The organism is Chryseobacterium sp. B21-037, assembly GCF_028570785.1.
In the GTDB taxonomy this organism is placed as follows: Bacteria; Bacteroidota; Bacteroidia; order Flavobacteriales; family Weeksellaceae; genus Chryseobacterium; species Chryseobacterium proteolyticum.
Genome location: NZ_JALGCB010000001.1, coordinates 2,998,917 through 3,056,587 on the forward strand (window position 1 = coordinate 2,998,917; position 57,671 = coordinate 3,056,587).

46 protein-coding genes and 1 tRNA gene (2 of these 47 cut by a window edge) are annotated in these 57,671 nt (G+C 36.1%); 15 read left to right on the forward strand and 32 right to left on the reverse strand.

The features are described from left to right. Window positions 1–320, forward strand: partial view of a pyruvate kinase gene (pyk, locus tag MTQ00_RS13320; protein ID WP_172280712.1) — the final stretch only. The gene continues 1,126 nt to the left of window position 1, outside the view; the window shows 320 of its 1,446 coding nt (coding positions 1,127–1,446); the start codon falls outside the window, past its left edge; the stop codon is at window positions 318–320. Between the two features lie 141 nt (window positions 321–461). Here pyk and MTQ00_RS13325 read toward each other — a convergent pair whose 3' ends face one another. From MTQ00_RS13325 to hutI, 5 genes are all read right to left on the reverse strand, one after another. Continuing rightward, the gene (locus MTQ00_RS13325) at window positions 462–1,754 is read right to left on the reverse strand and encodes an aldehyde dehydrogenase family protein (protein WP_273649625.1); all 1,293 of its coding nucleotides are present in this window, start codon (window positions 1,752–1,754) and stop codon (window positions 462–464) included. Between the two features lie 135 nt (window positions 1,755–1,889). Beyond that, complete coding sequence (hutG, locus tag MTQ00_RS13330) at window positions 1,890–2,804, reverse strand: formimidoylglutamase (protein ID WP_273649626.1); 915 nt, start codon at window positions 2,802–2,804, stop codon at window positions 1,890–1,892. Window positions 2,805–2,825: 21 nt separating this feature from the next. Then, window positions 2,826–3,911, reverse strand: a complete 1,086-nt coding sequence (locus tag MTQ00_RS13335) for a DUF695 domain-containing protein (protein ID WP_273649627.1) — start codon at window positions 3,909–3,911, stop codon at window positions 2,826–2,828. Between the two features lie 102 nt (window positions 3,912–4,013). After that, window positions 4,014–6,011, reverse strand: a complete 1,998-nt coding sequence (locus MTQ00_RS13340) for a BCCT family transporter (protein ID WP_273649628.1) — start codon at window positions 6,009–6,011, stop codon at window positions 4,014–4,016. 217 nt (window positions 6,012–6,228) lie between these two features. Further along, window positions 6,229–7,458, reverse strand: a complete 1,230-nt coding sequence (gene hutI / locus MTQ00_RS13345) for an imidazolonepropionase (protein ID WP_273649629.1) — start codon at window positions 7,456–7,458, stop codon at window positions 6,229–6,231. Window positions 7,459–7,606: 148 nt separating this feature from the next. Between hutI and ruvB the strand changes: the two genes are divergently transcribed. From ruvB to coaE, 4 genes are all read left to right on the forward strand, one after another. Beyond that, a complete protein-coding gene (gene ruvB, locus MTQ00_RS13350) occupies window positions 7,607–8,629 on the forward strand; it encodes a Holliday junction branch migration DNA helicase RuvB (protein WP_172280723.1) in 1,023 nt (340 codons plus the stop codon). A gap of 83 nt (window positions 8,630–8,712) precedes the next feature. Beyond that, on the forward strand, window positions 8,713–9,324 hold the full coding sequence (locus MTQ00_RS13355) for an FMN-binding negative transcriptional regulator (RefSeq protein ID WP_273649630.1): 612 nt from the start codon (window positions 8,713–8,715) through the stop codon (window positions 9,322–9,324). Between the two features lie 21 nt (window positions 9,325–9,345). After that, a complete protein-coding gene (locus tag MTQ00_RS13360; RefSeq protein WP_273649632.1) occupies window positions 9,346–10,212 on the forward strand; it encodes an MBL fold metallo-hydrolase in 867 nt (288 codons plus the stop codon). Between the two features lie 7 nt (window positions 10,213–10,219). Continuing rightward, the gene (coaE, locus tag MTQ00_RS13365) at window positions 10,220–10,849 is read left to right on the forward strand and encodes a dephospho-CoA kinase (protein ID WP_172280729.1); all 630 of its coding nucleotides are present in this window, start codon (window positions 10,220–10,222) and stop codon (window positions 10,847–10,849) included. A gap of 98 nt (window positions 10,850–10,947) precedes the next feature. Here coaE and MTQ00_RS13370 read toward each other — a convergent pair whose 3' ends face one another. From MTQ00_RS13370 to MTQ00_RS13385, 4 genes are all read right to left on the reverse strand, one after another. Further along, complete coding sequence (locus MTQ00_RS13370) at window positions 10,948–17,403, reverse strand: GEVED domain-containing protein (protein WP_273649634.1); 6,456 nt, start codon at window positions 17,401–17,403, stop codon at window positions 10,948–10,950. Window positions 17,404–17,572: 169 nt separating this feature from the next. Further along, complete coding sequence (locus MTQ00_RS13375; protein WP_273649636.1) at window positions 17,573–20,593, reverse strand: reprolysin-like metallopeptidase; 3,021 nt, start codon at window positions 20,591–20,593, stop codon at window positions 17,573–17,575. Window positions 20,594–20,954: 361 nt separating this feature from the next. Beyond that, window positions 20,955–23,873 carry a reprolysin-like metallopeptidase gene (locus MTQ00_RS13380; protein ID WP_273649638.1) on the reverse strand — a complete coding sequence of 973 codons (2,919 nt, stop codon included), beginning with the start codon at window positions 23,871–23,873 and terminating at the stop codon, window positions 20,955–20,957. A 275-nt stretch (window positions 23,874–24,148) separates the two neighbouring features. Next, a complete protein-coding gene (locus MTQ00_RS13385) occupies window positions 24,149–26,167 on the reverse strand; it encodes a M43 family zinc metalloprotease (protein WP_273649640.1) in 2,019 nt (672 codons plus the stop codon). 88 nt (window positions 26,168–26,255) lie between these two features. Between MTQ00_RS13385 and MTQ00_RS13390 the strand changes: the two genes are divergently transcribed. Further along, on the forward strand, window positions 26,256–26,699 hold the full coding sequence (locus MTQ00_RS13390; RefSeq protein ID WP_273649642.1) for a hypothetical protein: 444 nt from the start codon (window positions 26,256–26,258) through the stop codon (window positions 26,697–26,699). A 30-nt stretch (window positions 26,700–26,729) separates the two neighbouring features. Here MTQ00_RS13390 and MTQ00_RS13395 read toward each other — a convergent pair whose 3' ends face one another. From MTQ00_RS13395 to lpxB, 9 genes are all read right to left on the reverse strand, one after another. Then, window positions 26,730–27,389: a DUF6048 family protein gene (locus MTQ00_RS13395; protein WP_273649644.1), complete on the reverse strand. Its 660-nt coding sequence runs from the start codon at window positions 27,387–27,389 to the stop codon at window positions 26,730–26,732. Further along, window positions 27,355–27,834 carry a DUF6452 family protein gene (locus tag MTQ00_RS13400; RefSeq protein WP_172280742.1) on the reverse strand — a complete coding sequence of 160 codons (480 nt, stop codon included), beginning with the start codon at window positions 27,832–27,834 and terminating at the stop codon, window positions 27,355–27,357. Before MTQ00_RS13400 ends, MTQ00_RS13395 begins: the two co-directional genes overlap by 35 nt. Window positions 27,835–27,863: 29 nt before the next feature. Then, on the reverse strand, window positions 27,864–29,270 hold the full coding sequence (gene rlmD / locus MTQ00_RS13405) for a 23S rRNA (uracil(1939)-C(5))-methyltransferase RlmD (protein WP_273649648.1): 1,407 nt from the start codon (window positions 29,268–29,270) through the stop codon (window positions 27,864–27,866). 115 nt (window positions 29,271–29,385) lie between these two features. Further along, window positions 29,386–30,927 (reverse strand): TlpA family protein disulfide reductase, encoded by a 1,542-nt coding sequence (locus MTQ00_RS13410; RefSeq protein WP_172280745.1) that lies wholly within the window; start codon window positions 30,925–30,927, stop codon window positions 29,386–29,388. 137 nt (window positions 30,928–31,064) lie between these two features. Continuing rightward, a complete protein-coding gene (locus MTQ00_RS13415; RefSeq protein WP_172280747.1) occupies window positions 31,065–31,832 on the reverse strand; it encodes a succinate dehydrogenase/fumarate reductase iron-sulfur subunit in 768 nt (255 codons plus the stop codon). A 24-nt stretch (window positions 31,833–31,856) separates the two neighbouring features. Then, the gene (locus MTQ00_RS13420; protein ID WP_172280749.1) at window positions 31,857–33,869 is read right to left on the reverse strand and encodes a fumarate reductase/succinate dehydrogenase flavoprotein subunit; all 2,013 of its coding nucleotides are present in this window, start codon (window positions 33,867–33,869) and stop codon (window positions 31,857–31,859) included. A 15-nt stretch (window positions 33,870–33,884) separates the two neighbouring features. Continuing rightward, complete coding sequence (locus tag MTQ00_RS13425; RefSeq protein ID WP_172280751.1) at window positions 33,885–34,547, reverse strand: succinate dehydrogenase cytochrome b subunit; 663 nt, start codon at window positions 34,545–34,547, stop codon at window positions 33,885–33,887. A 146-nt stretch (window positions 34,548–34,693) separates the two neighbouring features. Continuing rightward, the gene (locus tag MTQ00_RS13430; RefSeq protein WP_273649651.1) at window positions 34,694–36,217 is read right to left on the reverse strand and encodes a ComEC/Rec2 family competence protein; all 1,524 of its coding nucleotides are present in this window, start codon (window positions 36,215–36,217) and stop codon (window positions 34,694–34,696) included. A gap of 396 nt (window positions 36,218–36,613) precedes the next feature. Further along, complete coding sequence (lpxB, locus tag MTQ00_RS13435; RefSeq protein ID WP_273649653.1) at window positions 36,614–37,717, reverse strand: lipid-A-disaccharide synthase; 1,104 nt, start codon at window positions 37,715–37,717, stop codon at window positions 36,614–36,616. 79 nt (window positions 37,718–37,796) lie between these two features. Between lpxB and MTQ00_RS13440 the strand changes: the two genes are divergently transcribed. Both MTQ00_RS13440 and MTQ00_RS13445 read left to right on the forward strand, forming a co-directional pair. Next, window positions 37,797–38,306, forward strand: a complete 510-nt coding sequence (locus MTQ00_RS13440; RefSeq protein WP_172280757.1) for a DUF2480 family protein — start codon at window positions 37,797–37,799, stop codon at window positions 38,304–38,306. A gap of 118 nt (window positions 38,307–38,424) precedes the next feature. Further along, window positions 38,425–39,075: a DUF937 domain-containing protein gene (locus MTQ00_RS13445; RefSeq protein ID WP_273649656.1), complete on the forward strand. Its 651-nt coding sequence runs from the start codon at window positions 38,425–38,427 to the stop codon at window positions 39,073–39,075. A gap of 54 nt (window positions 39,076–39,129) precedes the next feature. On the opposite strand, the gene MTQ00_RS13450 is transcribed toward MTQ00_RS13445, so the two are convergent. Then, window positions 39,130–39,249 carry a 30S ribosomal protein THX gene (locus MTQ00_RS13450; RefSeq protein WP_172280761.1) on the reverse strand — a complete coding sequence of 40 codons (120 nt, stop codon included), beginning with the start codon at window positions 39,247–39,249 and terminating at the stop codon, window positions 39,130–39,132. 257 nt (window positions 39,250–39,506) lie between these two features. On the opposite strand from MTQ00_RS13450, the gene MTQ00_RS13455 reads away from it, so the two are divergent. Further along, the gene (locus MTQ00_RS13455) at window positions 39,507–39,944 is read left to right on the forward strand and encodes an ankyrin repeat domain-containing protein (protein ID WP_172280763.1); all 438 of its coding nucleotides are present in this window, start codon (window positions 39,507–39,509) and stop codon (window positions 39,942–39,944) included. Between the two features lie 142 nt (window positions 39,945–40,086). Then, window positions 40,087–41,841, forward strand: coding sequence for an aspartate--tRNA ligase (aspS, locus tag MTQ00_RS13460; RefSeq protein WP_273649659.1), 1,755 nt, complete (start codon window positions 40,087–40,089; stop codon window positions 41,839–41,841). Between the two features lie 33 nt (window positions 41,842–41,874). Here aspS and MTQ00_RS13465 read toward each other — a convergent pair whose 3' ends face one another. Together MTQ00_RS13465 and MTQ00_RS13470 are read right to left on the reverse strand one after the other, a co-directional pair. Beyond that, window positions 41,875–43,164: an adenylosuccinate synthase gene (locus tag MTQ00_RS13465; protein ID WP_273649661.1), complete on the reverse strand. Its 1,290-nt coding sequence runs from the start codon at window positions 43,162–43,164 to the stop codon at window positions 41,875–41,877. Window positions 43,165–43,247: 83 nt separating this feature from the next. Then, a complete protein-coding gene (locus MTQ00_RS13470; protein ID WP_273649663.1) occupies window positions 43,248–43,817 on the reverse strand; it encodes a Crp/Fnr family transcriptional regulator in 570 nt (189 codons plus the stop codon). Between the two features lie 180 nt (window positions 43,818–43,997). On the opposite strand from MTQ00_RS13470, the gene ku reads away from it, so the two are divergent. The 3 genes from ku to ligD all read left to right on the forward strand — a co-directional run bounded on the left by ku (window position 43,998) and on the right by ligD (window position 47,334). Continuing rightward, the gene (gene ku, locus MTQ00_RS13475; protein ID WP_273649665.1) at window positions 43,998–44,783 is read left to right on the forward strand and encodes a non-homologous end joining protein Ku; all 786 of its coding nucleotides are present in this window, start codon (window positions 43,998–44,000) and stop codon (window positions 44,781–44,783) included. Then, complete coding sequence (locus tag MTQ00_RS13480) at window positions 44,783–45,385, forward strand: DNA polymerase ligase N-terminal domain-containing protein (protein WP_273649666.1); 603 nt, start codon at window positions 44,783–44,785, stop codon at window positions 45,383–45,385. Before ku ends, MTQ00_RS13480 begins: the two co-directional genes overlap by 1 nt. A gap of 71 nt (window positions 45,386–45,456) precedes the next feature. Next, a complete protein-coding gene (ligD, locus tag MTQ00_RS13485) occupies window positions 45,457–47,334 on the forward strand; it encodes a DNA ligase D (protein WP_273649667.1) in 1,878 nt (625 codons plus the stop codon). Between the two features lie 65 nt (window positions 47,335–47,399). Here the strand turns inward: ligD and MTQ00_RS13490 are convergent, their stop codons facing one another. The 5 genes from MTQ00_RS13490 to MTQ00_RS13510 all read right to left on the reverse strand — a co-directional run bounded on the left by MTQ00_RS13490 (window position 47,400) and on the right by MTQ00_RS13510 (window position 51,282). Next, window positions 47,400–48,248: a mechanosensitive ion channel family protein gene (locus MTQ00_RS13490; RefSeq protein WP_273649669.1), complete on the reverse strand. Its 849-nt coding sequence runs from the start codon at window positions 48,246–48,248 to the stop codon at window positions 47,400–47,402. A 351-nt stretch (window positions 48,249–48,599) separates the two neighbouring features. Next, the gene (locus MTQ00_RS13495) at window positions 48,600–49,334 is read right to left on the reverse strand and encodes an SDR family NAD(P)-dependent oxidoreductase (protein ID WP_273649671.1); all 735 of its coding nucleotides are present in this window, start codon (window positions 49,332–49,334) and stop codon (window positions 48,600–48,602) included. 154 nt (window positions 49,335–49,488) lie between these two features. Next, window positions 49,489–49,863, reverse strand: a complete 375-nt coding sequence (yajC, locus tag MTQ00_RS13500; protein ID WP_172280780.1) for a preprotein translocase subunit YajC — start codon at window positions 49,861–49,863, stop codon at window positions 49,489–49,491. Window positions 49,864–49,868: 5 nt separating this feature from the next. Continuing rightward, complete coding sequence (locus tag MTQ00_RS13505) at window positions 49,869–50,375, reverse strand: DUF1573 domain-containing protein (RefSeq protein ID WP_273649674.1); 507 nt, start codon at window positions 50,373–50,375, stop codon at window positions 49,869–49,871. Between the two features lies 1 nt (window position 50,376). Continuing rightward, a complete protein-coding gene (locus tag MTQ00_RS13510; RefSeq protein WP_172280784.1) occupies window positions 50,377–51,282 on the reverse strand; it encodes a transcription antitermination protein NusB in 906 nt (301 codons plus the stop codon). 90 nt (window positions 51,283–51,372) lie between these two features. Here MTQ00_RS13510 and MTQ00_RS13515 point away from each other — a divergent pair, with 90 nt between their 5' ends. Next, window positions 51,373–53,034: an ABC transporter ATP-binding protein gene (locus MTQ00_RS13515; protein ID WP_273649677.1), complete on the forward strand. Its 1,662-nt coding sequence runs from the start codon at window positions 51,373–51,375 to the stop codon at window positions 53,032–53,034. Between the two features lie 99 nt (window positions 53,035–53,133). Further along, a complete protein-coding gene (locus MTQ00_RS13520) occupies window positions 53,134–53,469 on the forward strand; it encodes a DUF3276 family protein (RefSeq protein ID WP_034679055.1) in 336 nt (111 codons plus the stop codon). 372 nt (window positions 53,470–53,841) lie between these two features. On the opposite strand, the gene MTQ00_RS13525 is transcribed toward MTQ00_RS13520, so the two are convergent. From MTQ00_RS13525 to MTQ00_RS13550, 6 genes are all read right to left on the reverse strand, one after another. Beyond that, window positions 53,842–53,917: transfer RNA gene (locus tag MTQ00_RS13525), tRNA-His, on the reverse strand. Window positions 53,918–53,952: 35 nt separating this feature from the next. Then, window positions 53,953–54,672: a bacillithiol biosynthesis deacetylase BshB1 gene (bshB1, locus tag MTQ00_RS13530; protein WP_273649682.1), complete on the reverse strand. Its 720-nt coding sequence runs from the start codon at window positions 54,670–54,672 to the stop codon at window positions 53,953–53,955. An 81-nt stretch (window positions 54,673–54,753) separates the two neighbouring features. Further along, entirely contained in the window at window positions 54,754–56,403 is a 1,650-nt protein-coding gene (locus tag MTQ00_RS13535; protein ID WP_273649683.1) for a tetratricopeptide repeat protein, read from the reverse strand. 89 nt (window positions 56,404–56,492) lie between these two features. Then, entirely contained in the window at window positions 56,493–57,365 is an 873-nt protein-coding gene (locus MTQ00_RS13540) for a PstS family phosphate ABC transporter substrate-binding protein (protein WP_273649685.1), read from the reverse strand. Next, the gene (locus tag MTQ00_RS13545; RefSeq protein ID WP_373428030.1) at window positions 57,355–57,552 is read right to left on the reverse strand and encodes a DUF308 domain-containing protein; all 198 of its coding nucleotides are present in this window, start codon (window positions 57,550–57,552) and stop codon (window positions 57,355–57,357) included. The genes MTQ00_RS13540 and MTQ00_RS13545 overlap by 11 nt, the downstream gene beginning before the upstream one ends. 74 nt (window positions 57,553–57,626) lie before the next feature. Continuing rightward, window positions 57,627–57,671, reverse strand: partial view of an energy transducer TonB gene (locus MTQ00_RS13550; protein WP_172280794.1) — the 3' portion only. 798 nt of this gene lie beyond the right edge of the window; 45 of the gene's 843 nt are visible here — the last part of the coding sequence; the start codon falls outside the window, past its right edge; it ends in the stop codon at window positions 57,627–57,629.

Here is a 57,671-nt window from a genome sequence, read left to right on the forward strand (position 1 = left end):
CTAAAACAACAAATGTTACTGCAATTGTTACTTTAACACACTCCGGTTATACGGCATTCCAGCTTTCAGCCCACAGACCTAACTCACATATTATTGTGTACAGCGGTAATAAAAGGGTAATTACGATGCTTAACCTTCTTTGGGGTGTTCATGCTTATTATTATGATATGAACAAATCAACGGATGAAACAATTATCCAGGTTAATATGCTTACACATAATTACGGATATATTGAAAGCGGGGATTTTGTAATCAACATCAATGCGACTCCGTCATATGAAGGAGGAAAAACAAATACGCTGAGATTAACGACAGTATAATAAAGTAAAGGCGAAATCGCAAAAATGGCGAAACAGCTTTTCAAAATTGATATAAAAAAGAGCTCCTGAAATAATATTCAGGAGCTCTTTTTATAATTATAATTTAGTATTAAAATCTTTAATACATCTACTGTTCAAAAATCAATTTCCCACAATTGTCTTCGGAGTAACAAACTCTTTTAATGCAATTAAAGAAAGCTCAGTACCGTATCCTGATGCTTTTGTTCCCCCAAAAGGAAAACGGGGATCAGAGCTGGTCATTCTATTGATGTTGACAGTCCCGGATTCCAAATTTTCAATAAAAAACATCTGACGGTCTGCATTTTGTGTCCAAACCGAATTGGAAAGTCCGAAAGGAATATCATTTGCCATTTGTAAAGCCTCATCATCATTCTTAGCAATCATCACCATACCTAATGGTCCAAACAACTCCTCCTGTAAAATAGGATTACCTTCCTGTACTCTTATCAGTCCAGGATTGAATTCATGATCGGAAATCCTTTCAAGAGGGATAATAATTTCTGCTCCGTTTTCTAAAGCTTTATTAAATTGTTTTTCAAGATCATCAGCCAGATCAGGTCTTGCCATACCGCTGATCTTTGTGTCTTTATCCATCGGATCAGCCGGAACAAATTTTTTGTACTCCTCTATGAATTTCGGTAAAAACTCATCCTCAACTTTCTCATCAATAATGAACCTTTTAGCAGCAACGCAGGTCTGTCCGCAATTTTGAAGTCTTGCCTGAGCTCCTACTTTTGCAGCTTTATCAAGATCAGCATCATCCAGAATGATAAAAGCATCACTACCTCCCAATTCAAGCAAAGATTTCTTAATATTCAATCCTGCAATAGAGGCTACCTCCCCTCCTGCTCTTCCACTTCCGGTTAAGCTTACTCCTTTCACGGCATCGTGTTCCAGGATTTCTTTCACTTCCTTATGTCCCACTTCTAAATTCTGGAAAACTCCTTGTGGAAAACCAGCTTCCAAAAATACCTGCTCTATGGCATTACCACTTCCAAAGCAGATAGAAGCATGCTTCAATACAACAGTGTTTCCGGATAAAATAGCCGGGGTTGCAAATCTTAAAACCTGCCAGAAAGGAAAATTCCATGGCATCACACCAAGAATCACTCCCTTCGGAATATAATGGACTTCAGAAAACTTATATTCAGATTCTATTTTTTCCGCCTTTAAAATATTTTCAGCCTCCGCATAATAATTCATCATTAACGCAGATTTCTCTACCTCAGCAATTGATTGTGAAATGGGCTTATTCATTTCCCTTGTAATGATCTCTCCGAATTTTTCTGAATTCGCTTTTAGCACCTCCGCAGCTTTTGCAATTAATTTTTGCCTTTCTTCAAAGGGCACTTTTTTCCATTCTGAAAAAGCCTTATCTGCAATAATAAGTTTATTTTCAATTGATTGTTCCATAATGTAATTTTTGTTTCAAATTCAAAATAAATGAATTAGAATGCTTTACCGTAAAGCATGGATGAAAGCAACAAATTTTGTTCCTTTAAGCAAAATAAAATAATGATTTTCTCTATTAAAAGAATATATTTTTTGTTATACCATAAACCATTCGTTGATCAGGCTAGCCGCAAGTCTTGCTGTTCTCTCCTGAATATCGTAAGAAGGGTTAACTTCTGCCACATCTAATGCGACCAGTTTTTCATTTTTCAAAATATGCCTGTAAAAATGCATAAATGTACTATCTGCAAAAATACCGTTATAGGCGGAAGCTGAAACTCCGGGCGCTACAGATGCATTAAAAACATCCATACATATGGTAAGATAAGCAACATCCACCTCATCCAACAAATCATTAATGCGTTGATAGATGGACGGCAGATTCTCAAAGAATAGTTCGTCTGCCAAAATATATTTCATTCCATATTGATGGGCCGTATCGAACAATTTCAGTGTATTGGAATTTCTTTGGATCCCGATATGCAGTGAGTGAATATCTCCTTCCTGGGCAATTTGCCAGAATCCGGTTCCGGAACTTGCTCCTACCCCTTCTTCCGGTTGGCGGTTGTCGAAGTGAGCATCAATATTTATAATCCCGATCTTCTGTTCGGGAAATGCAGTTTTTACACCCAGATAATGGGCATATGTAAGTTCATGTCCACCACCGATAACGAGAGATTTACCTCCTTTTAATAAAACCTTTGATACGTTTTTAGCAAGACTCTGCTGTGCTTTTTCAAGATGAGTATCCTCGCAGGTAATATTTCCAAAATCCCAAAACGAAAAATCGGGAAGGATTACAGGAAAATTAGACATGTTCTTTCTTATAATATCCGGAGCATCTTTCGCTCCCAATCTTCCTTTATTCCTTTTTACTCCTTCTTCTACAGCAAAACCATGCAAAACGAAATCATTAGTAGAAATAACATCGTAATCATTTTCAATTTTTACTCTTTGAAAAATTCTGTGATAAAGTAATTCTTCACCATCCAATCTTCCTTGCCAAATCATGATTTTATTTAATTTTTTAATTTATATAGTGTAACGTTCAAAACTTTGCCAGTATTTGTCTTTATAAATTTCAAGAGAAATTTCGTATTCGGGATGCTCAGCAATTACTTTCGGAATAACTCTGGAAGGGTCGCGGAAATCTTTGCTTGCAAAATAGCATTCTCTGAGATTATCTGCACTTTCGTGCCCTATATACAAATGTCCTTCCTCTACTTTTAATTTATTTATAATTTTTTCTTCAATCTCATTCAGCCTTTCATGATCATCATTTTCCGGAAGTCCGTTATTGCTTCTTCCTTCATATTGCATTCTTATCACTGAAATCCATGGATAGGAAGCTTTGGCATCATAGGTCAACAGTGATGTGTTCACTGTAGCAATAAGTGGCAACCCGTTTTGCAAACTTGCTTCCAACACCGAAAACTGTTCTTCATCATCAATGTTCTTTACATTTTTATATTTTTCTGTAAACTCTCTCTCCCTCCATGCAAGGAAATCTTTTAATTTAATGACTGGAATCAGTTCTTTTTTCGCTTCTTCCTTACTTATAATATTAAATGTGTCAATCTGTGTCGCAAAATTCAATTCGCCTAAAAAATTATCCAGAAAAACACAAATCCCTTTTACAACGGATTCTTTATTCTCTGGCATTAAACCTTCATATACAAAGGTAATGTCTATTTCATCAGGATACCCCTCGCTTTCATTCGGATAAAATAAAATGTTTTCACCGGTAAACTCTAGGCCGTCCATTTGAATTCCGTGAGCAGCATTCATCTCAGGTTTTAAAGCGGTAAATTTCCAACGCTTCAAAACAGGAGAAGCTTCAACAATTTCTTCTGCAAAAACAATATTTTTAATTTCGCCATCTACGGTAATAATGAGTTCTAAAGTAGAGTCATCGTACATCCCAACGAGAAAGTAATATCCCTGATTAATCTGTTTAAGTCTGGGAGAAATAATATCGAAAAAACCACTTTCAATATGATCATGATTTTTTATAATTTCATAAAAATCCTTTTCCTTAGTCAGAAACCAATCCCAAAAATCATTGTAATTCCTGGTCGCATTACCGATATTTCTTATTTCCTTACCGAAGAATCCCATACTGTTTTATTTTATTTTCATCAATAGAGTTTTGTCCGGTAAAACTATATAATATTGTGCATATACTCAAACTCCTTTTAATCAATTACACGATGTTTCTTTTTATACTTTATTCTGATTGGCATTGCTGCTGATAAACATTTCATTCTTTTCTTCCGATACAATCTCCAGAAACCTCTCATAATGTTTCAGAACATCGGAGATCAATTCATTTTTAGTAAAATATTGTACATCATAACCTTCTCTTGCATCACCAAAATATGATTTCGGATAATGGGTGGTATTATGTTCCAGGTCCGGAAGATTTTCCTCATGGATAATATATTCTGATACCGTCTTTTCCTGGTTTTTAATTCCATAAATAAAGTTATTAACAACTCCATGATGAATTTCTATTTCTATTTTTGTAGGATTATCGCCGTAATTCATCTTCACTTCAATCCCATTATCTGCAAATTCTTTCTGCAGCTCCAGAAACCCTTCTTTCACTGTGGTATGGATAAAGCTATCCACGGATGAGTTGTCCTTAAAGGAAACAATACGCTTCAAACGTTCTTTCCAGAATTCACCGGACCATGGAACTGCAGAAGCCGAAAAGTTCCTGTCATAATATTTCTGATCGATGATCAGCGCCTTCATTAAGCTTACAATGAATAAAAGTACAATAATTGAAAATGGCAGGGCTGTGATTAATGTCATACTCTGGAGTGCTTTCAGGCCTCCTACATTAAGCAATAATAGTGACAGTACAGCTAGCAAAAGCCCCCAGAATATTAATTGCCATTTTGGAGATTTCTGCGCATTTTTGGTTGCGATACTATTCATTACAAATATTCCTGAATCTGCTGAAGTCACAAAAAAGATTATAATGATAACGATGACGAAGAAGCTTGTAATCGTAGATAAAGGCATGTATTCGAGAAAACGAAACATTAAAGCATCAGGATCAGATGCAAATTGGCTCAATTTACCATGCGCGATATTGAAATCAAACCAAATAGCACTGTTCCCAAAAACGGACATCCATATAAAATTAAATAATGTAGGCAGTATTAAAACAGCCAGAATAAATTCTTTAATGGTTCTTCCTTTTGAGATTCTAGCAATAAACAATCCTACATAAGGGGACCATGAAATCCACCACGCCCAATATAGAATCGTCCAGTCATAAAACCATGGCAGTGTATCTTTTTCGTAAACATGGGTACTAAAAGTAAGATCGAAAAAATTATTGATATAATTTCCCAAACCTTCGGTAAAGCTTCCGATCAAGTAAACGGTTGGTCCTAATATCAGCACAAACAACAGAAGAACAATTACACTGATGACATTGATATTACTCAATATCTTAACACCTTTGTTTACCCCGCTGATCGCCGAAAAAACCGACAGAGAAATGAGAATGAAAACAATAATGATCTGGTATATGAATTTATTTTCCGGGATTGCTCCCAATATGTGTAAGCCGGAATTGATCTGGACGACCCCAAAGCCTAATGTGGTGGTAATTCCAAAAAAGGTACAGCAAAGGGCAAAAATATCAATAACGTTTCCCCATTTTCCATTGATTCTATCTTTAAGCAAAGGATAAAAACAACTTCTCAGAGATAGTGGCAACCTGTATCGATAAGCAAAATAAGAAAGTGATAATCCTACAATCCCATAAATAGCCCACGCGTGGATTCCCCAATGAAAAAAGGTATAAAGCTGTGCCTGTTTCGCCCTGTTTACATAATGGTTATTACCAAAAACTTCAGAGGAGTAATGCTGCATAGGTTCCGCTACACTAAAATATATTAAACCAATCCCCATCCCTGCAGCGAACAGCATCGAAATCCATGAAAACAGAGAATACTCCGGCTTGCTGTCATTGGCTCCCAGTTTTATATTAGCATATTTACTAAACATAAGGTACACAAGAAAAATCACAAAGATGGTGACTGCCCAAACGTAAACCCAATTCAGGTTAACAAAAATGAATTCCTTAATTTCATTTAAGATACTTTCTGTAGATTTCGGGTAAATAGCTGACAGAAAACAAGTTCCTATAATAAAAATAAGACTTGGAATTGTTACTCCTTTATTAAATGTTGATTGCATACTTCGGAATTTCATCATATCTATTTTTCAAATTAAATTATTGATACATTATTCAGGCATAGCCGCAACAAAAGCATTCAAAAAGTAAGAAAAATAATATGATCTTTCTTTATCAGTACACTTAGGAACTACAGAATTACTTTTCACCCATGGAAAAATAACAGGAGCATATTAAGGAAACTTATAATAAGATAAACGGGAGAAAAGGTACTTTATATTACACTTTCCACTTTTCCCCATTGATATAAATATTTTCAGCGGTTAAACTTCCCTGATTATATAATACGTTTTGAAAATTATCGGTTTTAAAAGTTACAAAATCCGCTTTTAATCCCTTTTCTAACCTTCCCCTGTCTTCTAATCCCAGAGCATATGCCGAACGAAATGTAATACCTGCTAAAACTTCAGCGGTCGTTAACTTTTCGTATGTTGCTAAAATGGAAGCCTGGGTAATCAAGTTACCCATTGGTGCGGAACCCGGGTTCCAGTCACTGGCTATTGCAAGAATAGCTCCTGCATCCAACAACTTTCGTGCCGGAGTGAACTTCTCTCCCAGTCCTAAACTCGCTCCGGGCAGTGCTGTGGCCACTGTATTGGAATGAGCAAGAAATATGATGTCGTCATCAATTGTTGCCTCTAAATGGTCCGCAGACTGTGCTCCTACTTCTACTGCAATCCTTGAACTTCCGGGAGTAAATTGATCTGCATGAACAGTTATTTCAAAACCGAGCTCTTTAGTTCTTAATAAAAAATCCTTACTTTCTTCCGGTTGGAATGCTGACTTTTCAATAAAAATATCAACTCTCTTAGCAAGTCCTTCTTCTTTTACTTTAGGCAAAATTTCTGCGATAATAAAATCTAAATAAGATTTATTATCTCCCTCAAAATCTTTCGGCTTCAAATGTGCGGAAAGACAGGTAGGAATTAATGTGGCTGTGGTTAGGGTTTGTGCTTTTTTTATTATTCTCAGCATCTTGAGCTCATTTTCCACATCCAGACCATAGCCGCTTTTTACTTCAATGGTTGTAATTCCCAATGAAATAAGAAAATTGATCCTTTCTGATAAAGTTTTAAGCAACTCTTCTTCTGACGCATTTCTTGTATGTTGTACAGAACTCCAGATGCCTCCTCCGCTTTCAGCAATTTCAAGATAAGTTTTTCCTGCATTTCTCATGGCAAAATCATTTGCTCTGTTTCCTCCAAAGCAGATGTGAGTATGGGAATCTATGAAAGCAGGAAGCACGATCTGTTCACCTTCAACCTCTTCAATTGTTACATTGGGATATTCAGATCTTAATTCTTCGAAATTTCCAACTTTCTGAATGGTTTCACCTTCAATCAAAATACCTCCGTCAACTATAATTTCAAGTTGTTGATCAGATAATTTTCCTCTCAGTGAAAGATTAGCGAGTGTAATGATTTGCTTAAATGGTCCTATTAATTTCATAAGTAAATGGTCAGAAAATATTGTATTGGGATTTAAATTTCCATTCCAAAAATACTTAAAAAATATCTTTTAACCTTGATTTTTTAGCATAACCTTTTCCCCAACCTAAGTCTAAAATCCCTATCTTTGAGGTAAATGAAATGAATTAATGCCTGATTTTTTACATCCAGATAAGGAAAACTTTTCTCATGAAGAGCTCATGCAGGAAGAACAGATTCGTCCCCAGAGTTTTAAGGATTTTGCGGGACAGAGAAAGACGTTGGAAAATCTTGAAGTATTTGTAACTGCGGCTAAAAAGCGAGGCGGAGCCCTTGACCATGTTCTTCTTCACGGGCCTCCGGGACTTGGAAAAACAACTTTAGCGAACATCATTGCGAATGAATTGGGTGTGAATTGTAAAATAACATCAGGTCCAGTTCTTGATAAACCGGGAAGTCTGGCCGGCCTTTTAACCAATCTGGAAGAAAATGACGTTCTCTTTATTGATGAGATCCACCGTCTATCACCTGTTGTGGAAGAATATCTTTATTCTGCGATGGAAGATTATAAGATTGATATTATGCTGGAAACAGGTCCTAATGCAAGGAGTGTACAGATCGGGCTCAATCCTTTTACACTGGTTGGAGCAACTACAAGAAGCGGAATGCTTACCAAACCCATGTTGGCGAGATTCGGTATCCAAAGCAGGCTTGAATATTATACCATAGAACTTTTATCCATGATCATCATAAGAAGTTCCAGAGTTCTTGGAGTAAAAATTTACGAGGATGCAGCCATTGAAATTGCAAGAAGAAGCCGCGGAACTCCCAGAATTGCCAATGCTTTATTGCGAAGGGTACGAGATTTTGCAGAAATAAAAGGTAATGGAGAAATAGAGATCAATATCACAAAATATGCGCTCAATTCTCTGAATGTTGATGAATTTGGGTTGGATGAAATGGATAACAAGATCATGCGTGTCATGATTGAAAATTTTAAAGGAAAACCTGTAGGTATTTCAGCACTGGCAACCTCTATCGCTGAAAACCCGGAGACATTGGAAGAGGTTTATGAGCCTTTCTTAATTCAGGAAGGATTTATTATCCGTACCCCAAGGGGAAGAGAGGTGACAGAAAAAGCCTATAAACACTTGCAGATTCCGATACCTAAAAATCCGGGGGAGCTTTTTTAGGCTTGTTATTTAAAATATAATCGAGCTGATAAAGGTGTTGATCTTTTAGCCTTATGATAAGAAATATAAAGAGTTATTAATTAATGTTTATACCGAAGCTATACAGAAGTGAGGATTATAATGTAATGCGTGAAATCATTAGAGACAATGCTTTCGCTTTACTTATCTCTTCAGTCGACAAGATACGGGCCACTCATTCCATGATGATGCTTAATGAGGATGATCCGGATCACATTTATATTGAAACTCATATTTCCAAAGCCAATCCACAGGCAAAAACACTGAAAAAAGGAGATGAGGTATTATGTGACTTTTTAGGAGCACACACTTATATTTCCAGTAGCTGGTATGATCATATCAATGTTTCAACATGGAATTATGAAGCTGTACAAATTCATGGTAAAGTAGAACTTATGAATAATGAAGAACTTTACGCGCATCTGGAAAAGTTAACCAATAAGTATGAAAAGTTTCAAAAATGCCCTGTACTGGTAAAGGATATGGGTAAAGATTTTGTAGAAAAAGAAATGAAAGGAGCATTTGGAATAAAAGTAATACCAACGGAGATCTTTATTAAACAAAAACTTTCCCAAAACAGGAAAGAAAAAGATTATCAAAATATTATTTCCCATCTTGAAAATTCGGATGAGCAGGGAAAAAAGATTGCTGAAAAAATGAAACTTAACAAAAATTAAATACATAAAACATAATATTATATGAAGCTATATCCAATACAATGTGGAAAATTTAAGCTGGACGGCGGCGCTATGTTCGGAGTCGTCCCAAAGAGTCTGTGGGAAAAAACCAATCCTGCAGACGAAAGAAACCTGATAGAACTGGGAACTCGATCTTTGCTTATTGAAGATGGTAAGAAACTGATTTTAGTGGATTGCGGTCTGGGAAATAAACAGGATGAGAAATTTTTCGGACATTATTCTCTTTGGGGAGATGATAATTTAGATAAAAACCTTAAAAAATATGGCTTTGTAAAGGAAGACATTACTGATGTTTTTCTTACCCATCTTCATTTTGACCACTGTGGAGGAGCCATCGAATGGAATAACGATAAAACGGGGTACAGACCGGCTTTTAAAAATGCTCATTTCTGGACCAATGAAAACCACTGGCAATGGGCTACTGAGCCTAATCCGCGAGAAAAAGCAAGTTTTTTAAAAGAAAATATCATTCCTATGCAGGAAAGTGGTCAACTGAATTTTTTACCACTACCAACGACAGGAAACTATGGTTTCGCCCCGGACTTGAAAATGGATGTTATTTTTGTTGACGGACATACCGAAAAGCAAATGCTTCCTGTAATTCAATATCAGGAAAAAACAATCGTTTTTGCTGCAGACCTTATCCCTACAGCCGGACATATCAACCAGGTTTATGTGATGGGATATGATACAAGACCTCTCTTGACAATGGAGGAAAAAGGAAAATTTTTAAAGCAATGTGTCGATAACGAATATTTATTGTTTTTCGAGCATGACGCACATAATGAGCTGGCCAGTCTGAAAATGACAGATAAAGGAGTAAGGCTTGATGAAGTTCACAGTTTTAATGACGTTTTCGGATATTAATTGAAGTATGGAAGAATTGAATTCAGAAACACAAAAAGCAGAACCGGAACCAGCACCCAAGATCATTGGCCTTACTGGTGGAATAGGTTCAGGAAAAACAACGGTAGCCCATTTTATTGAAGAATGCGGATTTCCGGTTTATTACTCTGACGACAGAGCAAAAACCATTGTCAATGACAATGATACCCTAAAAGAAAAGATTAAAGAGCTCTTAGGAGCACAGTCTTATGATAATACCGGCCTTTATGACCGGAAATATGTTGCAGACAAAGTTTTTAATAATTCGGATCTACTGCAAAAATTAAATGAAATCATACACCCCGCTGTACGAATTGATTTTGAACAATGGGTAAAAGAACAGTCAAAATATTTAGTTTTTAAGGAAACTGCCTTATTATTTGAATTAAAGCTTAATCTGCAGTGCTACAAATCACTTTTAGTAACTGCACAAGACAACATAAGAATAAAAAGGGTAATGGACAGGGACAACAAAACCTATCGCGAAGTACAGGCTATTATGGAGCGGCAAATGCCCGAAAAAGAGAAAATAAGGCTTGCTGATTATATCATCTATAATGACACTAATTTAGAAGATTTAAAAGAGCGGACAGAACGCACCATCTTCGAAATAGAATAAAAAAAAGAGCTCGTTAGAAAATAATTCTAACGAGTTTTTTATGTAAAAAAATAAGCTCTCATTTCTGAGAGCTCATTTTTTAATAGTAAATAATTTAATTATTCTTTGATAAACTTCTTCTGAGCTGTGCCCTGAACATCATCGATATCGATAACATATACTCCATTTATCAATCCGCTTACATCAATCTTATTATTGAGTATAATTCCTCCGGAAACAAGCTGACCTGCTGCGTTGTATAGCTTATAATTAGCTTTCTTGCTAATATTTTTCACATACAATATACTGCTTACCGGATTAGGATAGATCAGAATTTCAGTCTGGTTAACAGGATTAGGTACTGCCTGCTTAGAAATTCTTACGGTATAATCTTCAACTTCTCCGTTTGCAAAACTTATACAATTCACAGGAATCGCATCTTTCTGCATGGCAACTCTCATCACAACATATTTAAAATCCGTCATGCTGATGAATGCATCCGCCGGTACACTGAACGTTCCTTTAACAGGGGTTGTTGAGTTAGGCGAAGACACAAGGATTCTTTCATTAGGATCAAATGTTCCACTTCTGTCGAAATCTATCCATACGGCAATACCTTCATTATTCGTTGTTCCTGTCCATGATTTAGCAATTGAAATCTCATTACCAGTAGATCCCTGAATCAATTCAATAAACTTGGTAGGATCTCCGGTAAAGTCTGAATAATTCTGAGCATTTGAATCATTTGACATTTGCGGTTTACCAGTAGGTTTTACCGTAACGTTTGAAATGTATTCACTCACAGAACTTCCAGACGACATCTGACAATAAATAACGGTAGGTGTTGTAAAGAAGTATGGTTGTGTATACGTACCAGGAGTACCGCTACAAATATTAGCAACCTGTAATTCGTATTTCGTCAGCTCTGTTAATCCCGTAAGGGTAAGTGTATTGGTAGCCACCGGAACCGTTGTCCAGCTCGGAATACCTACTTTTCTGTATCTTAAGATATAAGTAGCTCCCGGGAATGGATCCCAAACGACAACAGCTGTTGTAGGAGTCAGGTTAGTGATGGTTAAGCCCGGAGGTGGTAATTCACATGTCCTTTCTGTAGTAAATACTTTAGGATTTGAATATGGATTGATTGTAGTCTCACCCACACACTTGTTAGCCACCTGAACCTCATAAGTAGTGTAAGGGCTTAATCCTGTCAACTGATAAGAGTTCCCAGGTGTTACCGGCACAGTTACATCCACCCACGTGGTTGTTCCCACGACTCTGTATCTTAATACATACGTTGAACTTGGCGCAATTGGTGCCCATGTTACTAATGCAGAGTTTGTTGTTACGTTACTGATTGTTACAGTAGGAGGCGTAGGATCACATCTGGTAGAGAATGTTTTAATCGCGGTAAATGTACCTGGTGTTGTACCACAGCTTGCAGCAACCTGCACCTCATAAGTAGTAGCAGGAGTTAAACCTGTTAACTGAATTGGAGGGTTACCAAGAAGAGTAGAAACGTTAATACTCGTCCACGCAGTAGATCCTAAAGGTCTGTACTGTAAAATATAGGTAAGCCCATTGGTTACACCAGTCCAGTTTACTATTGCTGAAGTATGGGTAATCGTATTAAACGCAAGATTTGTAGGTGTACCTGTTGCACATGGTCTTATTCTCACTGCATAATCTTCCACTTCACCATTCACAGCTACCTGACACATTACAGGAGAACTAGAACGTTTTAGCACCACTCTCATTGTTGTTGTAAGAGGTCCGCTGTATGCAGTAGACGGAACATTGAACAATGCATTAACAGTACTTGTTGAATTGGAAGCTACTGCCATGATTTGTTCATTTGTCTCGAATACCCCATTTCGGTTAAAGTCGATCCAGGCACTTACAGCATCACTGTTGGTTGCTCCTGCCCATCCTTTAGTTACGGCGATTTTATTTCCCGTTGAGCCAAGCTCAAGGTTAATCAACGTAGCTGGTGTAGTATAACTGATATAGTTTGTCTGTAATGAGGTATTACTCATTGGAGCAATTCCCGGATTTACAGAAGTCACTGTTACATTAGCTATATAATCATTGGTTCCTGTTCCTGTCATGTTACAATAACTGATAGCAGTCGTTGTAAATGGAATTGAAGCAGAGAAGGCACCTAATGTACCACTACATCTTGTGGCAACCTGTACCTGATATCCGGTTAATTCGGTAAGACCAGTAATTGTGTAGCTATTTCCAGGTGCAAGTACAGGATCAATTGTTGTCCATGCTCCTGTAGCCCCTAATCTCCATCTTAATACATAAGTAGCCCCCGTAGATGCTAACCAGGAAACATTAGCAGTAGTCGCAGTAATGTTGGATACTGTAATATTGCTTGGAGGAGCTGTCGTACATGGTTGAATGTCTACAAATTTAACTGCATAATCTTCTACTTCACCATTACTTGTTAAGTTCTGACATGCATTATCAATTGTATTATAGTATACGATAACACGCATTTTGACAATGTTCGTTCCTGTATATGCATTAGCAGGAACCGTGAAAGTAGCAGTCACAGGAGTAGTACTGGAATATCCAAGATTCATTACTCTCTCCGTACCATTATCAAACACGCCGTCTCCGTTATAATCAATCCATACTGATGTAGCATACGTACTTGATAAGATCACTCTACCAATAGAAATATTATTTCCGGTAGAACCGCGAACAAATGTAATAAGTTTAGTAGGGTCAGTAGAATAATCTGTATACGTCGTTGCTCCAGAATTATTGATCATCATAATCGAATTCGTTGGAGTAACGGTTACATTATTTATATATCCGTCACCTACAGTCGCAGTACCGGAGTTACAGTAACTAACGGCCAGTGTTGTGAAATTCACAGATGTAGACCAAGGTCCCTGAGTTCCTCCACAAATGGTTGCCACCTGCACTTCATAAGCAGTGGTTGCATTTAAGTTAAGGATCGTATAGGTATTTCCAGGCGCCGGAACAGGATTAACTGTTGTCCAGGCTGCTGCTGCTGTAGCCTTATATCTTAATACATAAGTAGCACCTGTAGAGTTTAACCAGGAAACCGTCGCAGTAGATGCACTAACACCTGTTACAGAAATTGGCGAAGGCGCAGCTGTAGAACATGGTTGTAGGTCTACAATTTTAACAGCATAATCCTCTACTTCACCATTAGTAACATTGACACATGGATCATTGATATTTGATGAAGAAATGATGACTCTCATTCTAAGGGTAAGCGGACCATTATACGATGTGTTTGGAACCGTATATGTTGCCGTAATCGGAGTTGTAGTACTCGTTGTACTGTTGATTACCCTTTCATTGTTTTCAAAAATTCCGTTTCTGTTAAAATCGATCCATGCTCCGACAGCCAGAGATGGAGGGAATGTACTTGGTGTGATCCATGATTTGCTCACAGAAATTGCATTATTTGCAGATCCACGTACTAACGTAATCAATTTAGTTGGATCAACGGAATAATCAGTATAAGAGTTTGCTCCGGAATCATTATTCATAATATATGAATTGGTCGGAGTCATCTTAACATTTGAAATATATCCGTTGGTACTGTTACCTGTTACTGTACAGTAGTTAACCGCCGGAGTACTGAACTGAACAGGAGCTGTAAATGTTCCAGTAGTCCCGGAACAAATATATGCCACACGAACTTCATACTGTGAAGATTCTGTTAAACCTGTAATCGTATAAGCACTGGTTGTTAATGGAACAGGTATCCATGCGGTTGCGCCAACAGCTCTGTATTCAAGTATATAGGTTGCTCCTACAGCTGGATCCCACATTACGTAAGCTGATGTAGCCGTAATATTTGTTACGCTTAAGTTCAATGGAGCATTACTTGTACAAGGTATAGGCTGAATTAATTTCACAGCATAATCTTCTACTTCTCCATAAGTAAAGTTCTGACACATCACAGAAGGTGAGCTAAAGCTTAGAGCCACTCTCATTCTTGTTGTAGAAGGTCCATTATATGCATTGGCAGGAACTGGGAATGTAGCTGTAACCGGGGTAGTTGTACTTGCCGGAGAAGTCATTACCTGTTCATTTGTTTCAAAAATTCCGTTTCGGTTAAAGTCAATCCATACATTCACAGCTTCACTATATGTACTACCCGTCCACCCTTTCGAAACAGAAATTGTATTGTTAGCAGACCCGATCACAAGATTTACCAAAGCACTTGGTGTCGTCGTGTAATCAGTATAGGTAGTTCCTAAAGAAGTATTACTCATTACGGCAGCCCCCGTAGGTGTTACTGTAACATTAGCAATATACTCATCATTAGAATTGCTTGACTGCATCTGACAGTAGTTTAGTCCCGGTGTTGTAAAGTTAACAGAGGCAGAGAAAGTACCCTGCGTTCCTGAACATACATTAGCAACCTGAACTTCGTATTGAATTCCATCCGTAAGACCTGTTAATACTGTAGTATTGGTCGTTGCATTTACTGTAATCCATGTTGCACTTCCAACAGGACGATACTGAACAACGTAAGTTGCTCCGGCAGAAGCTGCCCAGGAAACAGTAGCCTGAGTCTGAGTAACTGCAGAAACTGTAATACCAGTCGGCGCAGCTCCAGTACATGCAGCTAAACTCGCTACTGTAGCACTGCCAATGGCATAAAATACATTTCCGATCGCACTTACTCTGATTTTCACGGTAGACCCTAATGTTAAAGCTCCAAAAGTTAAGCTTTCACTTCCATCATTAGGAGTAGATGGCGCCAAAACATTCCAGGTAACTCCATTGTCCGTAGTGTAATCTATTTTAACATTAGCAACACTGTAAGGAGCAGCTGTGGTATTTACCACATCCCAGGTTACAGTGCTTGGTCCGTTATTATAAGCTGTTGCTGTTGTAACCTTGAAAGGTCCTGCACTACCTACGATAATTGTTTGTTCAGCAAACTGTGTCTGCTGTTGATTCGCAATGGGACTATTATCTCTTACTGTTACAGAGAACTTGGTTGTTCTCGCAACATTAGAAACAGATTCCCATCCATTATTCGAATTGTTAAGAACTCCGGCAAGCACAGAAGATAATTTAGGAAAATATCTTGTTGGACTTGTCGTTGGCAATACCGATCTAAAGGTTGCACCTGAAGTTGTTGTTCCTAAATTATTCTTGTTAATAGTAACGCTTGCATTATCCACTTCTTCCCAGGTATAGGTCATTGGATCATTTTCCGCATCGGTGGCAGAAGCTGTTAATACGAATGCTGTTCCTTTAGGAATATTATAAGTTGGTAATGCAGAAATCACAGGTGGATTGTTGGCAACTGTAGTTTCAACATCACAGGTTTTAGAAATTAGGTTAGCCTGTACCTGCTTGATACTGGCGATATGAAAATAATCATCTGAGTGAGGCTGAACATCGGTATTAGCTCCGGTAATTCCTGCATACCCCATAATTGTGGATCCAGAACCGGGTTCCATATTCACCCCTGTTCCTTCAAGACCGTGAGAAAATGTATGGTTTGCTCCTAACTGATGACCCATTTCATGGGCAACATAATCAATATCAAAATTATCTCCTTGTGGAATCCCATCTGCTGGCGATGTATATCCAGATCCTTTTCCTTTCGGAACTCCTGTAGTTGGATCTACGCAAACGCATCCGATACATCCTGCATTACCTCCACCTCCGGAAGCACCAAATAAATGCCCTATATCGTAATTGGCATTACCTACATTAGCCGTTAAAGTATTTTGCAATTCTAGATTCCATGCACCTCCAGCTCCTGCAGCAGCCGGAGAATAGGGGTCGGTTGCCGGGTTGGTATAAATTACACCCGGAAAGTTCTGTAAATTTAAGTGTAATGCAAAATCTTTTTCAAATACACCATTTACCCGGGTAAGCGTTGCATTAATAGCCGCCATCGCCCCAGGAACTGTTCCTCCATGAAACTGGGTATACTCTCCTGTTACAGACATTACCAATCTCATCGTTCTGTACTTCTTATCTGAAGACTTCGCAAAATTAGTGGTCTGATTGCTAAATGCAGATCCCTTCTGATAAAGTTTGTTGATCTCTTCCTTATCCAAAAGGCTTTCATTCATAGAGCATAGAAAACCTTCTTTGCTCTTATCAGTTTTCGGATGCACACCGTAAACTGTCTTTTCTCTATTTAAAGGTTCTACAAATTCAGCGATCCCGTTTTTGATGATCATAGACTGAAAATCATTCGGCGCCAAACTGAACCTCAGATACTTACCCGGATCATCGATTCCGACTCCGACATAAGATCCAAGTTGATACTCGTCTGCCAGTTCTTTTACAACAACCGGAAAGCTGTAAACGGCAAACCTTTCAATTTTCCCATCCATGGTTGGCAATGAAATTGTTACAGGTCTGGCATTCTTGCCCGTCTCCTGTGCATTGGCCAGTTGGGATTTTAATAAGGGAATGTCTAGAGAGTAATAGTTCTTAATTTCAGAACTTCCTCTGATTTTATCTCCTCTGAAAGATGTCGGGCTCCATTGTGCACTGGTGACCACAAACAGACAGAGAAGAAAGAAAGAAGTAAAAATTTTCTTCATAAGCTTCTCAATATATTATATTAATTACACAAATCTAATCATTTTTCATTATTAATTTGTGGCTACAATCATTTTTTTTATACAAATTTCACAATAATATATTTTATAAGTTCAAAATAAAAAAATCCCCAGGATTACCTGAGGATTTTTTATTGATAAAAATAATATCTTACTTTTTAATGAATTTGGAAGTAAATACATCTTTTCCTTTGTCATCAATTGTAATTACATAGCCACCTTTGATCAAAGCAGAAACATTAATTTTTCCACCATTGATATTCCCGCTGTCTACCAACTGACCCGCAGCACTATAAATTTTATATGCAGCTTTATCAGAAACTTTAGTAATGTTTAACACATCACTTGCCGGATTAGGATATATCTGGATACCATCATTTTTAATAGCAGTATCAGAAGTTCCTAAATTAGAAGCAATGATCACATTATAATCCTCAACTTCTCCGTTCGGGAAACCTCCACATGCAAAAGAATCTGGAATAGTAGCGCCTATACCTGCAGGATTTATCAGAACAGTAACAACTCTCATTCTTAAAGGAGTATTAGTCATAGCACTTGCAGGCACCGTAAAGTTTCCTGTCTTAACTGTAGCTCCAACCGGTAATGCTACCACAGGCATATTTAAAACTCTTTCATTAGCTTCAAAAACCCCATTCTTATTATAATCAATCCATGCAGCCATACCATTAACTGAAGCACCACTGATTGTTGTAGTAACGGAAACACTTATTGAATTAGTACTATTAGGCAACAAAGTAGGTTGTAATGCAGCATTAGTGGTAAAGTTTGAGTATGAACTTCCTACAGTAGTATTATTTACTGTTCCCAACGTTACATTGGAAATATAATTAACTTGTCCACTTGTACTTGATGAAGTACAGTAAGTTACAGCTGAAGTGGTAAAGTTTGTCGAAGCTGAATATGCACCTGGAGTTCCAGAACAAACTGCAGATATCTGCACTTCGTAAGCTGTTCCATCTGTTAATCCTGTTAATGTTACTATTGGAGAAGTAGAAGTTGTTTGTTGCCAAACAGCCTGCCCTACTTTTCTATAACGGATATTATATGTTGCATTAGCTACCGGAGTCCAGCTGATCGTTGCTCCGTTAATTGTAATATTACTTGTAGTAATTCCGGTAGGAGCCGTACCATCACAAGGAGCAAAAGCTTCAACAGTAATAGGCTTCACAGCATAGAAAATATTTCCGATAGCAGAAATTCTCAATTTAATCACCTGCCCGTTCAATGAAGTCGGGAACGTATAAGATTCTGATCCGTCATTAGGTGTTGAGGCAGAAAGCACAGTCCATGTTGTCCCGTTATTTGTTGTATAATCAATTTTAACGTTTGCTACACTGTAAGGAGCTGCTGTAGTACCTGCAACATCCCACTCTATTGGTGTAGGAGTATTGACGTTGGCATATTGTGTATTAACCTTAAATGGACCATTGTTCCCAACAACAACTGTTTGAATATTATAATCTGATTGTTGTTGAGCAGGATTAGTATTATTATCTCTTACGGTTACGGCAAAATTAGTAGTTCTTGCAACTTGTGAAACTGATTCCCATGTATTATTGCTATTATCTAAATATCCATTTAATACAGATTCTAATTTAGGAAAATAACGGGTTGGGCTTGTGGTTGGATTCACAGATCTGAAAGTGGCACCACTACTTGTTGTCCCAAGGTTATCTTTATCTATCTCAACGGAGGCATTATCAATTTCTTCCCATGCATACGTCATAGGATCGTTTTCTGCATCCGTAGCAGAAGCCGTTAATACAAATGCAGTTCCTTTAGGGATGTTATAATCCGGCATATCTGCAATCACAGGAGGATTATTGGTAATTGTAGTTTCTACATCACAAGTTTTATCAATCAGGTTTTCATTAATCTGGTCAATACTTACAATATGGAAATATGGATCAGAATGCGGCTGAACATCAGTAGTAGCTCCGGTGATACCAGCATATCCCATAATGGTAGACCCTGACCCTGGCTCCATATTTGTTCCTGCACTCTCTAAAGAATGAGCAAAGGTATGAGTTGCCCCTAATTGATGTCCCATTTCGTGAGCAACAAAATCTATATCAAACGTATCCCCTGATGGCGGAGCTGCTGCACTAGGATTTACACTCCCTGTTAAAGGAGAAGTAATACCAGACCCCTTCCCATAACCCGCTACAGGATCATAAGTAGTCCCTACAGGGTTAAGGCAAACGCAACCAATACAACCAGCATTTCCTCCTCCTCCGGAAGCGCCAAATAAATGTCCTATATCATAATTAGCCTGTCCAACATTAGTTGCCAGTATATCTCTAAGAGACGTATTCCATGAAGATGGAGGTTGATTGGCATTTGTTACTGTAGCATATGGATCCGACGTAGGATCGGCATAAATAAGCGCCGGATAATTTAATACATTTAAATGCAAAGCAAAATCTTTTTCAAAAACAAAGTTTACTCTTGTTATCGTAGCATTAATTTGCGCAAGAGCCTGAGGTACTCCTCCAAAATACTGGGTATACTCTCCTGTAACAGACATTGCTAATCTTAGTGTTCTATACTTCTTATCATAACTTTTATTAGTAAAGCCTAACTGACTTGATGCAGATTTGCCTTTTTTAAGCAATTCATCGATTTGCTTTACGGAAGATGGAGCTTCTGCTGTACTACATACAAATGCTTTATCTCCTGTTTTTGCTGTTTTAGGATGCACATAGTATAATCCTGTTGATTTGTCTACAGGTTCTACAAATTCATAACTTCCATTATTGAATAACATCGATTGGAAATCATTTGGAGCAACAGAAAATCGGATACTTTGTGAAGGATCATCAACTGCTGTTCCTACATATGAGCCTAATTCATATTGATCAGCAAGCTCTTTCACCACAACAGGAAAACTATAAACATTAAAGTTTTTAATCTTACCATCCAGTGTCGGAATAGAAACAACAACCGGTTTAGCATTACGCCCAGCTTCCTGCGCGTTTTTCAATTGAGATCTTAATTGGTTCAAATCCAATTTGAAATAAGATGCAACAGCCACAGCCTTTACATCACCACCTCTTTTTTTGTTATCTAGTTTAGCAGCAGCTGGCGTCCATTGTGCAACGGCAGAACCACCGACTAAACTACAAAACAAAATAGTAAGTAATTTCTTCATAAATTAATATATTTTTAAATTCACATTTAACAAAAATATAAAATATAGAAGAGATATTTTACATAAAACACAATAAATATACAGATAAACTCAATACAACTAAAAGACTAATTAATTAGTTAAAAAATAACATATTTTTTAAAGATAAAAAATCATATTTAAAAAAATACAAAACACATCATTTTAACAACAATTAACACAAAAGACTTTTATATCACCAGGTAATCATAAAAAACCAACATCCATACAAAAACCCCTATACTGTAAAATATAGGGGTTAAATATTTTAATATAAAATTAATTAAACAAATTCAGTGATTATTATTAATAATATTCAAAAATAAAAATCACCTTTCATTATTTATTTTTTTATAAACTTGAGACTTTCTGAAATAGTATTATCTTTTATTGAAATGATATAAGCTCCTTTCAACAATTCAGCTACCCTTACCTGGTTATTGGTAATTACACCGCTTTTCACAAGCTGTCCAACCGCATTATGAATCTCAAAATTTGCCTTGTTGGAAACCTTAGTAATATTCAACACATCATTCGCCGGATTAGGATAGATCTGGATCCCTTCATTTTTGACGTAAGATTCTGAAGTTCCGAGATTAGATGTTACCATCACATTGTAATCTTCAACTTCTCCATAAGAAAAAGTTCCGCAGGTATTAGCCGCCCCCAATGAAGCCCCGGCACTTGTTGAATAACGAAGGATAACCCTCATTCTTAAAGCCTGGCCTGTTACCGCAGACTGTGGAACTGTAAATGATCCGGTAACAGGAGCAGATATAGCAGCTACTGGGAAATTAAGAACCTTTTCAGAGTCTTCAAACGCTCCATTTCTGTTATAATCTATCCATGCTGCAACTGCATCAGTATCAGGATCACCGATAGTTACAGAAATCGGATAAGTACTGCCTTTAACCAAATTGATCTGTAAAGCAGGGTTAGTTGTATAGTTGGTATAAGAACTTGCCAGAGACGAATTGTTTATATTAGCAACCGTTACATTAGAAATATACTCATATGTAGAATCATTTGCAGAAGAAGTACAATATGCTAAATTTTGTGTTGTGAAGTTTGTGGATGCTGAATAAGTTCCTGTTGTACCACTACAAACAGTAGCCACCTGTACTTCATAAGCTGTACCATCTATCAAACCATTCAATGTAGTATAAGGAGTAGTTACATCCACCGATGTCCATACTGTTTCAGACACCTTCTTGTAACGAAGCTTATATGTAGCTCCAACAACTGGCTGCCACGCAACATCCGCAGAATTTGCTGTAATATTAGAAACAACAATATTAATTGGTGCCGCACTCGTACAAGGAGCAAGAGTAGTAACCATGATTGATTTAACGGCATAAAAAACGTTTCCTATTGCTGAAATTCTTAATTTAATAGTTTGTCCGTTCAGAGCAGAAGGTAAAGTAACGTTTTCTGAACCGTCATTTGGTGTAGTGGCAGCAAGCACTGTCCATGTAGCCCCGTTATCAGTTGTATAATCGATCTTCACATTGGCAACACTATAAGGAGCCGCAGTCGTATTGGCAGCATCCCATTCTAAAGATGAAGCTCCGCCACCGTTAAGATACAAAGTATTAACCTTAAACGGACCGGTATTACCCACGATAATCGTTTGATCGGCGTATTGCGTCTGCTGCTGATTAGCCGCAGGGTTATTATCTCTTACCGTTACTGTAAATTTCGTTGTTCTTGGCACCATGGAAACAGATTCCCATTGGTTATTTGAGTTATTAAGAACCCCTGATAACACCGAGGATAATTTAGGGAAATATCTTGTAGGACTTGTCGTAGGAACTACAGATCTGAATGAAGCTCCGGTAGTAGTAGTCCCCAGATTATTCTTATTAATGGTAACACTTGCATTATCCATTTCTTCCCAGGTATATGTTAAGGGATCATTTTCAGCATCTGTAGCAGAAGCTGTTAAAACGAATGCTGTCCCTTTAGGAATATTATATGTAGGTAAAACTGCAATTACTGGAGGGTTGTTAGCAACCGTAGTTTCCACATCACAGGTTTTAGCTATTAAATTAGCCTGCACCTGTTTGATTGTTGCAATATGAAAATATGCATCAGAATGAGGCTGAACATCAGTATTCGGACCTGTAATCCCGGCATACCCCATAATAGTGGTCCCTGAACCTGGCTCTACATTGACACCTGTTCCTTCAAGACCGTGCGAGAATGTATGATTTCCACCTAACTGATGCCCCATTTCGTGAGCAACATAATCAATATCAAAAGAATCTCCCTGCGGAACATTATTAGCAGGTGAAGTAATTCCGGAACCTTTACCTTCCGGTTCTGCCGTTGTAGGATCTATACAAACACATCCTATACATCCTGCATTTCCTCCTCCTCCGGAAGCACCAAATAAGTGTCCGATATCATAATTAGCATTGCCTACCACCGAAGTCAGTGTATTTTGAAGCTGTAAATTCCAGTTCCCCATCTGAGCTGCAGGAGAATATGGGTCTGTTGCAGGATCTGCATAGATAAGAACAGGATAACTTAATACATTTAAATGCAAAGCAAAATCTTTTTCAAAAACACCATTTACCCTTGTCATTGTTGCATTAATCTGGGCAAGCGCCTGAGGAACCCCTCCGAAATACTGAGTATATTCTCCGGTCACAGACATAGCCAATCTCATCGTTCTGTATTTCTTATCAGAAGATTTAGAGAATGAAGTAGGCTGATGGGCAAAGGATTTCCCTTCCTTCAACAATTCTTTAATCTGTTGCTGAGAAACAGCACTTTCTTTTGTTGAACAAACAAAAGCTCCCTCTTTTTTTGTTTTCGGATGTACACCATATACTGTTTTATCAGCATTTACAGCATCAATGAATTCGTATTGCCCATCCTGTATAATCATCGCCTGAAAATCATTAGGAGCCACAGAAAATCTTAAATATTTACCCGGATCATCCATGCTTACCCCAACATAAGACCCCAGCTGGTATTGCTCTGCAAATTCTTTTGTCATTACAGGGAAACTATACACCGCAAATCTTTCGATCTTTCCTTTCAAAGTAGGCAGTAAAATCTCTACCGGTTTAGAATTAGTACCCATTTCCTGAGCACCTCTAAGTTGTGTTTTAATTTTCTCGAGATCCAGCTTATAGTAATTTCTCACATTAGTGGATTCAAGTTTGTCACTTCTTTCAAATTTAGTTGGAGTCCATTGCGCAAAAGCTGAAACCCCAATTAAACTACAAAATAAAGTAGAAAATAGTTTTTTCATAAATTAATATCTTTTTAAAAATTTGGTTAAACAAAAATATGAAACCAATACATATTTATACTACAAAACATCAATAAAATCAAAAAATTATTTATACTTATAAACTATTAAATGAAAATATCAGGATATTATTGAATTTTTAATAAACCATTCAATCCATAATAAAATCAGTCCTATAAAGCAATTGGAAATCATAATTCACAAAAGCAATTGTTAAATTATAAGTAAAAAAAATACCTCAGTAAACTGAGGTATTTTCTATTGTTCTATTGAATCTATTTTTTAATAAACTTAATTCTTTCTGAAACAGCATTATCTTTTATTGAAATGACATACGCGCCTTTCACCAATTCAGCTACTCTTATCTGATTGTTGGTTATAATACCACTCTTTACAAGTTGCCCAACAGCATTATGAATTTCAAAATTGGCCTTATTGGAAACTTTAGTAATGTTCAATACATCATTTACCGGATTAGGATACACTTGAATTCCACTGTTTTTAATGTTAGATTCTGATGTTCCCAGTACCTGTACTTTTAAAGATCTGCTTTGCGTTGAAGCAAAATGAGATCCGGAAAGAAGGGTTGTTCCTGATAAAGACTTAATATTGTAATATCCTCCATACGGATAGAATCCATCACCAAATTCATCATTAACTGTTAATGTATAACACTCACCAGGACTTAAGGTCCAGTTAAATGTCTTCAGGGCAGGAAGAGCTCCCGTTGATGAATCAGTATAAGGACCTCCACTCTCCACAGTAGCCCCTGAGCTATTCTTTAAAGTCCAGCTTGTTTCAGAACCATATTGATCCAACTGAAGATTAAATACAACATTAGCGTCAGCTCTCACTACAGCTCCCAGATAATTTACTGTGATATTACTGTTAGATGCTCTTTGATCCGTAGTACCATTTACTGATGTTACATTGATATTCATTTGACCACCTAATACATTAGCATCCATTGGTAGTGTAATTATCTGGTATTTATCCTGAGCAAGATTTCCCGACCAGTTGTATGTTTTCGAATTACCATTTACAGAGTAAGTAATTACCGCAGATGTTAATGGGCTTGTTCCTCTATTATATAAAGATATTTTTGGATTTTGAACTGCTGTAGTAGCACAGGTTGCTGTAGCACATTCTCTTTCAAGCTTTACTTCTGCATCATTTGGAAATAAAGGAATTGGCTGATCTGCAATTGAAGTCTTCAGCTCCATTCTTCTTGGAGAATTATTCATTACGGCAGTAATTCTATCTTTTTGATTGATTGTAAAGATATTCATACAGGTATCATTCGTATAATCCATATAGTTCTGAACCATTTCGAATACAGAAGGATTGGTACAACTTGCGATTGCAGGATTACAAGTATAATTGGATGTATGAGCTGTAGGAGTATCTGCACAGAAATCATCACCACAATTTGCATCCCCCCAGATATGTCTTAGACCTAAGAAATGCCCTACTTCATGTGTCATCGTTCTCCCTTTATCATAAGGAGCCCCAAGAAGGAATGTATTATTTACATTATAATCGCTGCTTCCAAATGTTGCATAATTAGCCACAACACCATCTGAATAAGCTTCACCTCCCTGTACATTCAAGCCAGGTAGTCCTGACGAAGAAGGGAACTGCGCATATCCTAACAAGGTATTATCACTAAATTTCACACTCCACATATTCATGTATTTGGTAGGATCCCAAATAGTTGCAGGCTTTACAAAAGTTTCGATATCAGCTCTTGCCCATGAAGCCTGACATAAGTTAATTCTATCAATACCATTCGTAGGATTTCCATTTGGATCTACCTTAGCCAAAGCAAACTGGATTTGCACGTCTGCCCCCACTGCATTATTATTAAAACCAGGAGTTCCCGCAAGTCTACGGTAATCGTTATTCATTACGGTAATTTGAGAAATAACCTGCTCATCAACTATATTAGGAGCAACTCCCAGATTCTGACCATTATGGATAACATGCACCACAACAGGAATTGTAATTATATTACCATTTTGGGATTTATTAGCTTTAGCATTTTGAACCAATGGAGCCAACCATGCTTCAAATTGGTCAGCATTCATTCTGCCAGGGAATTTTGCCTGCAAATAGTTCTCATACTCTACTGTAGAGCATCTTTCAAAACCATGGGATTGTGTAAGTTCTTCAGAAGATTTGCTTACAAAGTCCGCTTTCTTTTTAACAGCTCCATTTTTGCTCTGAGCGCTTAAAGCAACCGTAGCAAATAGAGGTAATAAAAAAAGAAATTTCAAAGTAGTAGATTTTTTCATTCTATAAATTTCTATAAGATTCGCAAATATATCAGTTTAGATTAATATATTTAACTATATTTAAATAAATAAAATAAAAAAATACAAAATGAAAAAAATTATCATATTATTATTCTCAATAACAACATCTATTTTTGGAAGTTGTCACTCTCAAAAAAGCACAGAAAACAAGCATGTTATAAAGAATAATCAGAAAAACGATCTGGAAAAAATTGAATTAATAGAACAAACGCGAGGTACCGATAGAAAAATAACTTTTACCTCAGATTCTATAGTAACGTATCTGAATGGAGAATCAAAGATCACAAAATCAAATGATACACAATGGACAAGCATTGTAAAACAAACCAATTCATTGAATCTGGATAAACTATCTTCCTATACCGCTCCAACAACAGGTCGCTTTTCGGATAGTGCTTTATCTTCAGTAATCATTATTACCTATAAGGGGAAAATATATCAATCTTCCGGATTCGATGCCGGAGCACCTCCAAAAGAACTGGAAGCTCTTTATCTGCTGCTAAAAAAATAAACCTGAAGAAAACTTCAGGTTCAGATATTTTTAAAATTTATAGGCTATATTCCAGGAGAACCCCATATTGAATTTGGACGAACTCCTTCCAAATCCAGGGACAATCATGGGCTGTATATCGTCCTGTTTGGTTGTAAATACCATATATTTAGGCTGGAGGTTGACATCAATATAAAAATTGGATTCAAATAACTGTACTCTTCCTCCTATCACTCCTTCAAGCCAATAAGAAGATTGGGTAGAAGACGGAAAAGCTACAGAAGAATTACTACCTCCAAACCCCCGGACAGGCACAGCCATATACTCCTGAGTATAAAATGATCCTGCTGCCTTTCCTCCGGCATAAAAACCATTAAACTCATTCTCCGGATCCTGGGCTAACATGTAAAAAGCTCCCAGCTTAACAAATGGACCATTCACTTTAGCGTCATATCCGTTTTTCTGGTATACATTTTTTTCAAAACCAGCTTCTGCAATTGCATGTACATTTCCGTTTATTTTGGAAGATATAAAACCTTGGTACAGTTTTCTATCCGAAAAAAAGGCACTCCCAGTATTGAGAAGATCCAAACCAACCATAAAATTTGGTTCATATTTCCATTTTTCTTTTTTTTCCACAGACTTTTTCTGCTGAGCAAATCCAAGCAGGCTTATGCTAAAAAAGAAGGTAAAGATTAGTTTTGTCTTCATTCTCTATATTATTTTGTCCTATTTCAACTTTCTTTACCGGATTGCTCGGTGTTGGTGAATCAGAGTTCAGGTTTTCATATGTTTTTTTCAATCCACATCCTGGAGATACATATGTAGATTTAGTGGTATAACTTATCCTTACCTTTGACTCAGTCCCTTTGTCCGCTAACCGGAAATATACGTCTGTATAAGGGGAGTCGTCAACCCTTAATGGAATGAGTCTTGAACTTATTTTTTGCTGTTTTCCCAACTGCACTTTTCCGTTTCCATAATCTACGGCTACGTAAAGAGAGTCTAATGTTATGATTTTGTCATTATCTGCATTTTTAAAAGCAATTTTAATTCGTGGCGTACCTTCACCACTCTCACAGATATCATCATCTCCGCCACAGGAGCAAAGCATTCCCAACATCAGGGTTAATAAGAGAAATTTAAAATATTTCATAATAATATTTAAACTCAAATTTAGGTAAATTATTTCTTTATCAGCAATGCAATATTCTCCACATGGTGGGTTTGCGGAAACATATCCACAGGTAATATCTTAACAACCTTATATTGATCTTTCATCAACGCAAGATCTCTTGCCTGGGTAGCTGAATTACAGCTTACATAAACCACTTTTTCAGGGGAAAGCTTTAATATTTGTTCTACCACTTTCTGATGCATTCCGTCTCTCGGAGGATCAGTAATCAACACATCCGCCTTTGGATGATTTTCGAGAAATTCATCATTAAAGACATTCTTCATATCCCCACAATAGAATGTACAATTCGTAAGACCATTGAGTTCAGCATGTTCAATAGCTGCATCAATAGCCTCCTGAACAGATTCTATACCTATCACCTGCTTCGCCTTTCTGGCCACATACTGTGCAATAGTACCTGTTCCCGTATAGAGATCATAAACTACTTCATCTCCTTTCAGATCTGCAAATTCCAATGTCTTTCTATATAACTCTAATGCCTGCTTATAGTTGGTTTGAAAAAAAGATTTAGGCCCGATTTTAAATTTCAGCCCATCCATCTCTTCCATTAAAAATCCTTCTCCGGAGTAAACATTAATATCCAAATCGTAAATCGAATCATTTTGTTTTGGATTAATTGCATACACCAATGTTTTGATCTGTGGAAACTGACTCAATAAAAATTCAAAAAGCTTCTCTCTGTTTTCAGTTTCTTCCCTGTATAACTGAAACAAGACCATCCATTCTCCCTGGGAATTCTGCCTCATCATCAGAGTTCTTAAAAAACCTTCCTGATTTTTTACATCAAAAAAGTCCAAACCATTTTCAACAGCATAATTTTTTACGGCTAAACGAATTGCATTGGACGGGTCTTCTTGAAGAAAACATTCTTTCAGGTCTAAAATCTTGCTCCACATTCCCGGAATATGAAATCCTAAAGCATCTTTATTTCCAAAATTTTCTTCGGAACTGATTTCGTACTGAGTAAGCCATCTTGCATTGGAAAAAGAAAACTCCATTTTATTTCTATAATAATATTGCTCTTCAGCACCCAGAATTGGCAACGTTTCAAAGTTCTCTATTCCTCCTATTCTCTTAATATTATTATATACCTCTTCCTGTTTAAAATCCAGTTGCTTTTCATAGCTCATATTTTGCCACTTGCATCCTCCACAAGTACCAAAATGAATACACTTTGGATCTACTCTGTACGGAGAACTTTCCACAACTTCTACAGCCTCTGCTTCGTAATACTTAGACTTCGATTTCTTCACCCTTGCATTTACCACATCTCCCGGAATAGCTCCTGAAACCAATACCGTTTTGCCTTCTTCCGTTCTACCTATGGCAACTCCTTTTGCTCCGGCTGCTATTAATCTTATATTTTCAAGAATAATATTCTTCTTCTTTTTCATCCGTAATTTCTATTTTTTCTATCTGTTCTAATGTAACCTTACGGTTTCATTTTGCAAAAATACAATAAAAAAAACCTTATCCTAGGACAAGGTTTTTCATGTATGTTAAAGTTTACTATTTTGTTGGAGCCGGTTGAGGATTCGCAGGTTGCGGATTTACTTGCTGAGCAGAAGGATCAGCTCCCAAACCAGGTTGTAATTGTACATTCGGATTAACTTTTGGCGCAGAAAGTCCGGTTAATTTATCCAGTATCGTTACCAATTCAGGTTCTCCAAGATTTACAAAAGATCTGCTGGCAATTTTACCGTCTTTATCAATAATTACAAAACAAGGTAACTTGAATCCATAAACACCGTATTTTTTAGCAATATCAGAGTTGAGTCCCCCATCACCATAAACATTCGTTCCTGGAATTCCTTTCAATAAAGAATTGCTTGTTTTTACAAACTGATCTTTTGTATCGTCAACATTTACAAATACAAAATTCATTTTTGATTTATAGAAATTAACAACTTCTTTTAGTACCGGTACAGCAGCTTCACTGATATACGGATTCCATGAAGCATAGAAAAACAGCATATAAGGTTTTCCTTTATTTTCAGAAAGCTTATAGGATTTTCCATCTTGCTTTATTAAAGTGGCATCTGGCGCTACTTCTCCGATTTTAACCCCATTTACAGCTATCTGAATCTTATTAAGGTCGTTTTTAATGGTTGCATCTTTGATATCCTCATCAATAATCTTCTTGATTTTATCCGTCACCTTTGCCGGTGATCCAGGATGGATATCAGACTGAGCCATAACAAATGCTAATAGATAGTCTTTCGTAGTTTGAGAAATATCCTTTTTTGTTTTTAAATACTGAGCAAATAATTCAGAAGTAGTGATGTCTGTTTTATTTTTGCTGTTGGCTTCAGCATATTTTTGAAAATCAGGACTCATTTTAGCCAATAAGTATTGTCTGTAGTAAGGATTTTCCTTTATCATAACATCCTTATTTTCCTGAAGTTTATTTTCATAATCAGTGAAAGTCTTACTGGCTTTAAAAGATGGATTTCCGGGCGTTTGGCCTTGTCTCATTTCATACTGATTGATGATGGACAACAAAGTGCTGGAAAGATCATTCTTCTTCCAATTCACTACCTCGCTGTCAGGACTAAATTTTTTAACGTTTTCCTCAATATTATTATTGATATCCTTTTCAACTTTCTGAATACCCTGCAGAAATCCCTTTTCATCTTTCATCATCAGCTCATTCATATTAACTGTTTGAGCGTAATTGGTAAGATATTTTTGAGTTGCCGTGAAGAAATCATTATTCTTTTTTGCATCACCTGTAATTACATAATCATTCGGAAAATTCATTCCGCTACCTGAAATGTTAAGTGTTTGCCCTCCTTTTAGATATACCAGATTTTGTTTTCCGGCGTAGGAAATAAGATACATCCCGTTTTTTGGAGCCTCAAAACTCCCTGAGAATGTTCCGTCATTTTTCACTCCAATGTTTGCCAACGGTAATGTAGCAACTCCTGAAGCTTCAATGAACTCTATTCTTTCCAATGGAGATCCACCTGTGATTTTTCCTTTTACTTCAACTTTTTTAGAGCAAGACATTACAAATATTGCAATGATAAACAATAAAAGATATTTTTTCATTTTGATTTTTATAATTAAACAAAAATAGGTTTTTCAGTATTACTAAATACAATTTAATAGTACTTTTTATGAAAGATTTAACTAAAAAAATCGCCATCCTATAAGGAGACGATTTTTTCTATTTACTTTAGCTGGTGTTATCCTTTATCTACCAGTGCTGCCATATATTCTCTGTTCATTCGTGCAATGTTTTCCAGAGAAATTCCTTTAGGACATTCTACTTCACAAGCACCTGTATTTGAACAGTTACCAAATCCTTCTTCATCCATAGCCTGCACCATGTTAAGAACTCTTCTTTTCGCCTCAACTCTACCCTGAGGAAGTAAGGCAAACTGAGAAACTTTAGCTCCAACAAATAACATCGCAGAACCATTTTTACATGTAGCAACACAAGCTCCGCAACCAATACATGCTGCAGCATCCATTGCTTTGTCCGCATCATCCTTAGGAACAAGGATTGCATTAGCATCCAATGTGTTTCCTGAAGTATTCACAGAAATGAATCCACCTGCAGCCATTACTCTGTCAAATGCACTTCTGTCTACCATTAAGTCTTTAATTACCGGGAAAGCGGCACTTCTCCATGGCTCAATAACGATTGTTTCACCGTCTTTAAACATTCTCATGTGAAGCTGGCAAGTTGTGATACCTGTATCAGGTCCATGCGCTCTACCATTGATATAAAGAGAACACATTCCGCAGATTCCTTCACGGCAATCGTGATCGAATGCGATCGGTTCTTTTCCTTCGTTAATTAAATTTTCATTAAGGATATCCAACATTTCTAAGAATGAAGAATCTGTTGATACATCCGATATTTTATAGGTCTCAAACTGACCTTTGGTTTTATTATTTTTTTGTCTCCAAATTTTCAGCGTAAGATGTAAGCCTTTTTTTGCACTCATAATTTTATATTTATAGGTTGGAGATTATTTGTAGCTTCTAGTTTTAACCTCAATGTTTTCATATATCAGGTCTTCTTTATGCAGAATTTCATTATTGATATCTGCTCCCTGATATTCCCAGGCTCCAACGTATTTGTAGTTTACGTCATCTCTTTCAGCCTCTCCATCCGGAGTTGAGTGATCTTCACGGAAATGTCCTCCACAAGATTCGTTTCTATGTAATGCATCGATAGCCATTAACTGTCCAAGCTCTAAGAAATCAGCTACTCTGAAAGCTTTTTCAAGCTCAGTATTCATTCCTTCTCCTTCTCCCGGAACCTTTACATTTTTCCAGAAATCGTTTCTTACTTCTTCAATTTCTTTTATCGCTTCTCTTAAACCTTCAGGAGTCCTTCCCATTCCTACTTTGTTCCACATAATGTTTCCTAGTTGCTTGTGGAAATGGTCTACAGAGTGGGTTCCTTTATTATTTAAGAAGAAATCTATTTTCTCTTTAATTCCTTTTTCAGCTTCTTCAAATGCTCCTGTATTCGTAGGAATAGCTCCTGTTCTGATATCAGCAGAAAGATAATCTGCAATGGTATAAGGAAGAACGAAATATCCGTCCGCAAGACCTTGCATTAATGCTGATGCTCCAAGTCTGTTTGCTCCGTGATCAGAAAAGTTAGCCTCACCAATTACGAAACATCCAGGAATTGTTGACTGAAGATTATAATCTACCCAGATTCCCCCCATTGTATAATGTACCGCAGGATAAATTTTCATCGGTGTCTTATAAGGATCATCTGCGGTAATTTTTTCGTACATAACGAATAGGTTACCATATTTTTCCTCCACCCATTTTTTTCCTAAATCATAAAGCTGCTGATCTGTAGGATTATGAATATGCTTTTCAATTGCTGCTTCTCTACCTTTCTTCATGATCTCTGTAGAGAAATCAAGATAAACACCTTCTTTGGTATCATTATTTTCGATTCCATAACCAGCATCACATCTTTCTTTAGCAGCTCTAGACGCAACGTCTCTAGGTACTAAGTTACCAAATGCAGGATATCTTCTTTCTAAATAATAATCTCTGTCTTCTTCTTTTATATTTTCAGGTCTTAATTTACCTTCTCTGATTGCAACAGAATCCTCTATCTTTTTAGGAACCCAGATTCTTCCTGAGTTTCTCAAAGATTCGGACATCAAAGTTAATTTAGACTGTTGTGTTCCATGAACAGGAATACACGTCGGGTGAATCTGTACATAACAAGGATTTGCGAAATACGCTCCTTTCTTATGAATTTTCCATGCTGCGGAAACGTTTGAACCCATTGCATTAGTGGAAAGGAAATAAACATTTCCGTATCCTCCAGATGCAATAACCACTGCGTGAGCAGAATGTCTTTCAATTTCTCCGGTAACAAGGTTTCTGGCAATAATACCTCTGGCTTTTCCGTCTACAATAACAAGGTCCAGCATCTCATGACGGTTGTACATTTTGATTCTACCTTTACCGATCTGACGGCTCATTGCAGAATAAGCACCTAACAATAACTGTTGTCCTGTTTGCCCTTTTGCATAAAATGTTCTTTTTACCTGAACACCACCAAATGAACGGTTGTCTAACTGGCCACCGTAATCTCTCCCAAAAGGTACTCCTTGAGAAACACACTGGTCAATAATATTGGCAGATACTTCAGCCAATCTGTATACATTAGCCTCTCTAGCTCTGTAGTCACCACCTTTGATAGTGTCATAGAATAATCTATAGGTAGAGTCACCATCACCCTGGTAATTCTTTGCTGCGTTAATACCTCCCTGCGCTGCAATAGAGTGTGCTCTTCTTGGAGAATCCTGGTAGCAGAATGCCTTTACATTATATCCCTGCTCTGCTAAAGTAGCAGCTGCAGAACCTCCGGCCAAACCAGTACCTACAACAATAATATCAATCTTATCTCTGTTGTTTGGTGCAACAAGGTTCATATGGTCTTTATGATGCTTCCATTTATCCTTAAGAGGACCTGCTGGAATTTTTGAATCTAATTTACTCATACTAGTATAGTGATATTATTGAGTTATAAAATGATAAATCGCGATGAAAATAAATCCAAAAGGAATAAGGATTGAATACCATGTTCCTATCGCTTTAATTACCGGAGTATATTTTGGATGTCTTGCTCCAATTGACTGAAAAGAAGATTGGAATCCGTGAGCAAGGTGTAGTCCCAATAAAACAAATGAGATTACATATAAAGCTACTCTCCAGATATCTGCAAACTTTTCATGCAATTCCGGCCAGAAACGCTCTGCATCAGGTGCAAGCACTTCTACGTACTTATAATTGATTTCGTGAATCCAGAAATCATAAAAGTGAAGCGCTAAAAAAGCTAATATAACAGCTCCGGAAATGATCATGTTTCTGGACATCCATGTAGAATTCGCAGAAGCATTGTTGGAATCATATTTAATCGGACGCGCTTTATTATTCTTAACTTCCAAAACAAATCCCATAATAAAATGGAAAAGTACTGCGAAACCAAGAATAGGTTGCATTAAGAATTGAACAAAAGGATTATACCCCATAAAATCGGACGCTGTATTGAATGCATCTCGATTTATAACAGATAATAAATTTGTTGTTAAATGCAGTATAAGAAAAATCAGCAAAAACATAGCTGATAATGCCATAGCATATTTTCTACCTATTGTAGAACTCGTTAAACCTGCCATATTAAGTTTAAATTTGAATTTCTACAAAATTAGGAAATGTTAACAATACTGAAAAGTGAGAAATCTCACTATTAGCCAGTTTGTAATCTTTCTAAATAAGATTGTAAAAGCTTAATAAATAAGCGAAAATCAGAGAATGACAAGCATCAATTTATCTCATAAATCTTACCCTTGTAAATAATCTTTTTCCTGGTTACGTCCAGACTTTTTAATTCAGCACTTTTTATTCTTCGTGAAGTACAATAAGGATTAACCATATATTTAATAATTTTCTCCCTGTCAGTGGAGTCTGATATCCAAAACAAGGCTTTATTGCCATATTTAATTGAAAGCACTTTATTTTTTCCTGAATCGTGTATTAAAACCTCATCCTTTTGATTATCTACAATCGTAAAGATAGCTCTTGCAATAAAAAACAAAAGAATAAAACAAATCAGTATCATCCTGTTTTCAAAATTGAATTTCAGTATAACAAACCTCAACCAATAGACAGACACAGATAAAATAAAGACTTCAACAAGATTCATCGGAATATTTTCAAAAAAAAGAGTATCGAAATCAGCAAACCAACGGATACTTGTAAGCAATCCGTTAATCATGATATCATATCCTTGGTTGATCAAATTAAAATCTATATTAAATGCAGCTAAAGCTGCAATAACAAAAGAGCATATAATAATAAGCTCTGAAAAGGGAATTACGATGAAATTAGCAACAATGGAAATAAATGAAAACTGATGAAAGTAGTATAAAACTAAAGGAATTGTTGCAAGCTGAGCAGAAACAGAAACAGATATCGTATTGAAAAGCAATTTTTTAAAATAGCTATCCTGCTTTGGAAAGCATTTTAACAATGGCTGATTCAACCAGAATATTCCTATGACAGCTATAAAGCTTAATTGAAATCCAATGGTAAATAACTGTTGGGAATCCATAAATAAAATGATAAAAGCGGACAAAGCTACAGAATGCAGTACATCTGGTTTTCTCTGGAGTAAAACATAGATAAAATAAACAGTAAGCATAATACATGCCCGCAGAACAGAATTTCCAAATCCAATAAACAAAGCAAACATCCATATAAATATTAAACTCAGTATTACTGTATATTTCCTGAATTTCAAAGGAAGGATCATTCTGAAAATAAAATAAAACAGACCAAAAACCACCATTATATGCGTTCCCGAAATGGCAAGAAAATGCACCAATCCTGATTTGCTGAAATCCTGTATTACCGCTGAATCCATTTCCGTTCGATCAGCAAGGATAATTCCCTTTAAAAACTCCCTGTTTTTAGGAGAGATATTTATTCCGTCAATTTTTTGCAAAACTTCAAGCCTTCTCTGCCGAATAGATTCCTTTAAACTCATATCGTTTCTGGCAACGGATAACAGTTCTCCCGATAGGTACATCTGGTACCTTATATTTTTGCGATTAAGGTAACCGGAATAATTAAATTGAAAATCATATACAGGAGGTTTCAATTCCTGAATAAAAACCCAGCCTTTATAATAGTAATCAAAGTTAAGCTGATGAACATTCTTAGGAATAAATAAAATTGACTTGATGTTTTTTCCTTCTGCCTGAGCAATAACCTCATATTTCTTGTATTTTTCAGTTGAGTTTAGCTTTCTGACTATTTTAAATGTTACAAGTTCCCTTGATTTCATTACATCAGAATTCAAAGGAAACGTATTCAATGAATGTAAAATAATGCCAAGAAAAAAGAACATCAACGCTAAAAAAATTGGTCTGACCCTATGGGAAAGATAGGACCGGAGAAACAAAGCGAGCAAAAGAACTGAACATAGAATTGTTACAATTACAATAAATCTCTTATCAAGTGATACATAGTCCTGAAAAAAGATTCCAAGAATAAAACATATAACAAGAATAAAAAGTGGCTGCTTATTCAATTCGAAAATTTGTGTTACTCAAAAATATTTATTGAGACAAAAATTAGCACATCAAAATTTCAGAATCTTTAAAAGACTATTAAATTCGTTTTAAAAAATAAAAATCGCAGAAAAAAATTCTACGATTTATGTTATTTATTATTGAATATTTCAAACTTTCAAAATCACATCTGCAGCATGATCACTTGCCCCGCTTCCACCGAGCTTTTCTTTTAAAAGAACATAATCATTCAATACTTGTGATCTTTTATTTCCATCCAGTATCTTTTTTAATTCCTCGATTAAATTTCCGGTGTTCAGATCATTTTGGATCAGCTCCTTTACAACCTCCCGATCCATAATCAAGTTTACTAAAGAAATATATTTTATATTTTTAACCAATCTTTTAGCAATAGCATAAGAAATCTTACTTCCCCGGTAACAAACTACTTCAGGAACATTCAGTAAAGCAGTTTCCAGTGTTGCTGTACCCGACGTTACCAAAGCGGCTTTTGAACATCTAAGTAAATCATAGGTTTTATTTGAAACAAAATGCACATTATCATCTACATAAGATTCATAAAAATCTTTTGGTAAACTTGGAGCTCCGGCAATCACAAACTGATACTCTTTAAAAGATGATCTCACAGAAAGCATCATTTCCAGCATTTTTTCAACTTCCTGCTTTCGCGAACCTGGTAATAAGGCAATAATTTCTTTGTCATTTAAGCCGTTTTCCTTCTTAAAAGCATCAATATCGATTTCCTGTAAGCTGGATATAGCATCTAACAGAGGATGCCCTACAAAATGGGAATGAACTCCATGTTTTTTATAAAAGTCTTCTTCGAACGGAAGAATGACCATCATTTCGTCCACATATTTTTTTATGATCTCTACCCTGCCTTCTTTCCATGCCCAAAGCTGTGGTGAAATATAATACACTACTTTTATTCCAAGTTCTTTGGCAAATTTGGCTATTCTTAGATTAAATCCCGGATAATCAATTAAGATTAAAATATCAGGTTGATTATTTTTAATGTCCTCTTTACAGAATTTAATATTATTTAATATCGTCCTGAGATTCATAGCAACTTCCAGAAATCCCATAAAAGCAAGATCACGGTAATGTTTTACAAGGGTTCCTCCCTGCTTAGCCATCAGATAACCTCCCCAGAATCTGAATTCAGCATCCGGATCTTTCTTTTTTAAAGACTTCATTAAATTACTCCCGTGTAAATCTCCTGAGGCTTCTCCGGCAATGATATAATATTTCATTTCTATAATAAGGATAGAGAACAAATTAAAACTTTGTTGGATCTTAATTTGTAAATTTGTTCAAAGATAATGATAAAAAATGTCAGAAGAATTTGAAATCAGAAATAAAGTAAACGAAAGCGGTCTTGTAAATTTTGATCTTGCCACGCTTCTTCCAAAAGGCACAAGAAAAGGAATCGACCTGAAAGATTTTCTTTTTCAGGAAATGATTTTGAAAGAAAAAGAATTTCGTGCACAGGTGGCCGCTATCAATACTGATGAATATAGTGATGCTTACATATACATTTACAATTCGGCAGATGCTATTGTTCCATTGTGGGCTTATTTTGTCCTTACAGCCAAACTTACTGATGTTGCAAAGAAAATAGTCTTTGGTAACCGTGAAGATCTTGAAGTTATTTTAATGCACAATGCAATACAGACTTATGACTTTGATGATTTAAGAGATAAAAGGGTATTGGTGAAAGGATGTTCGGATAAGGAAATTCCTGAGAATGCGTATGTAGAATTGGTAGAACAATTGAAGCCGATCGTAAAATCTCTGATGTTTGGCGAAGCATGTTCCAATGTCCCTATTTTAAAAAACTAAACTCGATACCAGCTGCTTAGAAAAAATAAAAAACTTTAACAGTAATTTTAGATTAAAAAAATTATTAGGGAATATTTTTTGATAACTTTGGTTTATTAACAATTTAAATAAACACAACATGAGTTTAATCGATTTGCTAACAGGAAACACAAGCAACCAGGTTGCGGTACAGGCAGAAAACAAATTTGGAATCAGCAAAAACCAGATTATTGCTTTGTTAGCTGTAGCAGCACCCCTAATTATTTCGTACTTAAGAAATAAATCTCAGGATTCTAAAGAAGCTGAAGCATTAAACAATGCTCTGGATAAAGACCATAACGGAAGTATCCTGGATGATGCTTCACAAGTTGAAGCAAGACACGCAGAAGGAGGCTCAATCCTTAGCCACATTTTCGGTAACGACAAACAAAATGTTGAAAATCAGTTATCACAAAATACGGGAATTTCCATTGATAAAATAGGTCCTGTTTTGGCAATGCTTGCTCCGGTTATTATGGGCTATATTGGCAAAGAAAAACAACAGAACAATGTTGGAGCAGGTGGATTGGGAGATCTATTGGGTGGAATTCTTGGAAATGCCTCTAATCAGGCACAGGCTCAGCAATCAAGTCCGTTAAATGACATTCTTGGTAGTGTTCTTGGCGGTGGCGGGCAGGCTCAATCGTCAGGAAATCCATTAAATGATATTTTAGGAAGCGTTCTTGGAGGAGGCCAAAAGCAACAACAAGGCGGACTAGGTGGTATCCTGGGAAGTATATTCGGAAAATAATTTAATTTGTATAAAAAAAAGACCGGGGATTTATTTCCGGTCTTTTTTATTCTGTTACTTCTTTGATTTTTCCTCCGAAGTTTCTAATGATTTAGAGGCTTTTCTTGGTCTTCTTTTTCCATAGCTGCCATTATTAATTTTACCTCTTCTTGATTTTTTGTCTCCTTTTCCCATAATAAATTATTTGTTGGTTACGTCTAATGTAAGAAAACTTGTAAAAAAGCACAAAATATTGCCGTTAAAATTTTTATAAAACCAGTATACAAAAGACTAAATTCTCACAAACAACCGGTTAAAAAAAGCAGAATTACATTTTGTCATTATTAACAAATAGCATATATTTTATTTAATTTCAAAAATTGAAATCATAATCATAGTAAATTGTATCAAAAAAATAAATTAACTTTGTGTATTCTTAAAATAAAATTTTCATGAAAAAAATAATCTCTACTACATTGGTTTTCGCAATTTCTATTTTTGCTGGTTCATTATTCGCTCAGCAAATTTCAAGTGAACAGAGAATAGCTTTTCAAACAGATAATATTGAAACATTTAAAAAAGCTTTTCCAAAAGAAGACTACGATAAATGTCTGGGAGAAAAAAATATCAGCTACAATCTTTTGGCGTACAGTGTAAGATTCGACAAAAAAAATATTTTTAATTATTTACTTACAAATAATGTAGACGTCAATAAAATCTGCAGCAATCTAAGTCCGCTTATGGCCGCAGCTAAATTTGGAAGACCTGACCTGGCTAAAATATTATTAAAAAAAGGTGCTTCAAAAAATCTGAAGAATGAAAACGGAGAAACAGCCAAAGACATTTCAGTAAAATATAAACAGGCGGCTCTTACAGAAATTCTAAAATAATTTTCTTAAAAAATATATTCAAAAACTTCCTTTGGGAAGTTTTTTTTATTTATAAGACTTTCAAAAATCTTATCTTTGCACTTTAAAATTCAGACCTTAATGAGTCTGGTATATAAAGTATAATATCTAACATCTAAAACTAATGTTTCGATCGCACACAAACGGAGAATTATCTCTAAAAAATCTTAATGAAGAAGTTACACTTTCAGGATGGGTACAAACTATCCGTGATAAAGGATTTATGATTTGGATAGATCTTCGGGATCGTTACGGAATTACACAATTGGTTTTAGACCAGGATCGCTCTTCAGCTCAATTAATGGAAGAAGCTAAAAAACTGGGACGTGAATTTGTGATTCAGGTTACCGGAAAAGTAATTGAGAGAGTAAGCAAAAATCCTAATATTCCAACCGGAGAAATTGAAATTTTAGTTGAAAAACTAAGCGTTCTTAATGACTCTCAACTTCCACCCTTTACAATTGAAGATGAAACAGACGGAGGTGAAGAATTAAGAATGAAATACCGTTATCTTGATATCAGAAGAAATCCGGTAAAAGATAAATTAATCTTCCGTCATAAAATGGCTCAGAAAGTGAGAAATTACCTTTCCGAAGAAGGATTCATTGAAGTAGAAACACCTGTTTTAATTAAGTCTACCCCGGAGGGAGCGAGAGACTTCGTGGTGCCAAGCAGAATGAACCCAGGGCAGTTTTACGCACTACCTCAATCTCCACAGACATTCAAACAACTTCTGATGGTAGGTGGAATGGATAAATATTTCCAGATTGTAAAATGTTTCCGTGACGAAGACCTGAGAGCAGACAGACAGCCGGAATTTACACAGATCGACTGCGAAATGGCCTTCGTTGAACAGGAGGATGTGATGAATGTATTTGAGGGAATGACCAAAACATTGCTCAAAGATATTACCGGGCAGGAATTCGGAGCTTTTCCGAGAATGACTTTTGCAGAAGCGATGCAAAAATATGGGAATGACAAACCGGATATCCGTTTCGGAATGGAATTCGTGGAGCTTAATGAACTGGTAAAAGGAAAAGATTTTAAAATATTTGATGATGCGGAATTGGTAGTTGGAATTAATGTTGAAGGCTGTGCAGACTATACCAGAAAACAGATCGACGAATTGGTGGACTGGGTAAAACGTCCTCAAATCGGAGCCTCAGGGATGGTGTGGGCAAAATTCCAGAATGATGGCGTAAAAACATCATCTGTTAACAAGTTTTACAACGAAGAAGACTTAACAAAGATCATTGAAAAATTCGGGGCGAAAGAAGGAGATTTGATGCTTATTCTTTCAGGAAATGAAAATAAAGTAAGAGCTCAGCTTTCCGCATTGAGAATGGAACTGGGAAACCGTTTGGGATTAAGAAAAGGAGATGTATTTGCTCCTCTTTGGGTAGTCGATTTCCCACTATTGGAATTTGACGAGGAAACTCAGAGATACCACGCGATGCACCATCCTTTCACTTCTCCTAAGCCGGAAGATATTCACCTGCTGGAAACTGATCCCGGAAAAGCCAGAGCAAATGCTTATGATATGGTTCTTAATGGAAATGAAATCGGAGGAGGATCAATCAGAATTTTCGACAGGGAACTTCAATCTAAGATGTTTGATTTATTAGGTTTTTCAAAAGAAGAGGCGGAAGCGCAATTTGGGTTCTTGATGAACGCATTTAAATATGGAGCTCCTCCTCATGGTGGTTTAGCTTTCGGGTTTGACCGTTTGGTGGCCATTCTTGACGGAAATGAAGTGATCAGAGATTATATTGCCTTTCCTAAAAATAACTCGGGACGTGATGTGATGATTGACGCACCGGCATCAATTGCTGATGCACAGCTGGATGAACTGGAATTACAATTAAATTTAAAAGCATAAATTAAAGCGAGGTTTTTACCTCGCTTTTTTATTTTATACTATCTGAGATATCAGTTTTGAAGTCACCTTTATCATATCTTCCCTGCCAGGTCCTGTAGAAAGATAACTCACAGGAATTTCAAGCTCATTTTCAAGAAATTGAATAAACTCCAATAATTCCTCGGGTAAAGAGGAAGGATCTTTACATTCTGAAAATTCAGTTTTCCATCCTTTCATCCGACGGAAAACCGGACGTGCTTCATCATCAGTCATTAAACCTGACACTACAGTCTGATCTTTGACTTTATAGTGAGTACATATAGCCACAGACTCAAAGCCATTCAAGACATCAGCTTTGGTAATGATCAATTGAGTCACTCCATTAATCATTACAGCATATTTTAAAGCAGGCAGATCCAGCCACCCTACTCTTCGGGGCCGTCCTGTATTAGAACCAAACTCATTACCTGTTTGCCTTATCTTCTCACCTGTTTCGCCAAAAAGCTCCGTAGGAAAGGCACCATTTCCTACCCTGGTACAATATGCTTTTGTAACCCCATAGATTTCGCCTACCTTTTTAGGCGAGACTCCCAAACCGCTGCACGCTCCTGAAGCAATCGTTGTAGATGATGTAACGTAAGGATAGGTTCCGTGATCTATATCGAGTAATGTTGCCTGTGCACCTTCTGCAAGAATTTTTCTTCCACTCTTGATCGATTCATTTAAAAACACTTCAGCTTCTATCCATCGAAATTTTTTCAGAAACTCTATAGCATCGAAAAATGTATCTTTCAGATCTGTTATCGGAGGAAGTATCTGACCATAATCTAACAGCTGCTGATAGTTTCTTTCTACAATATGATTTACTGTTTCATTAAAGTCGGATCTATCAATATCACCCACTCTTAGATTCTGCCGCAGAATTTTGTTCGCATAGGCCTGTCCTATACCATTTTTAGTTGTACCAATTGTATTATAGGATGAATTCTCTTCCATAAATACGTCCCTTAATGTATGTGTGGGTAACACAAGATGTGCCTTCCTAGATACAGCCAGGCGTTTTTCAACCTGAATATTCATATCAAAAGCATTTAGTTTCAAAACTTCCTGCTTGAAATTAACAGGATCCAATACGATCCCTGCTCCGATTACATTGTCTACTCCTTCTATAAATATTCCCGAAGGAAGAGTTTTCAATGTTATTCTTTTTCCATTTCGTTCAATACTATGTCCTGCATTTGCTCCTCCGTTGAAACGTGCGACAATGTCATAATTCCGACTGATCAGGTCAATGAATTTACCTTTCCCTTCATCTCCCCACTGTAATCCTAATACGATATCCATATTTTATAATTTATCTCTTTTTACAGAGCAAAACTATAGCATGAATACGAGGGGGCAATTGTCATTTGACAAGAAAGGGAAATCTATATTATATTTTTTCTGATCCGGCTGAATGAGGAGGGTGTAATTCCGAGATAAGATGCCAACATTGCCTGAGGAACACGGTTTGCCAATCCTGGATAATGATCCAGAAAATGAAGATACCTGGATTTCGCATCCAGGCTCAGCATCGTGCTGGCAACCTTTAGCTTATTCTCTGCTACAAAAGCATGCAACTTAGCGATCAGAACCGGCCAAACAGATATTCTGCTTTCTATGGCTTTAAAATGATTAAAATCTATGGCCCATAAAGTTCCATCCGTAATTGCTTCTATATACTCGTTAGAAGGGGTCTGATTAACAAAACCCTGAAAATCTCCGATAAACCGGCCTTCATAAATAAAATATCGTGTACAATCGTCTCCTTGTTTATTATAATACAATGAACGAAATACACCTTCTTTTACAAAAGCAATCATCTGGCTTATCCTGCCCGCCTCTACAAATACCTCTCCTTTTTGGATAGTTAGTTCCTGTACTCCAACAGCAATCAGGTCTTCCTCTTCTTCACTTAGTTCCGCGAATTTCCTTATGTAACTGAATAGCTCTTTCATTCTTTATTCATTAGTATTTTAAAGATATACAAATACTTTTTATTCTCAATTGTCAATTGAGAATAAAACAAAAACACATTTTTCTTTTTACATTTTATAAAATCATAATAAAGTACCACATTACGTAAATATTTTTCATACGGCACAATCATTGTACGTTATCTAAACAAACATAGTACAATGAAAGCAATCTGGAATGGCGCCATTGGCTTTGGCTTAGTAAATATCCCTGTTAAAATATATTCAGCAACAGAAACCAGCAAACTGGATCTTGACATGCTGGATAAATCTGACTTTTCTAATATTAAATTCAAAAGAGTTAATGAAAAAACAGGGAAAGAAGTAAAGTGGGAAAATATTGTGAAGGCTTACCTGATGGAAGACCGGTATATTGTTCTCGACGATGAGGATTATGCAGCGGCAAGTCCTGAAAAAAGCAAAATATTATCGATCGACCAGTTTGTAAAAGAATCTGAAGTAGATAGTGTTTATTTTGAAAATCCATATTTTCTTGAGCCCCAGAAAAATGGGGAAAATGCTTACAGGCTTCTCATGAAAGCTTTAACAGAAACCGAAATGGTAGGTGTAGGAACATTTGTATTGCGCGAAAGTGAAGCAATAGGTATGATCAGGCCATACAAAGAAGAGGTTCTTATTCTCAACCGATTACGCTTTGATCAGGAAATAAGAGATTACCATGATTTAAAAATCCCGGCTAAAAAAGCTCCTAAACCTGCAGAATTAAAAATGGCAGTAAGCCTTATTGAGCAGCTTTCCCAGAAGTTTGATCCTACGATGTATAAGGATACTTACTCTGAATCACTCATGAAGATCATTAAACAGAAAGCTAAAGGTAAGAGTGTTAAGGCTCAGAAAGCTGAACCTGCAAAAGAAGGAAAAGTAATTGATTTGATGGCTCAATTAAAAGCCAGTTTACAAAGTTCAAAATCTAAAAACGCATCCTGATGGCTCTTAAAGATTATAACGAAAAAAGGAAATTTAACGAAACAAGTGAGCCTAAAGGCAAAACAAAAAAGAGTAAGGATCAGCTTATTTTTGTCATCCAAAGACATGCGGCCTCACATCTTCACTATGATTTTCGTTTAGAGATGGAAGGGGTTCTAAAAAGCTGGGCAGTTCCTAAAGGTCCTTCATTAGATCCAAAGGATAAACGTCTGGCTATGATGGTTGAAGACCATCCTTATGACTATAAAGATTTCGAAGGAAATATACCCGAAGGAAATTATGGAGCCGGACAAGTCGAAGTCTGGGATAGTGGAACTTATGAACCTTTAGAGAAAGACAGCAAGCTTTCTGACGAAAAAGAATTGTTGAAAGAACTTCATTCAGGATCTTTGAAATTTATTTTACACGGTAAAAAGCTGAAAGGTGAATTTGCTTTGGTAAAAATGAAAAACACGGAAGGGAATTCCTGGTTACTCATAAAACATAAGGATGACTTTGCAGAAGCTGGCTATAATGCCGAAGACAATACCTCTCCCAAATCTTTGGTGACAAAATTCTTAGAGGAAAAAAAAAGCCCAAAAAACAACAAAAAGAAGTCATAACATCAAAGCCTGAATTTAAAAAATTCAATGCATTAGCTGATGAAAAGAAGCTTACCTCTTTCATTAAGCCTATGTTGGCGAAGTCCTATGAAAAAGCATTTGATTCCCCGGAATGGATCTTTGAAATCAAATGGGACGGCTACAGGGCTATAGCCGATCTGAGCAAAAATGATCCTTTATTTTATTCAAGAAACGGAATTTCTTTTTTATCAAAATTCAGAAAAGTTACCCAAGACTTTAGTCTTCAAAAGCAAAAAATGATTTTGGATGGAGAAATTGTGGCCTATGACGAAAACGGAAAGCCCAATTTCCAACTATTACAACAGATTGGTGATAATCCTGATCTCGCCCTTGTATATCAGGTTTTTGATCTGCTTTGGCTGAATGGTCATTCTACCGAACAACTCCCATTATTGCAAAGAAAAGAGCTGTTAAAAGAAGCATTGGTAGAAACAGAAATGATTAAATATTGTGACCATATCCCTGAAAATGGAATCAGTTTTTTCAATCAGATGGAAAAAATGCAACTTGAAGGCATGATCGCAAAAAAATCCGATAGCCAGTATGTTGAAAATCATAGAACTTCTGATTGGTTAAAAATAAAATTCACCAGTACTGAAGAAGTCATTATCTGTGGATTCACAGAACCCAGAGGTTCCAGAAAAGGCTTCGGAGCATTGATATTAGGAAAATATAAAGGTGGAGAGCTCATTTACTCCGGACATACAGGAACGGGATTCAATAGTGAATCTTTGCATCAACTTCATCAGCGTTTGGAAAAGTTAACCATAAAAAATTCACCGTTTGACAAGATCCCCAAAACCAATATGCCAGTCACATGGGTAGAACCGAAACTGGTTTGTGAAATCAAATATTCTGAAATCACCAAGGACGGAATTTTCAGACATCCTGTTTTTATCACGATCCGGGAGGATAAAAACCCGGAAGAAATCAATGATTCCGCCAATAAAGTGAACCAAAAAAATGAAAAACCTAAAAAAATGAAAGCCACCACATCATCAAAAAATACAGAAAAAGAAAAGGAAGTTACTTTAGATAAGCATAAAGTAAAATTGACAAATCAAGATAAAATATATTTTCCGGATGATGATATATCAAAAGGAGATGTAATTGAATACTATCAATCCGTTGCCAGATATATTTTACCGCATCTGAAAAACCGTCCGTTATCCTTAAACCGTTTCCCAAACGGAATTGAAGAACAAGGTTTTTATCAGAAAGATGCCAGTGACAATACTCCGGAATGGGTAAAAACAACACAGGTTTATTCTGAATCCAACGATAAGTACATTGATTATATCTACTGTAATGATAAAGCCACACTCGCTTATCTTAATAATCTAGGTTGTATAGATCTCAACCCTTGGAACAGTTCACTCCCTGATCTTGAACATCCCGATTATTTAGTGCTTGATCTCGATCCCTCTAAAAAAAATACATTTGATGATGTTATTGAAACCGCTTTACAGGTAAATGAAGTACTGAAGTCAATTAAAGTGAAAGGGTATTGTAAAACATCAGGAAGTACCGGAATTCACATTTATATTCCTATGGGAGGTAATTATGAATTCGATCAGGTAAAGGATTTTGCTCATATTGTCATGAAACAGGTCAATGAAAAACTTCCTAAAATAACCACCTTAGAAAGAAGCCTTCAAAAAAGGGATGATAAGAAAATCTATCTGGATTACCTTCAAAACAGAACAGGACAAACGTTGGCAAGTGCTTACAGCTTACGTCCAAAACCGGGAGCTTCGGTTTCTATGCCGATTGCATGGGAAGAATTAAAGCCCGGATTAAAACCTACAGATTTCAATATCCACAACGCACTTGACAGGATTAAAGAAAAAGGAGATTTATTTAAACCGGTTTTAGGAAAGGAAATAGATATGATGAAGGCATTAGATTTATTGCAGAATTTAGGATAAATCAACGCCTTGATGAAATAAAAAAACCTGCATTTTATCAATGCAGGTTTTTCATTATAAGGTTTTTAGTTATTATTAAATACATGTACATCCCTTTGTGGAAAAGGAATTTCAATTCCTGCCTTATCAAGGGCTGCCTTACAAGCTATAATCAATTCTTCATTCATTGCCCAGAAATTTTCATTAGTGGTCATTACCCTTACAGACAAATTCACTGCACTATCTCCTAGCTCGGTAACAACTACTTGTGGCGCTGGTTCCTTAAGAGCATATTCATTCTGATGTATTGCCTCCAGCAGTATTTCTTTAGCTTGCTTTAGATCTGCATTATAAGAAACTCCTATATCAAACCACGTTTTTCTTGTTCCCAACTGCGTATAATTGGTAATACTCTTGTTAGAGATTTCACCATTAGGGATTACGATCAACTGATTCTGAGGCGTAATAAGCCTTGTATGGAAAACGTCTATTGCATTTACCGTTCCGGATACTCCGGAACTTGCCGAAATAAAGTCTCCGATCTTAAATGGTTTTAATAATAAAATAAGAATGCCTCCCGCAAAATTCGTTAAAGATCCCTGTAAAGCCAATCCAACCGCTAATCCGGCAGCACCTATCATGGCGACAAAGGCTGAAGTCTGTACTCCTAATTGTGTAACCACTACAATAAAGAGCAGGATATTAAGTCCCCAATTGATAATATTTAATAAAAAAAGCTGTAAGGACGGCTCCATATTACGCCTTTTAAAGGCTTTTTCAACAAGTCTTTTAATCATCCTGATCATCCACGATCCTACCAGATATATCAGGAATGCTGAAATCACAGCTGTAATAATTTTCGGTGCCCATGCAATAGCTGAGGTCAAGAAGGTGTCCCACTGTTGTTGAACGTTGTCTAATTTTAAATCATCCATTTTTGTATTTATTTAAATTGATATGTTATTTTTCTGATAAATCCTGAAACGATCCACATACCATAAAAAAATTAACCTTAAACCCTGGTTTAAAGTAATCTATATAATAAAAAGTATTGGATAGCAGAACGACCTGTTCAGGTGCACTCAATGATCATTTTTCGAAATTTATTCAGGTAAAAGAATCATTTCAGATTTTAAAAATACTGAAAAAAAGAATGATTTCCAATTTCTATACCGTACTCCTTTTTTGAAAAAGAGTAGTCTTTTTGAGACTTAAAAATTAAAAATAAACAGATTTAAGAGTTTAATTAAAATTTATTTAGAAAAATAAAAATTCAGCGAAAAATATCATGGTAATTTTGCCACCATACTTTCAGGCAAAATTTTCAAAATAAAATAAATAATTTTCCATTTAAAATTCGGGACTATAGTAAATGAGCTCCCTGCATTGACCACAAATTCCGCAACATAATCCGGTTCCATTATCAGGGATTCCGTAAGCTTAAGACCTGTATTCATTTTAGTACGAATATATCCAATGACCAATGCATTGACAATAATATTTCTTGAAGATAATTCCTGTCGGAGACCGGCTAAATATTGTGTGAAGGCAGATTTTGTGCTTCCATATATAAAATTGCTTTTTCTTCCTCTTACTCCGGAAAGTGAAGAAAGTCCGATAATTCTCTCAAGGTTATTATTACTTTTGTCCATAGCAATAATATTAAGAATTGAAACCCCACCCATATAGTTTACCTGCATCATCTGGTATGCACCTTTAAAATCAAGCAAAGCATTTTGATTTTCAACCAGAAATCCGGCTGCATAAACTACAATAGCAGGTTTTATCACCAGGTTATCATAAAATTGCTGATGCGAAGCAAAATCGGAAGCATCAAAATATATAATCTTAATGTTCGCTTGATCTAATTGATTTTCTTTAACAAAATTTTCCAGCGAGTCCGTATTTCTGGAAGCCGCAATTACGGAGTATCCTTTTTGCAGATACTGCTTAAAAGATTGTTTTGCAACATCAGAATTTGCTCCTAAAATAAGAACTGTTTTGTGTATATTTTGCTTCATAGGACAAAGATAATTTAAAACTATAAAAATAGTAAGGATTTAATGCCAACAGGAATTTATTGGTTACCATTTTTGTCGGCTTATCTCTATATAAAAGACCGGCGCGGTGAACAAAGTTCGCCGCGCCGGTTATATTATCTTTTAAACTAAAAAATTATTTCTTTTCAGTATCAATTTCTTTTTTCTCAGCAGTTTTTTCAGCTGCTTTAGTTGCTTTTTCTCCAAAACGATTGTCTGTAAATTCTCTTGATACAGCCGCTTTTTCGAACTTTAACTTTCCTGATAATGTTTCAATAACAAAACCATCATCCTGGATTTGAGCAATTCTTCCATGAAGGCCTGAAGTTAGTACTACCCTGCTTCCTACTTTCAGATTTTCCTGAAAGGTTTTCTCCTGCTTCTGTTTTTTCATTTGTGGCCTTATCATTAAGAAATAAAAACCTACAAACATCACACCCATCATGATCAGCATCATTGAAGATGATCCTCCTGCCGGCTGTGCCTGTAAAAAAATGGTTAATGTATTCATTTTAATTAAGGTTGAATATTCGCAGTGAATGTTAATTTAATTGGAGATTTTTCTACGTTCGCATATACGTCAGCATATTTCTGAACATTTCCATCGAAACTTGAAGAATCAAAATGTAAGGTAATCTTTCCTTTTTTACCTGGTAAAATAGGCTCTTTAGTAAAGTCAGGAGCTGTACATCCACATCCAGGCTTAACTTCAGAAATTACCAATGGATTTTTACCTGTATTGGTTACTTCATAAACATGCTCTACTTTATCTCCTTTTTTGATATTTCCAAAATCGAAGTTGCTTTCAGATAAAGCAAGTGAAGTTGAAGGTTGGTTAGATTGAGCCGGAGTTGCCGCTTCTGTTGTTGCAGGAGCTACCGCAGAATCAGCGGGAGTTGTTGCAGCAGCAGAGGAATCTGTTGCTACAGATTCAGCAGTTTGAGCCTCTTTGTTTTCTTTTTTACAAGAAACTAAACCAAAGCCTATAATAGACAAAGCGATAATTGATAACGTCTTTTTCATGTTAAATTCTATTTTGATCTTTACAATATTTATCTAAAATTCCGTTAATGAAGATATTGGATCTGTCTGTAGCAAATACTTTAGCAATTTCAATATATTCATTGATAATAACTCTTGAAGGTGTAAAAGGAAAATTATCAAGTTCCGATATAGCGGTAGACAAAATAACTTTATCCATTAAAGAAACTCTTTCCAAATCCCAGTTTTCCAATCTTTCACTTAGTTTCTTTTCATTATTTTCCCAATTGTTCAAAGTATCTCTTAGAAGTTTAGCTGCAAAAGCCTTATCATCTTCATCCTTGATCATTTTGATTAATGTTCTGCTTTCTTCATCTTCTTTCAGAAATCCAATTGTCTTTTGAACCATTGAATTGGAAATGTGAATATCATCAGACCAGGTGAGTTCCTTGTCTCCAAGGTAATCATGAAAATCTTCATTTTCAGCGATATAGCGCAAAAATAATTTTCCGATAAACTTCTGGTCCTCTTCAAAAGAATATTCTTCTACTTTCATGAAATCCTGGTAACGTTTCCCTGCTGTAATTCTCTGGAAAGTTTTTACCAATAGATCATCATGTAAATCCCATTTCAATTCTTTATGTTGCCCTGTAAAGAATAGCCTCTCAGGGTTTTCCTCTAGTTTGATCAACACCTGATTGTTAATAAATTTCTGGTTGGGATTAATATCAGAATCTGTTTTCAGATATTTTTTCTTCCCAATTTCCATCTGGTTTTCAGCAAGCGCCTTTAGACCTACTAAAAAATTCAGTTGGTAAATATAGAGATGATAGATTTTCTCTATACCCGAAAACATGTTTTTCTCTAAAACATCAAATTTAATCGGATTCTGGTAGTATGAATACACATTTTCCACCACTTTTTCACGGATTTGTCTTCTTCCTAACATTCAAAGAGCTTTTTATGGGTGCAAAGATACAAAATTTAAAATTTATCGAATTCGTAGTGTGAAGGTATTTTTGTAATTTTGTAAAACTATATGAAAGCTTTAAAAACCCTGAACCCCTACTTTTGGAAACACAAGATATTGTTGTTTTGGGGGCTGTTATTTATCATTGCCAGTAATTTTTTTAATACATATAAAGTTCAGTTTGTAGGAAAATCGGTTGATGAACTTACCAAAAACGGACAAATGGGATTCAACAGGCAGGTATTAATTTACGTTGCCATAATTGTTGGTTGTTCGTTATTGACGGGATTCTTTACTTTCATGATGAGACAGACCATTATTGTAGCGTCAAGGAGAATTGAATATGAGCTTAAAAATAAAATCTACAGACACTATCAGGAGCTTTCCCTTACAGACTATAAGCAGACGACTATCGGTGACCTCATGAACCGGTTGAGCGAGGATATTGTAGCAGTAAGAATGTATCTGGGACCAGGAGTAATGTATGTCGTTAATTTATTGGTTTTGCTTCTTATTACAAGCATCTACATGATAAAAACGGATGTGTCCATGACTTTGTGGACTTTACTGCCGCTTCCGATCTTATCATACCTTATTTTTAAAGTAAGCTCAATCATTAACAAGAAGTCAAAAATAATGCAGAAAAGCCAATCCGGCATTTCAACTTTTGTGCAGGATAGCTTTTCGGGAATAAGAGTTGTAAAATTCTTTGCGAGAGAAAATTACATCAAAAAGAATTACGGGGTAAAAGTAACCGACTATCAGGACAAGGCATTAGATCTGGCAAAGACAGAAGCCTATTTTTTCACCATTATTTTATTTGTAATCGGATTGCTTAACGTAGCCATCATTGTTATAGGTGGACAAAAATACATTGCAGGACAATTGAGTATTGGTAAAATAGCCGACTTTTTCATGTACATCAACACTCTTATATTTCCCTTTTCAATGGTAGGATGGGTAACATCTGTCAATCAAAGAGCAGAAGCCTCCATGCAGAGGATTAATGAGTTTTTGGATAAAAAATCTGAAATCATTAACAAAAATTCTGATCAGTATAAAATCAAGGGAGATATTGAATTTAGAAATGTTTCATATGTGTACCCTAACACAGGAATAAAAGCTTTAGAAAATTTAAGCTTTACAATTAATGCGGGACAATCATTGGCGATTATGGGGAAAACAGGAAGCGGAAAATCTACGATCGCCTTATTGCTATGCCGTTTGATAGACCCTACTGAAGGTGAAATTCTGATTGACGGGAAAAATCTTAAGGACCACAATCTCGAAGTGTACAGGGATTTTATTGGCTATATTCCTCAGGAGAGCTATTTATTCTCGGATACTATAGAAAATAATATTGGATTTGCGATCGACCATCCGTCCCATGAGAAAGTAGTAGAATATGCTAAAATCGCAGACGTTCATAAAAACATCATAGGATTTAAAGAACAGTATAAAACAACGGTTGGAGAGCGTGGAGTGATGCTTTCGGGAGGACAAAAGCAAAGAATTTGTATCGCCAGAGCCCTAATTAAGGATCCAAATATCATTATTTTTGATGATTCTTTATCTGCATTAGATACCGAAACCGAACAAAATATACTGCAAAATATTGAGTCAAAAATCCACAATGCAACCTCCATAATTATCACACACAGAGAGTCTAGCGCACAAAGAGCTGACAAAATCCTTAATCTTACTGAAATTACCAATTCTGTAACTGCTTAGCCGATTCATTCAAAATTGTTAAATAAATCATAAAAAAAATTTTGTGATTAAAAGAAATCTTTTATATTTGTTCTTAACAAGATTAAAAAATATCTAACAATGAGTGAATACAAGGAACGCCATGAAAATGAAATTTTCACGAAGGTGTTAAAAGCAGGAAGAAGAACATATTTCTTTGATGTGCGTGAGACGAAAGCGGGGGATTATTATCTTACGATTACCGAAAGTAAAAAGAACTTCGGTGAAAATGGAGAGGCTACATTTGAAAAACACAAAATTTACCTTTACAAAGAAGATTTTAAGAGTTTCCAGGAAATGTTCAATGAGTCAACAGATTTCATCATTAATGAAAAGGGTGAGGATGTAATTTCAGAAAAACATGACAAAGACTTCAAAAGCAAATCTTATACTATAGATTCTGACGACGAAGTATAAAAAAAGAATATCTAAAAACACAAGCATCTGAAAAAAGGTGCTTTTTTTATGTCTATTTTTTTACAGGATTATTCTAAGGACAATGAATTTAAAGATGGGCAAAAGGGTACTTTTAAATACTAATTATGATGTACCACTCATTAACAGTAATATGTTAGAAATATGCTATAAAACTCCTTCTAAAGTATTCTCCTAATATTTATCACTTCACATTCTATTTCAATCAAGTATTCCCCTTAAAACAGCATCAAAATAAAAATCTATCCTGATCCTAAAATAAAATTAAAAGTTTTTGATATTTTTTTGGATAAAAAAATGAAACATCAGAAAGGTATAAAATAAAAAAGTACACTTTAAAAGTGTACTTTCTTTGGGTGAATGATGGGTCTCGAACCCACGACCTTCGGAACCACAATCCGACGCTCTAACCAACTGAGCTACAATCACCGTTTTGTGGTTGCAAATATAGGAAAGATTTTTTAATTACAAAACAATTCCTTCAAAATTTTTCAAAGCAATTAACTTCTCTGTCGTAAATCCCTCAGCGTAAGCAACTCCCGATAGACGCCCTAAATCCTGAGCTCTGTATGTTAAGCTTTCCAGAAAGTCTTTTGTAGCAATCGGAGTTACCGGTTCGGTAGAATTCGGATCATAAAACTGAGTTTTAAATGCAAGACATGCTTCAATTTTCTTATCAAGATAATTTGAGATATCAATTACAAATTCAGGTTGAATATGTTTCCACTGGATATAATGAAAAATATGCTTAGGCCTCCATACGTCCTGACTTTCTCCTCCTTCTACAGTCTCCACCTTTCTAAGACCAGCTAAAAAGCATGCATCGGAAACTAATTTCGCTCCTTTTGCATGATCCGGATGTCTATCATCAATCGCATTGGCTAAGACGATTTCCGGGCGGTATTTGCGGATCATTTTTACAATCTTCATCTGATACTCTTCTGAATTAACAAGAAACCCGTCTTTCATACCTAAATTTTCCCTTGCGGAAACCCCAAGAATTTTTGCAGATTCAGCAGCCTCCATTTTTCTGGTTTCGTCTGTTCCTCTTGTTCCCAGTTCACCTTTTGTAAGATCTACAATAACACATTTTTTTCCTTCTGATATCAATTTGGCAATGGTACCTCCACAACCCAGTTCTACGTCATCAGGATGCGCTCCAAAAGCAAGTATGTCTGTTTTCATATTTTTCAAAGATAAGGCTTAAAATAAAAACTTCCCAAACATTATGAATGGGAAGTTAATATATATAATTTAAATTTTAAATTACTTATTGATCTCACCGTTAAGTTTAACAGCATCCTGATAAGTCGGATCCAACTGAACAGACTTAGCAACATAATCTTTAGCTTTAGCAAGATCAGAATCTTTGCTCATATAAGCTACGGCAAAGTAAGCATAAGCTAAAGTTTGCTTATTAGCCTCTACATCAGCAGGCTTTACAGTAGTGATGAATTTTTCATACGCTATTTTCGCAGCATCATTATTCCCAGCTTGTTGGTAAGAATAACCTAAACTGTAATAAGCAGGAGCCCAATCAGGAAGAAGTGTACTCATTTTCTGCCATGTTAATATAGCTCCGTTCCAGTTTTTAACATCCTGGTAAGCAGTCGCTAATTTGAATAATGAATCTGTATCCTGTGCATTAGCTGCGACTTTTTGCTTTAATCCTTCAATGGTAGGGTTTGTAGGTCCTGCATCAGCTGATCCCTGAGAAGCTCCTCCTCCGGCAATCTTAGCTAATTCCATATCCCATTTCATTGTTTCATCTTTTGCAGCTTTTGCGATAGCTATTTTCTGCTGAGCTTCAGTTGTTAAAGCAGTTTTCTTTGCTGCATCTTTTTCATCCTTAGCCAATCCAGCGGCAATTAAACCTTGTAATCCCTGGTCAGCAGGTTGTACTCTTGATTTATCCGCCTGAGAAACGAAAGTATCCATGTTTTGCTTAGCATCTGCATATTTACCTTCAGAATATAATTGATAAGCTCTCAATTTGAATTTAATAGGATCATCAATTTTATCAAAGATCTTATCTAAAACAGTTCTTGAATTGTTATAATCTTCGTTTGTAAAATAAAGCTTAGCGATTTCTAATTGTGTATATGGATCTTCATCCGCATATTTAGTATAATTGATCAAGTCCTGAGTCGCTTTATCATTTTGCTGATATTTAATATCATAGGCAGCCAAAGCTTTATAAGCAGGTGCATATGTAGCATCTACAGCAATTGCTTTATCAATATTCTCTTTAGCTAATTTCCATTGCTGAGCAGCCATCCATAAGGTACCCATTCTGGTATAAACAGAAGCTTTATTTTTAGCCAGAGGTAACGCTTTATCATAAGCAGTCATAGCATCACCAGGGATTTTTTTCAATCTGTAAGCGTCTCCCAGTGTATAGTAATAATTCGCAGGAACTTCTTTTTTCTGTGCCCTTTCAATTGCCTTATTAAGGAATTGAATGGCAAGATCAGGAGAGTTATTTTTCTCAAATAAAGTTAAAGCCTCTGCAGCTCTGAACAATACTTCAGCATCTTTTTCTCTTGAATCGCTAACAATTTTCTGTATTTCTGCAACAGCTGCCTTATCACCTTTTCCAAGCTTTACAGCTGCCAATCCGATCTTGTTTAAATAGCTTTTGCTATCTGCTGCAAGACCTTTATTGAAGCTTTCAGTTGCTTTAGCAAAATCCGGCTCACCTTGTCTTAGAAAAGTATTTCCTAAATAGAAATAGTTTTCAGCAGTAGGAGCTTTAGCAATCATATCGGTGAACTGAGTCTTTGCCTGGGCAAATTTATCACTGTCGATACTGTTAATACCATCTTGCAATGTTTGTGCAAACGAAAAATTGGCAAAAAATACCACCGCTGCTCCAAAAGCAATCTTTTTTACATTCATAATCATTATATCTTTCATTTTATATTTTCTAAATCGAGTAATATTATACACAATTTTCAGACCAAAATAGTGTATTTATTTGGGGGATAAAGTCAATTTAATATTTTTTAACGCATTTGCACCTCTCTTTTGTAAATATTGTAGGGTTGCAAACCTTCCTTCTGCACAATCATTTGCCCTAATTGGGTACATGAATATCTGATGAAACCATTGGCAATGTTAAAGTTTCCTTCATTTGTTAAAAAATACAAAACTCTAGTAAAAGGATATTTCATTTCACGCAGTCCTGCAGAATCCGGAGTATATAATTTTCCTTTGTTTTCAACCGGCAATATTTTAACCATATCCCTTAATTTTTCAGAAGTTTTATCATAAGGGCGGCTAAAGGTATTAAGACCTATTACACCAATTTTATCGGGATATTTATTGAGCTGTTCTATGATATTTTCACTACCTGGAATCACAGAAAATTGGAGATCTTTAGGCTGCTTCTTAAGCTTCTGAGCAACATAGTTTAAGTTACTAGAATTAGTCCCGTCAAAAATAAATTCCTTTTTATCAGAAAGAAGACCGTTTTGAATTTCATCCATTGAAATACTGGTCCTAGTAGAATTTTTTGGAACAATAAAAACAACTGCGTCAGCAGCAAATCTGGCAGGCAAAAATTTAGAACCCACCTGCTCTTTAAAAGCTTTAAGCTCTTCAGGACTTAAGTCTCTGGACATTACCGCTACTCTGGCCTTTCCTTTCAGAAGATCTAAAAAGCCCAGGTCTTCCTTCCTTGTAACTACCTTTAGGTGTGCTTCGGGATAATTAATCATGTATCCGTCGGCTAAAGCTTCAGTAACACTTTTAAAGGATTCATCAGTAAGGATTGTAAGATCTCCCTTATAATAGGATGGGGATTTGTCTTCTTTTTTACAGCTTATTGCAACTATACTTAAGACAAAAAGCATGATTACTTTAAAATTATTCTTCATTTCCTGAATTTTTTATTCTTGAAACCGCTCTGTAAATTCTAAAGATTCCATACAGAATCATAACACCTCCAAGAGGGTACGCTACAGTAGGCTCTAAAATAATAAAGAAGAATTTGTAAAAAATAACTACAATTCCTAAAACGATATAAAACAATCCCGTAACCAGGGATAACCAATTGAACATCATATAACAAAAATACCAAAAAAAATAAAAAGAGAAGCATATGCTTCTCTTTTTTAATTATTATTTAAAGATAAAAATTATCCTTCAAAATTCATTGTTAATGGTAATCTGAAACGGTAACG

Bases quoted from the DNA above. Each gene is read 5' to 3' on its own strand.
- MTQ00_RS13325 (WP_273649625.1), bottom strand. From the start codon at position 1,754: ATGGAACAATCAATTGAAAATAAACTTATTATTGCAGATAAGGCTTTT.
- hutG (WP_273649626.1), bottom strand. From the start codon at position 2,804: ATGATTTGGCAAGGAAGATTGGATGGTGAAGAATTACTTTATCACAGA.
- MTQ00_RS13335 (WP_273649627.1), bottom strand. From the start codon at position 3,911: ATGGGATTCTTCGGTAAGGAAATAAGAAATATCGGTAATGCGACCAGG.
- MTQ00_RS13340 (WP_273649628.1), bottom strand. From the start codon at position 6,011: ATGCAATCAACATTTAATAAAGGAGTAACAATTCCAAGTCTTATTTTT.
- hutI (WP_273649629.1), bottom strand. From the start codon at position 7,458: ATGAAATTAATAGGACCATTTAAGCAAATCATTACACTCGCTAATCTT.
- ruvB (WP_172280723.1), top strand. From the start codon at position 7,607: ATGCCTGATTTTTTACATCCAGATAAGGAAAACTTTTCTCATGAAGAG.
- MTQ00_RS13355 (WP_273649630.1), top strand. From the start codon at position 8,713: ATGTTTATACCGAAGCTATACAGAAGTGAGGATTATAATGTAATGCGT.
- MTQ00_RS13360 (WP_273649632.1), top strand. From the start codon at position 9,346: ATGAAGCTATATCCAATACAATGTGGAAAATTTAAGCTGGACGGCGGC.
- coaE (WP_172280729.1), top strand. From the start codon at position 10,220: ATGGAAGAATTGAATTCAGAAACACAAAAAGCAGAACCGGAACCAGCA.
- MTQ00_RS13370 (WP_273649634.1), bottom strand. From the start codon at position 17,403: ATGAAGAAAATTTTTACTTCTTTCTTTCTTCTCTGTCTGTTTGTGGTC.
- MTQ00_RS13375 (WP_273649636.1), bottom strand. From the start codon at position 20,593: ATGAAGAAATTACTTACTATTTTGTTTTGTAGTTTAGTCGGTGGTTCT.
- MTQ00_RS13380 (WP_273649638.1), bottom strand. From the start codon at position 23,873: ATGAAAAAACTATTTTCTACTTTATTTTGTAGTTTAATTGGGGTTTCA.
- MTQ00_RS13385 (WP_273649640.1), bottom strand. From the start codon at position 26,167: ATGAAAAAATCTACTACTTTGAAATTTCTTTTTTTATTACCTCTATTT.
- MTQ00_RS13390 (WP_273649642.1), top strand. From the start codon at position 26,256: ATGAAAAAAATTATCATATTATTATTCTCAATAACAACATCTATTTTT.
- MTQ00_RS13395 (WP_273649644.1), bottom strand. From the start codon at position 27,389: ATGAAGACAAAACTAATCTTTACCTTCTTTTTTAGCATAAGCCTGCTT.
- MTQ00_RS13400 (WP_172280742.1), bottom strand. From the start codon at position 27,834: ATGAAATATTTTAAATTTCTCTTATTAACCCTGATGTTGGGAATGCTT.
- rlmD (WP_273649648.1), bottom strand. From the start codon at position 29,270: ATGAAAAAGAAGAAGAATATTATTCTTGAAAATATAAGATTAATAGCA.
- MTQ00_RS13410 (WP_172280745.1), bottom strand. From the start codon at position 30,927: ATGAAAAAATATCTTTTATTGTTTATCATTGCAATATTTGTAATGTCT.
- MTQ00_RS13415 (WP_172280747.1), bottom strand. From the start codon at position 31,832: ATGAGTGCAAAAAAAGGCTTACATCTTACGCTGAAAATTTGGAGACAA.
- MTQ00_RS13420 (WP_172280749.1), bottom strand. From the start codon at position 33,869: ATGAGTAAATTAGATTCAAAAATTCCAGCAGGTCCTCTTAAGGATAAA.
- MTQ00_RS13425 (WP_172280751.1), bottom strand. From the start codon at position 34,547: ATGGCAGGTTTAACGAGTTCTACAATAGGTAGAAAATATGCTATGGCA.
- MTQ00_RS13430 (WP_273649651.1), bottom strand. From the start codon at position 36,217: ATGAAATCAAGGGAACTTGTAACATTTAAAATAGTCAGAAAGCTAAAC.
- lpxB (WP_273649653.1), bottom strand. From the start codon at position 37,717: ATGAAATATTATATCATTGCCGGAGAAGCCTCAGGAGATTTACACGGG.
- MTQ00_RS13440 (WP_172280757.1), top strand. From the start codon at position 37,797: ATGTCAGAAGAATTTGAAATCAGAAATAAAGTAAACGAAAGCGGTCTT.
- MTQ00_RS13445 (WP_273649656.1), top strand. From the start codon at position 38,425: ATGAGTTTAATCGATTTGCTAACAGGAAACACAAGCAACCAGGTTGCG.
- MTQ00_RS13450 (WP_172280761.1), bottom strand. From the start codon at position 39,249: ATGGGAAAAGGAGACAAAAAATCAAGAAGAGGTAAAATTAATAATGGC.
- MTQ00_RS13455 (WP_172280763.1), top strand. From the start codon at position 39,507: ATGAAAAAAATAATCTCTACTACATTGGTTTTCGCAATTTCTATTTTT.
- aspS (WP_273649659.1), top strand. From the start codon at position 40,087: ATGTTTCGATCGCACACAAACGGAGAATTATCTCTAAAAAATCTTAAT.
- MTQ00_RS13465 (WP_273649661.1), bottom strand. From the start codon at position 43,164: ATGGATATCGTATTAGGATTACAGTGGGGAGATGAAGGGAAAGGTAAA.
- MTQ00_RS13470 (WP_273649663.1), bottom strand. From the start codon at position 43,817: ATGAAAGAGCTATTCAGTTACATAAGGAAATTCGCGGAACTAAGTGAA.
- ku (WP_273649665.1), top strand. From the start codon at position 43,998: ATGAAAGCAATCTGGAATGGCGCCATTGGCTTTGGCTTAGTAAATATC.
- MTQ00_RS13480 (WP_273649666.1), top strand. From the start codon at position 44,783: ATGGCTCTTAAAGATTATAACGAAAAAAGGAAATTTAACGAAACAAGT.
- ligD (WP_273649667.1), top strand. From the start codon at position 45,457: ATGTTGGCGAAGTCCTATGAAAAAGCATTTGATTCCCCGGAATGGATC.
- MTQ00_RS13490 (WP_273649669.1), bottom strand. From the start codon at position 48,248: ATGGATGATTTAAAATTAGACAACGTTCAACAACAGTGGGACACCTTC.
- MTQ00_RS13495 (WP_273649671.1), bottom strand. From the start codon at position 49,334: ATGAAGCAAAATATACACAAAACAGTTCTTATTTTAGGAGCAAATTCT.
- yajC (WP_172280780.1), bottom strand. From the start codon at position 49,863: ATGAATACATTAACCATTTTTTTACAGGCACAGCCGGCAGGAGGATCA.
- MTQ00_RS13505 (WP_273649674.1), bottom strand. From the start codon at position 50,375: ATGAAAAAGACGTTATCAATTATCGCTTTGTCTATTATAGGCTTTGGT.
- MTQ00_RS13510 (WP_172280784.1), bottom strand. From the start codon at position 51,282: ATGTTAGGAAGAAGACAAATCCGTGAAAAAGTGGTGGAAAATGTGTAT.
- MTQ00_RS13515 (WP_273649677.1), top strand. From the start codon at position 51,373: ATGAAAGCTTTAAAAACCCTGAACCCCTACTTTTGGAAACACAAGATA.
- MTQ00_RS13520 (WP_034679055.1), top strand. From the start codon at position 53,134: ATGAGTGAATACAAGGAACGCCATGAAAATGAAATTTTCACGAAGGTG.
- bshB1 (WP_273649682.1), bottom strand. From the start codon at position 54,672: ATGAAAACAGACATACTTGCTTTTGGAGCGCATCCTGATGACGTAGAA.
- MTQ00_RS13535 (WP_273649683.1), bottom strand. From the start codon at position 56,403: ATGAAAGATATAATGATTATGAATGTAAAAAAGATTGCTTTTGGAGCA.
- MTQ00_RS13540 (WP_273649685.1), bottom strand. From the start codon at position 57,365: ATGAAGAATAATTTTAAAGTAATCATGCTTTTTGTCTTAAGTATAGTT.
- MTQ00_RS13545 (WP_373428030.1), bottom strand. From the start codon at position 57,552: ATGATGTTCAATTGGTTATCCCTGGTTACGGGATTGTTTTATATCGTT.